This is a genomic window from Kribbella sp. NPDC104740 (assembly GCF_055583505.1).
Map to the genome: position 1 here is coordinate 1,146,225 of NZ_JBVJNV010000002.1, position 55,679 is coordinate 1,201,903.

Sequence of the window (55,679 nt, forward strand, 5' to 3'; positions counted from 1 at the left end):
TTCGCGGGCTGGGCGAAGTACGACGAGTAGGCGGTCAGGAAGTTCGCGGGCGCCTTCAGCGGGCCGCCGTCGAGGCGTCCGGCGAACAGGAGCTCAGGAGTGAGCGCGGCGTCCGGCACCGTCGAGGCGTCCACCCGGTACGGCGCGGCGACGTACACGGTCACGGCCTGGCTGGTGCTCGCGCCCTTGCTCAGCCGCATCGGGTAGACGATCTTGTCGGCCGCGAACGACAGCTTCAGCGGCGGCGTCTCCCCGCTCAGCGCCCCGCCGGTCTCCTCCGGGGCCAGCTTCACCGCGACGATCTCCCACTTCTCCGCCAGGTACGGCGTGAGGTTCGTGCCGAGCGACTCCGGTACGGCGTACCCGTTGGTCTGCAGCCACCCCGTCACGTCGGTCGGGCTCGTCCCGCCGAGCCGCACCACCTGGAACGGCCCGAGCCGCATCTGCCCGCGCACGTCGACCCCGGCGCCAGGAGCGGCGCCCGCGGTGTCACCGCCGCGACCGCCGAACAGCTCCAGGTCGCGGAACGGCCAGTACGTCGTCCGCCGGACCACCTTCGGTGCGGTTACCCGGGCCAGCTCGTCGAACGTCGACGCCTCCCCCAGGGTCACCTCGGCGGCGGACGGGACCGGCATGATCCAGGCCGCCTTCTTCGACGAGCCCTGGATCGCCATCGACAGCACGATCTGCTCGGTGCTGCCGTCGAACGACACCAGCGCGTGCTCGCCGTTCGACCGCGCCCGCGACTCGGCGTCGGCCAGGTAGCCCCCGCAGGCGCAGGCCCACGCGGGCGTCACCCCGGCCAGCACCGCCCCGAACGCGAGCACCCCCGCCAACACCCGCCATGTCCTCATGGCGAGGAACACTACTCAGGCGAAGGTGTACGGAGCGTGGAAGAAGTTCGTCGGGTCGTACTTCTGCTTGATCGCGTGCAACCGCGCCAGACTGCCGCCGTAGTACGACGCGTTCGAGCGACCGGCCTCGAGGTAGTTGATGTAGCCGCCCGCCGAGAACTTGGTCACCGCGTGGTGCCCGTTGGTGACGAACGACTGGGCCGCGCGCAGTTGCGCGGTCGTCGGGTGCGCCGGGAGGCCGGAGTACCACTGGATGACGCCGAGCGCGGAGCGCCACGGCCAGGCCGAGCCACCCGGCGGCTGCTTCGCCGCCTGGCCGCCGAGCGGGTCGAGGATCGCGGACGCAGCGACCTTGGCCTTCGCCGCGGTCTTGACCGCGCCGATCAGCGCGTTGATCGTCGCGGCGTCCATCGGACCACGCAGTACGTCGGAACCGGCCAGCCAGCCCTGCCGCGGGCTCGTCGTCCCGCCGCCGAGGTACTTCACCGCCTCCATGTGCGTCTTCACCGAGATCGAGCGAGTCGAACCCTTCGCGCCGACGAACGACTCCAGCTGCGCGGCCGCGGCCGTCGCCGAGCCGGTCGTCGAGACGCCGACGACATGGATCGACAGCGCGCCGCTGCTGGTCCCGGTGATGTGCAGGTTGCCCCACGTCGTCGACGGTGCTTCCTTGGCGAACCGCTGCCAGCCCTTCAGCACCGCGGCCGCCTTCGACTCCGGCCAGGTCAGCCGGAAGAAGCCGAGCTTGCCGGCGCCGATCGTGGCCAGCCGGAACGACGTGACGATGCCGAGGTTGCCGCCGCCGCCACCGCGCAGCGCCGAGTACAGGTCCGCGTTCTGCGTCGGGCTCGCGGTCCGGACGACGCCGTCCGCGGTCACCACCTGCAGGGACAGGACGCGGTCGCTGGTCAGGCCGTACGTGCGGGTGTGGATGCCCATGCCGCCGCCGAGCGCGAGGCCGGCGATGCCGACGGTCGGGCAGGTGCCGGTCGGGAGCGACCGGGCGAACTTGTCGAGGTAGGCGTGCACGTCGTACAGGCGGGCGCCGGCGCCTATCTGGATCGCGTTGTTCGCGTAGGTGAGGCCGCGCAGCGGGCCGACGTCGACCATCAGCCCGTTGGTGACCGCCGAGGCGCCGACGTACGAGTGGCCGCCGCCCTTCGGGACGCAGACCAGCTTGTTCTTCTTGGCGAACAGGATCGCCTGCCGGACGTCCTCGACGCTGCCGGCCCGGACGACGCCGGCCGGCTGGATCGAGTCGAAGCGCGGGTTGAACAGCTGGTGCGCGGCGGCGTACCCGGTCTGGCCCGGGCGGAACAGCGGGCCCTTGAGGGCGCGGTCGAGCGCGGCCCAGTCAGGCGCCGCGGCGGCGTCGGCGCCGCTGGTCGCGGCGTGCACGGCTTCCGCCCCCGCGGCGGTCGCCAGCGCACCGGCGGCGAGCAGGCCACCGGCTTTCAGGACGGTACGGCGGTTCCAGAGATCCTCACTGCGGCTCACGTTCGTCGAGCTCCTCACGCGCTGCGGCCCTCATCGCCGCCAGCGGCGCGGGTGACCTACCGGTCATCATCTCGACCTGCAAGGTCGCCTGATGCACGAGCAGATCAAGACCGTTCAACAGCTCTGTACCGATCCGGTGCGCGACGATCGCCAGCTGCGTCGGCCACGGGTGGTAGGCGACGTCGAAGACCACCGGCGCGACCTGCGCGAAGTGCTCGGCCCAGGGGTCGACGGCACCGCCGGGCAGCGTCGAGACGCACAGGTCGAAGCCGCCGATCTGCTCGACCTGCTGGAAGTCCGTCACCGAGGTCTTCAGGTCGAGCGCGGCCGCGAGATCCAGCAGCCGCTCGGCCTTCGCGACGTCCCGGACGACCAGCGTCACCTCACTGACCTTCAGCCCGCCACGCAACGCCGCGAGCGTGGACGCGGCCGTCGCCCCGCCGCCGAGGATCACGGCGGTGTCGGCGCCGGTGATCCCGCGCTCCGCGAACGCCGAGACCAGCCCCGGTACGTCGGTGTTGTGCGCCGACCGCGACCCGTCCGGCTCGAACAGCATCGTGTTCGCCGCACCGATCAGCTCCGCGACCGGGTCGACCGTGTCCGCCAGCTCCAGCGCGACCCGCTTCAACGGCATCGTCAGCGACAGCCCGCGCACGTCGTCCCCGAGCGTGCTCAGAAACCCGCGCAGCTCGTCCTCGGCGACCTCGAACGCGTCGTACCGCCAGTCCAGCCCGAGCTCGGCGTACGCCGCCCGATGCATCGCCGGCGACAACGAGTGCGCGATCGGCGAGCCGAGCACGGCACACCTGACCAACTAGCACCTGCCCTTGTGGGCCTGGCACCACGCCTGCAGCTTGGCCACGTTCGCCTGGTGCTCGGTGTCGGTGGTCGCGAATGCCGTCTCACCGGTGTCCAGGTTGACCAACGTGAAGTACAGCCACGGGCCCGGTGTCGCGTTCAGCGCGGCCCGCAGGGTGTCCTTGCCGGGCGAGTTGATCGGCGTCGGCGGCAGGCCGCGGTACTTGTAGGTGTTGTACGGCGAGTCGATGTCGCGTTCCTCGTCGCTGGTGTAGACGCCGCCGCTGCGGCCCGCAACGTAGTGCACGGTCGAGTCCATCTGCAGCCGCATGTTGCGCTGCAGCCGGTTGTAGATCACCCGGGCGACCTTGCCGTAGTCGTCGGACCGGTTGGTCTCCGCGGAGATGATGCTGGCCACGATCACCGCCTGGTACGGGTCGAGCTTCTTGCGTTGCGCGACCTGCGGCAGCTTCAGCTCGGCCTGCGTCTTGGCGAACTGCGCGGTCATCAGCTTCAGGATCGTGTACGCCGTGGCGTTCTTCGGGACGTCGTACGTGCCCGGGTAGAGGAAACCCTCCGGGTTGTTCTTGGCGTACGACGGCAGCCCGAGCGACCACGGCTTGGCCAGCGCCGCGGCGACCGAGCCCGGCGGGAGCTTGACGTTCTTGTTCTCCTGGAGCTTCTGCGCGACCTGGTCCTTGGTCCAGCCCGAGTTCACCCCGACCCGGGTGACCCGGACCGACTTGGCCGGGTCGAGCATCAGCGCCAGCGCGGCCTTGGCCGACATCTTCTTGCGCAGCGTGAACGTCGCGGCCTGGATCTGGGTGCTGCGCGGGTCCTCGCGGGCGGCCCGCTCGAAGGCGCGGGCCGACTTCACCACGTCCTTCTTCTCCAGCGTGTCCGCGATCGCCTGGGCGCTCTGGCCCTTGGTCACCTCGACCTGGATCGAGCCGGTGCCCTCGCCCTCGTAGTCGGGCGCGGCGAACAGGCCCTCGACGTAGTCGCGGCCCTTGCCGAAGCCGAACATCAGGCCGCCGATCAGGCCGGCCACCACCAGCAGCGACACGATGCCCGCGAAGCAGCCGAAGCCACGCCGGGCGCGCTGCTTCTTGCGGTTCGCGCGCTGCTCGGCCCGGCTGACCGGGCGCAGCCCGAGATCGACGTCGAGGTCGTCGCCCTCGTCCACGTCGCCGTACGTCCTGCTCATCCTTCGACCACCGCTGTTCCGTTCACAGGGGCCTCCCGGGTGGGTTGCCGGTCTCCCGCTCGAAGTCGAGCGCGTGTTGCAGAATCACGACCGCCGCGGCCTGGTCGACCACCGCACGCCGTTTGGCACCCTTCTTTCCCCGTTCCCGCAGCATCCGCTCGGCGGTGACCGTGGTGAACCGCTCGTCCACCATCCGTACCGCCGTCGTCCGCACCTGTTCCACTCCGTCCGTCGCGATCTGGTTGTCCTCGCGGGCCGCCTCGCCGGCCACCAGTTTCTGGCGGATCAGCTCGGTGGTCTCCCGGATCCGGACCGCCGCCGGCCCTTCACCCCCGTTCAACGAGCGAGGCAGCCCGACGACGACCTCGAACGCCTCCAGATCGTGTACGAGCGTAACGATCCGGTCAAGGTCCCCCGGTCCACGGCGCACGGTCTCCACCGGCGTCGCCAGGATCCCGTGCGGATCCGAACTGGCGACCCCGATCCTGGCGTCCCCGATGTCCAGCGCCACCCGCACCCCCCGGCGCATCAGTGTGCCTCAGAGAGGGTGCAGGACAAGCGCGTACGCCGTACGCCGGACCGCCGGCCGACCGGACCCCGGGGCGCGCACGCCTCGGGTCCGGCGGTCGCCGACGCGGGGGCGGCGGTCGGCGACCTCCTCATCGGCTTCAGCCCGTGACCAGTTGGCCGACGGCGTGCTCGACCGCGGACAGGGCCTTGTCGACACCCGCCGGGTCCGTGCCGCCGCCCTGGGCGACGTCGTCCTTGCCGCCGCCGCGGCCGCCGAGCTGCTCGGCCGCGACCCGGACCAGGTCACCGGCCTTCAGCCGCCACTCGCGGGCGACGTCGTTCAGCGCGACGACAACCGCCGGCTTCCCGTCGTTGACCCCGACCAGCGCGACCACGGCCGGCTTGTCCGCGGGCATCCGGCCGCGCACGTCCAGCGCCAGCTTGCGCAGGTCGCCGCCGCCGACGCCGTCCGGCGTACGGGCGCCGACGAACGCGACCCCGAACACGTCCTTCGGGCTCTTCGCCAGGTCACCCGCGGCCGCCAGCACCTGACCGGCGCGGACCTTCTCCAGCTCCTTCTCCGCCGCCCGCAGCCGCTCGGCCAGGTCGGCGACCTTCGCCGGCAGCTCCTCGGGACGGGTCTTCAGGTTCTCGCTCAGCAACCGCACCAGCGACCGCTCGCGGCCCAGGTAGTGCAGCGCCTCCATACCGACGAACGCCTCGATCCGGCGCACGCCCGCGCCGACCGACGACTCGCTCGTCACCGTCAGCGCACCGACCTGCGACGAGTGCTTCACGTGCGTCCCACCACAGAGCTCGCGCGACCACGGGCCACCGATCTCGACGACGCGGACCTGCTCGTCGTACGTCTCACCGAACAGCGCCAGCGCACCCCACTCGCGCGCCTCCGGCAGCGTCATGTACTGCGCGGAGACCGCGAGGTCCTGCCGGACGGCGAGGTTCGCGACCTCCTCGATCTCCGAGCGGGTCGCCTGGTCCAGCGCCGACGACCACGCGAAGTCGAGCCGCAGGTAGCCGGGCTTGTTGTACGAACCGCTCTGCAGCGCGTTCGGGCCGAGCACCTGGCGCAGCGCGGCATGCACGACGTGCGTGCCCGAGTGCGCCTGGCAGGCCTGGATCCGCCAGTCGTGGTCGACCTGCGCGTGCACGTCCATGCCCGGCTGCAGAACACCGTCGAGCACCTCGACGCGGTGCACGATCAGGCCCTTGACCGGCCGCTGGACGTCGAGCACCTTCAGCTTCACGCCGTCGGCGACGATCAGGCCCTCGTCGGCGATCTGGCCACCGGACTCGGCGTAGAACGGGGTCTTCTCCAGCACGACCTCGACGGTCTCGCCCTGCTCGGCGACGTTCGCCACCACGCCCTCGCGCAGCAGCCCACGGACCCGCGAGTCGGTCGCCAGCTCGGTGTACCCGGTGAACTCGGTCATCCCGGACTCGCGCAGCTCCCGGTACCCCGAGGTGTCGGCGTGGCCGGCCTTCTTCGCCCGCGCGTCGGCCTTGGCCCGCTCGCGCTGCTCCTTCATCAGCGAGCGGAAGCCCTCGGTGTCGACGTTCAGGCCCTGCTCGGCGGCCATCTCGACGGTCAGGTCGATCGGGAAGCCGTACGTGTCGTGCAGCTGGAACGCCTTCGCGCCCTCGAGCTGGTGCGCGCCGCCGGCCTTGGTCTCCTTGACCGCGACGTCGAAGATCGTCGTACCGGCCGTGAGAGTACGGCGGAACGCCTCCTCCTCGGCGTACGCGACCTGGCTGATCCGGCCGAAGTCGGCCTCCAGCTCGGGGTAGGACTTCTTCATCTGCTGCAGGCTGACCGGCAGCAGCTCGACCAGGCTCGGGTCCTCGTAGCCGAGCAGGCGCATCGAGCGGATCGCGCGGCGCAGCAGCCGGCGCAGGACGTAGCCGCCCTGCTCGTTGCCCGGGGTGACGCCGTCGCCGATCAGCATCAGCGCGCTGCGGACGTGGTCCGCGACGACCCGGAAGCGGACGTCGTCGACGTGCTCGGAGCCGTACTTGCGGCCGCTCAGCTCGGCGGCCTTCTCGATCACCGGGAAGATCTCGTCGATCTCGTACATGTTGTCGACGCCCTGCAGCAGGTACGCGACCCGCTCCAGGCCGAGGCCGGTGTCGATGTTCTTCTTCGGCAGCTCACCGAGGATCGGGTAGCCGTCCTTGCCGCCGCCCTCGCCGCGGATGTTCTGCATGAAGACCAGGTTCCAGAACTCCAGGTAGCGGTCGCCCGCCTCCCAGTCCCGGTCGGCGCCGAACTGCGGGCCGCGGTCGATCAGGATCTCCGAGCACGGGCCGCACGGACCCGGGATGCCCATCGACCAGAAGTTGTCCTTCATGCCGAGCCGGACGATCCGGTCGTCGGGCAGCCCGGCGACCCGCTTCCAGATGTCGATCGCCTCGTCGTCCTCGTAGTACACCGAGGCGTACAGGACCGACTCGTCGAAGCCGTAGCCGCCTTCGCTCTGCGGCTTGGTGACCAGCTCCCAGGCGAACCGGACCGCTTCTTCCTTGAAGTAGTCGCCGAAGGAGAAGTTGCCGTTCATCTGGAAGAAGGTGCCGTGCCGGGTGGTCTTGCCGACCTCCTCGATGTCGAGGGTCCGGACGCACTTCTGGACGCTGGTCGCGCGCGCGTACGGCGGCGTCTGCTGGCCGACGAAGTACGGCACGAACTGGGCCATGCCGGCCACGTTGAACAGCAGGTTCGGGTCCGGCGACGGCAACGGCGCGCTCGGTACGACGGTGTGACCGCGGTCCTCGAAGTACTGCAGGAACCGCCGCCTGATCTCACTGGTTTCCATGGGTGTTACCGGTCGCCCTCACGCTGTGTCGATTCCGCTGTGTCGATACCGAGCGCGTCGCGCAGCTCGGTCTCCCGCTCGGCCATCCCGGCCCGGACCTCGTCGCCGAAGTGCCGGATCGCGCTGGCCACCTTCTCCGCCGACTGCTGCAGGCTCTCCGGTGCCAGCACCTGGGCCCGCTTCTTCAGCCGGGTCACCGCGTAGACGCCGACGGCGGTGCCGATCACGAACCACAGGATCCGCTTGATCACAGGTCACCTCGCTTGCGCGCCTTGCGCTCGGCCTTCATGTCGTCCTTCACCCGGCGGGCCACGTCGCGGCGCTGGTTGTCACCGAGCGCCTTGCGGACGCCGTACGTGAACGCGGCCGCCTTCACCAGCGGACCGCCCGCGGTCGCCGCGAACAGCGACGCCAGGGCCGCCGCGTTGGTGGTGACGGTGGTCGCGTTGTCGGTGATGGTGTCCACCTTGGCCAGCTGCGCGTTGGTCGTCGCGACGGTCTCGGTGACCTCGCCGAGCAACGGAACGCTGGAGTCGGAGACGCCCTTGACCATGATCCGGGTCTCGTCGAGCACCTTGCCCAGCTTCAGGATCGGATAGGCCAGCAGGCCCACCAGGATGAGCAGTGCACAGGCCGCTATCAGGCCCGCGACTTCACCGACGCTCATTGGAAACGATCCACCTTCCCGTTGCGACCACGTGGACCGCCCGACCTTATCGCGCGCCCCTACCGCACTCCGCTCCAGGACACCATCCCCCAGATCACAGTCCCCCACCAACTCGGGTTTCCCGGCCCTGTGGACGAAGCGGCACCTAGGCTCGCCGGATGGCGATCGAGTACGAGCTGGAGCTCGGGGACGGGTTCGCGGTGGCGGACGTGCGGCAGGTGGTCGGTGGCCTGTTGGTGACGGAGATGCGCGGTTGCACTGGGAGACCGAGCTGGTCTGACTGGGGTGCTGGCGGTGAGTACGCGTGACGTGTTGTGTCCGCCGGGGCGGTTGGCGTTGGTTCCGGGGGCCGTACGACGGGAGCTGCGGTATCCGGAGTGACCTTCAGTCGAAGGTGATGGTGAGGGACTGGACCTGGCCGGTGGGGGTCCAGGTGAGGTGCATGGTGCCGGTGGCGCCGGAGGTCCAGGCGAAGCGGGTGTCGTCGAGGAGGCGCATGGTCTCGGTGGGTGGGTTGGTGCGGTAGGCCTCGGCGATCGCCGCGCGGCCGTGGAAAGGGCCGACGGGGACGTTGGTGAAGGTCATCGTGGCGTCGGCGGCGAAGCGGGTCGCGAAGGTGGCCCAGTCACCGGTGGTGACCGCGTGGTTGAAGGCTGCTACGTGGGCCTCGATCATTTGCGGTCGCGGAGGATCTTGCGGATCGCGGCGACGCGGTCGGCGTACGCCGCTTCGCCGCCGCGGCGGGTGGGCTGGTAGTAGTCGACCTGGTCGACGACGTCGGGCGCGTACTGCTGCGGGAGCACGCCGCGGGGATCGTTGTGCGAGTACTGGTACGACGATCCGTGGCCGATCTTCTTCGCGCCGGCGTAGTGGGCGTCGCGCAGGTGCGGTGGGACCGGGCCGACCTTGCCGGCCTTCACGTCGGCAATCGCGGAGTCGATCGCCGTGATCACCGCGTTCGACTTCGGCGCGAGAGCCAGCGCGACGACCGCCTGGGCGAGGTTGATCCGCGCTTCGGGCATGCCGATCAGCTGGACCGCCTCCGCGGCGGCGATCGCGACGCCGAGCGCGGTCGGGTCGCCCATGCCGATGTCCTCGCTCGCGGAGATCACCAGCCGGCGGGCGATGAAGCGCGGGTCCTCACCGGCCTCGACCATCCGGGCCAGGTAGTGCATCGCGGCGTCGACGTCGGAGCCGCGGATCGACTTGATCATCGCGGAGGTGACGTCGTAGTGCTGGTCGCCCGCGCGGTCGTACCGTACGGCGGCGCGGTCGACGGCGGTCTCGAGGGTCTTCAGGTCGATCAGTACGGCGGAACGCTCGTCGCCTGTCTTGCCGCCGGCGGGCTCGCCGTCGTGTGTCTCGCCCTTGGCGGTCGGCGGCTCCGCGGCGGCGGCTTTCGCCTTCGCTCCCCCGGCGGCCGCCTCCAGGTACGTCAGCGCGCGCCGGGCATCGCCGCCGGCCATCCGGAGCAGGTGGTCTTTCGCGTCTGTCGCCAGCTCGAACTCACCGTTCAGCCCGCGCTCGTCGGTCAGTGCGCGGTCGAGCAGTACGGCGATGTCGTCGTCGGTCAGCGACTCGAGCGTCAGCAGGAGCGAGCGCGAGAGCAGCGGGGAGATCACCGAGAAGAACGGGTTCTCCGTGGTCGCGGCGACGAGCGTCACCCAGCGGTTCTCCACGCCGGGCAGGAGCGCGTCCTGCTGGGCCTTGGTGAAGCGGTGGACCTCGTCGATGAACAGCACGGTCTCGACCGCACCACCCGGCCGGGAGAGCTCGCGACGGGCGGCGTCGATCACCTGGCGAACGTCCTTCACCCCGGCGGTGACCGCGGACAGCTCGACGAACTTGCGGTTCGTCTGGTGCGAGACGACCGCCGCGATCGTGGTCTTCCCCGTTCCTGGAGGACCCCAGAGCAGGAGCGACATCGGCTGGTCACCCTCGACCAGCCGCCGCAGCGGCGATCCGGGCGCGAGCAGGTGCTGCTGGCCGACCAGCTCGTCGAGGCTCCGCGGGCGCATCCGCACCGCGAGCGGCGCCGAGGTGTGATCGGCGTCCGCCAGGCTCCCACCCCCGCGCGCGGGAGCAGGAGCACCAGGAAGATCGAACAAGCCTTCGGTCACCCGAAGAGCCTACCTAGGGCAACCGACAGGCCATAAACAGCAGTTACTTCTTTTTGTCGTCGTCCTCGTCATCGTCTTCGCGGAGCTCCTCCGGGAGCTCATCCGACAGTTCGTCCTCGTCCAGGTCGCGGAGTTCCTCGGGGAGGTCCTCGTCGTCGAGCTCGACCGGGGTGTCGTCCTCGACGGTGACCAACTCGTTGCCCTTGATGGCGTTGCGCAGGCGGCCGAGGATGCGGTCGGCCTCGGTGCCGAAGGGGTTGTCGTTGACCAGGTAGGTCCAGGTCGCCGTCGGGCGCGGTACGCCGGACTTCTCCTCGTCCAGCCCCTCCGACCCGATCTCGGCGGACTCCAGCGATTCCGCGGCGTCCTTCCAAGCATCGTCGATCAGCGTCTTGAAGGACTCGATCGCCAGCTTGTTGAACTCGTCGATCGGCTTCTGGTGCACGATGCCGCCGGCCAGGGAGCGCAGGTGGATGCCCTCGCGCAGGTCGCCGAGGTACGCGACGTGGTCGGTCCAGCGGCGGTCCAAGTGGTGCAGGGCGATCCGGCGGGCGGCGTCCTTCACGACGTCCTCGTCGTGCGCCTCCACCAGCTCGTCGTACCGCTCCTTCGCCAGCGACGCCAGCTTCTCCCCAGCCAGATCCTCGGTGAGCACCTTCTCGCGCGTGTCCAGCACGATCGCGCGCTGCTGCTCGGTGAGCCGGCTGTACGACCACGTCGTGCGCAGCAGCTCCGCGTTCGCGCCGTCGGCGACCCGCTGCGCGTGCTCCAGCGTCCCGATCGCCTTCCGGTCGGTCAGTCGCCCGTCCTTGTCCGGCGACGGCCGCAGCCCGGAGGTGATCGAGTACCGCGTGACCAGCTCGTCGGCCAGGCTCGCGAAGAACAGCGACCCGCCCGGGTCACCCTGCCGCCCGGCGCGGCCGCGCAGCTGGTCGTCCAGCCGCCGCGAAGCGTGCAGGCCGGTCCCGACGACGTACAGACCGCCCAGCTCGGCCGCCCGCTCGCGCCCGTTCGACCCGTCACGGCCACCGAGACGGATGTCCGTACCGCGACCCGCCATCTGCGTCGACACGGTGACCGTCTCCGGCACACCGGCCTCGGCGACGATCGCGGCCTCCTCGGCGTCGTTCTTGGCGTTCAGTACGACGTGCGCCACCTGGGCGGTCTCCAGCAGGTCGCTGAGCTGCTCGGACTCCTCGACGCTGTGCGTACCGATCAGGATCGGCCGCCCGGTCTCGTGAATCTCCTTGATGTGCTCGACCAGCGCCGTGTTCTTCTGCTCGACGGTCAGGTAGAGCCGGTCGCCCTCGTCGATCCGGACGTTCGGCTTGTTCGGCGGGACGACCGCGACCTCGACGTCGTAGAACTCCTGCAGCTGCTCGCCGACGACGACCGCCGTACCGGTCATGCCGCACAGCTTCGGGTACCGCTTGATCAGCGCCTGGACGGTGATGCTGTCGAGCACCTCGCCGCTCTCGCTGACCGGCACGGCCTCCTTGGCCTCGACCGCGGCCTGCAGGCCGTCGGGCCAGCGCTGCAGCTTGGCGATCCGGCCACGGCTGTTGTTGATCAGGTGCACCTTGCCGTCGCGGACCAGGTAGTCGACGTCGCGGCGCAGCAGCACCTCGGCGTGCAGCGCGACGTTGACCTGGGTCATCTTGTCCAGGTTGGCGTCGTCATACAGGTCGATGCCGCCGAGGTGCTCCTCGACGGTGTCGGTGCCCTTGTCGGTCAGCGCGACCGAGCGGCCGTCGCCGTCGATCTCGTAGTCGACACCGGCGCGCAGCGTCCGGACCAGCTGGACGACGTCGTCGTCGAGCTCCTCCGACCGGGTCGCGCCCGCGAGCACCAGCGGCACCCGCGCCTCGTCGATCAGCACCGAGTCGGCCTCGTCGACCAGGGCGACGTCAGGCTCCGCGGAGACCCGCTCCGCGACGTCACCGGCCAGCCGGTCCCGCAGGACGTCGAACCCGACCTCGCTCACCGGGGCGTAGCAGACCTCGGCCTGGTACGCCGCCCGCCGCTCCTCGGGCGTCGAGGCCTGCCCGACGTGGCTCACGGTGACGCCGAGCAGCTTGTACAGCGGCGCCATCCACTCCGCGTCCCGCTCGGCCAGGTAGTCGTTGACCGCGAGCACGTGCACCTTGCGGCCACCGATCGCGTACCCGGCGGCGGCGAACGCGCCGGCCAGGGTCTTGCCCTCACCGGTCGCCATCTCGACCACGCGGCCCTGCAGCAGCGCCAGCGCGCCGACGATCTGGCCGTCGAAGGCGCGCTCGCCGAGCGCCCGCTCGCCGGCCTCGCGGGCCAGCGCCAGGAACTCGATCAGGCCGTCCTCGTCCAGGCCGCCCTCGGTGCGCAGCTCGGCGACCACCTCGGTCAGCTCCTCGTCGGTGAGCCCGGTGGAGGACTCGCCCGCCTCGCCGACCGCCGCGGTCAGCTTCTCGTACGGGCCGAGGTCGATCGAGCCGGGGCGCTGCAGGAGCCGGCGGAAGCGCGAGGTGAGTTTCAGAGCCATGGTCTGGGAAACGTACAACGTGCCCCGGTCGTTCCGTACGCCGACCCGCGTGTTACTGCGTGCCCGCCGGACTCCAGGTGTACGGCGTGGTGGTGGTGACCGCGTGCAGCCCGAGCTTCTGCAGGATCGGGCTGGAGTCCGGCGACGCGTCCACCCGCAGGTACTCGTACCCGCGCTCGCGCGCGATCCGGGCCCGGTGCACCAGCATCGCGGAGTACAGCCCGCGCCGCCGCCACTCCGGCAGCGTCCCGCCGCCCCACAGGCTGGCGAACCCGGTCCCCGGGTGGAACCGGATCCAGCCCGAGGTCAGCACCGGCCCGCCGAGCGCGTCCTCGACCACGCTGACCACCAGCCGGTCGGGGAACATCCGCGCCTCCCCGGCCAGCTGCTCCTCGATCCGCTCGGTCCCGTTGTGCCACAGCGTGTCGGTCAGTACGCCGATCCGGTGGAAGTCGTCGGCGGAGTCGACGTCGCGGATCACCACCTTCGACGGCAGCGCCAGCGGCCGCTGCAGGATCGTGTCGACGGCGCCGAGGATCAGCGTCTCCGGGTCCTCGGCGGTGAACCCGTGCCGGACCAGGCGCTCGCCGAGGTCGGCGGGTTCGTCGTAGGCGTAGGTCTTCCACTCGAAGGCGAGCCCGCGGTCGCGGAAGAAGGCCAGCTCGCGCTCGATCACCGCGTCCGGGTCGGCGCCGAGGCCGCGCGGGGTCTCGACGAAGCCCCCACCACCCGGCCCTTCGGCGTACGAGCGGTGGACGAGGCCGTCGTGCTCGACCTTCCAGCCGGGGATGGTGTCGGCGTCGGGCAGGCGGATCCGGCGGTGGAACACGTCGAGGAGCTCAGCGGAAGTCGTCATCGCCAGCCATCTTCCTCGCCGCGGCGTCAACCGTCATCCCTATTAGAGCGTCTGCTCAGTGGGCACCAGAAGAGCATCGGAAGGGAGAACGACCATGTTCAGACACCCTGTCCGCACCACGATGACCGGCCTGGCCGCGTTCGCCGTCGCCGCGCTCCCCGCCGGCGCCGCGGTCGCCGCGGCGCCCGACACCTCGTCCGCGCGACCGTCGGCCGACTGCGCCAAGGGCTGGGGATCCTTGCCCGAGGCAACCAATACGCTGCGGCGGGCGACCGTCGAGAACGTCCGCACCGGCCGGCACGCCTGCTTCGACCGGCTGGTGGTCGACCTGGCCGGGCCGGCCACGGCGTACCGGGTGCAGTACGTGCCGGTCGTCTACCAGGAGGGCTCCGGCGACCCGATCCCCGCGCGCGGCGGCGCGACGCTGCGGATCGACGTGGAGGCTCCGGCCTACGACGACGCCGGGCGGCCGACGTACCCGTTGAAGAACCTTCGCGAGGTGTCGGCCGTCACCGGTTACGACACCTTCCGCCAGGTGGCCTGGGGCGGCAGCTTCGAGGGCCGGACGACTGTGGCGCTCGGCGTCCGGGCCCGGCTGCCGTTCCAGACCCACCTGATCAGCGGCCCGGGCAACGCTCACCGTCTCGTGGTGGACGTCGCGCACCGCCGGTAATCGTTTGCCATGATCGAATGAACCCATGCAGATGGGTTCCCGTACGGCGGCCGGCGCGGTCTTCCTGCTCTTCGGCGTGAACGGCGCGCTGATCGGCGGGGTCGGCGGCACGCTGCCCGCGATGCGCGACCGGCTCGGGGTCAGCGCGTCCGGGCTGTCGCTGCTGCTGTTCTGCCTGGCCGTGTCGGCCGCGGTCTCGATGCAGATCGGCGGGCGGCTGGCCGACCGGATCGGGGCGCGGCCGGTCGCGCTGGTCACGCTCTGCCTGCTGACCGCGGGCGTGGGCACGCTCGCGCTCACCGACTCGCTGCCGTGGGCGATCGCCGGGATGATCCTGGCCGGGCTCGGCAACGGCGCGATGGACGTCGCGATGAACTCGCTCGGCGTCGAGGTCGAGCAGTCCCGGCCGAAGCCGATCATGAGCCGCTTCCACGCGTTCTGGAGCCTCGGCAACCTGACCGCCGCGGGCACGGTCGTCCTGGTCGGCCGGCTGCTGGATCGCGAAGGCGGCGGAAATGTCGGGCCGGCGCTCGGCACATTGGCCGTGCTCGGCCTGGCCGGCATCGCGATCGCGTACCGGATCGTGCCCGCCGGCCGCCGGATCGAGCACAAGGCGAACGGCGTCCGGATCGCGATCCCCCGGCTGGCCTGGGCGCTCGGCCTGATGGCGTTCTGCTTCGGCCTGGCCGAGGGGACGGCGGTCGACTGGTCGTCGGTGCACGTCACCGACGTCGCCCGGATCGACCCGTCGACCGGTGCCCTCGGTCTGGTCGCGGTCAGCGGGTTCATGGTCGTCGTCCGGCTGCTCGGCGACCAGGTGGTGGCCCGGTTCGGCCGTCGCGCCGTCGTCCGGGTCGGCGGCGTGACGGCCGTGGCCGGCTACCTCGTCACGGTGTTCACCGACCCGCTCCCGCTGCTGCTGGCCGGCTGGGCGCTGGTCGGTCTCGGGGTCGGCCTCGTCGCCCCGCAGGTGTACGCGGTCGCCGGGCACGTCGGCGGCGGCCGGATGCTCGCGATCGTCGTCACCTTCGGGTACGCCGCCTTCCTGGTCGGCCCGGCGATCATCGGCCAGCTGGTCGAGCGGGTCGGCATCCAGCAGGCGATGTTCCTCCCGCTGGCACTGTCCGCGGTCCTGGTCGCGATCTCCGCGGTCCTCCCCCGGACCGAGCCCTAGAGGACCTTGTTCAGCGCGTCGAAGAAGACGTTGCCCAGGACCAGCTCGTACGGCGCGGTGAGCAGCTCGGCCAGTTCTGCGACGTCCGACGGCGTCCACGACCAGGCGTTCACGGCCCCGGCGATGAACAGCGGCGCGTCGCCGGTCCAGGTCTTGGTGTGCTCGTCGAGCGCCGCCTTGTACTCCGCGGCCTTGCCGGGCGGGGAGAAGTTGCCGATCACCGGCAGGCCTCCCCGGCGGACCAGGAGGTCGCCCTTCTCCCACGACTGGATGATGCCGCGGATCGGCGTGTGCTTCGCGTACGCCCGGCCGATCGCCTCGGAGAACGGGACCCAGGCGTCGCCCTCGCGGTGGTTGTAGGCGTAGACCAGATCCATGCCGGTACGGCGTACGTAGGTCCCGGATAGCTTGAGATAGGCCTCCATCTGGTCGGCAGGCCAGGCGCCCGGGTAGGTGTAGCCGGCGCCGGACGGGCCGCAGACCAGGAGGTCGTTCTTGGTCGCGGTGCGCTGGTAGTGGCTGAGGATGGCCGGCCCGACGTCGGCCAGCAGCGGGCTGACCGTCCAGTTCGCGGGAGCATCGCCGCGGCGCGGGTCGTCCCACAGGTCGCGCATGTGCCGCTGGCAGTACTGGACGTTGTCGCCCTCGCCGAAGGTCAGCGTCACGTAGATCTTCTTCTGCGGCTTGATCGGCGTGAATTTCTTGACCTTGTCCGAGATCGGCGCCGCGACGCCGGAGTGCACCGTCCCGTTCATGTAGAAGTCCGCGGGGAGAACCTCGGAGCCGCCCTGCGCGGCCAGGTCGACCCCGCTCCACTCCCCCGCGACGTCGTTCGCGAACCAGCCGGCGTACGGCGTGGTCGGGGCGACCTTGTCGAAGTGCTCGCGGAGCAGATCGCCGGTCGGGCCGTTCGGCGGCAGCCAGCTGACCAGCGCCTTCGTGGCGACCACGTAGTCGCGGAAGTACGGGAACGGCTCGATCCGGGTCGGCGCGGTGTCGGTCGCGGTGACCAGGTACTGGTTCCACATCTCGACCGTGACGGTCAGACTCGTCGTCCCGGCGGGCGGCGTGAACTGGTAGATGAAGTAGCCGCCGCCGTCGGCGAACCGGTTGCCCGCGCCGCCGATCGAGGAGTTGCCGCCGTCGAACAGGTACGGCGCTTCCTCCGGCGTACCGGGAGCGAAGGTGGCGATCGTCGCGCCGTTGGCCTTGGCGGTGACCGAGAGGACCGAGGGACCCCAGCCGTCGTCGCCGAACGAGTCCTGGAAGCGCACGTAGACCGTGCCTTGGCCGAGCGCCGGCGAGACGTCGAGGGTGAACATCCCGCGGTTCGACTCGTCGCGGATCTGCCTGGTCTCGCGAGCGATCTCGCGCCAGTTCAGGTCCTCCTCCTGCACGACCATCGTCGGCGGGAGCCCGGCGAGCAGCTGGTGCGAGCAGCGCGGGAAGAGGTGGGTGAGCTGCCAGCGGTAGGTCTTCACGCGGTCGTCGTCGAACATCCCGCGCAGGTCCTTCACGACGCGGAGTCCGTGCGCCTTGGCCTGCGCCGCGTCGGCGACGACGGCGTTCTCGAGACCGGCCAGCGTGGTCGCGATGTTGAGCGAGTCGGGGACCTCGGGGTCGTGCAGGATCGCGCCGCGGACGCGGTGCTTGTACTTCGCGACCAGCGCCAGCGGGTCGGCGTACTGGGTGGTGGGGACGCCGGTGTTGCGCAGCCAGCGCGCGTCGACGCCGTCCGGGCCACCGGGTGAGTAGAGGAAGTAGAGCTCGGGACGGCTGCGGTTCACCACGCCCTGCAGGGTGGTGAGGAGGGTCTGGTCGCCTCCGCTCAGCTTGCTGACGTCGCCGTGGTGCAGGTGCTGGGGGCGGGCGAAGGCCGGCAGCAAGCGGCGGCCTCCGGTCGTGCTCGCAGCGTTCACCGCGGCGGCCGAACCGGTCTGGAACCAGCCCAGTCCCCCGGCCGCCACCGCGCCGCTGCCCGCCAGGAATGTTCGTCTCGAGACCATCGTGACCACTCTCCTGTCGCTGACATCGCTGTCAAATGCGGGCGACAGTAACAACGTGGCTACATGGTGTACAGGGCTCGACAACGTTGTCGAGGCAGAATCTGGAATCGTTTCCGAGCTACCAGGCCTCGTCGAGGATCCGGCCGGCTTCGGAGCGGCTGATCCCGGCCCGGCGGGCGGCCCGGGCGAACGCCTCGGCCGCCGTCCGGGTCTCCTCGTCGTCGACCTGGCTGCGCGCGGCGAGCACGAACGTCCCGTTCCGGCCCTCGGTGCGGACCAGGCGGTCCGCCTCCAGCTCCTTGTACGCGCGGGCGACCGTGTTCACCGCCAGGCCGAGATCTCCCGCGAGCTGCCGGACGGTCGGGAGCCGCGTCCCCTGCGCGAGCTCCCCGCTCCGGATCAGCTGCTCGACCTGCTTCTTCACCTGCTCGTACGGCGGCTCGGAGCCGGCCGGATCCACCGAGATGTCCACCCGGCCGATCCAACCATCTCGCTCAGGCGAAGTCCTCCGCGGCGTACGGGTGCTGCTCGACCAGGACCAGCCAGTTGCCGGAGTTGTCGCGCAGCACCGCCTCCACGCCGTACGGGCGTTGCGAGGGTTCCTGGATGTGCTCGACGCCTTTCGCGACCAGCTCGTCGAAGGTCTTGCGGCAGTCGTCGGTGGCGAGGCCGACGCCGTGCATCATGCCCTTGGCCATGATCCGGCGGATCGCCGCCGCCGACTCCTCGTCCATCGGCGGACCGGGCAGCATCAGCGCCAGCTCCAGCTCCGGGTGGGCGCGCTGGTAGACCGTCACCCAGCGGAACTCCGGGCTGAGCGTGATGTCGTTGCGCAGCACGAAGCCGAGCGTGCCGGTGTAGAACGCCTTCGCCTCGTCGAGGTCGTTGACGTAGACGGTGACCAGGTGGACGTTGGTGATCACTCTTGCTCCTCGGTGTCGTTGGTCCTTCGACCGTACGGCGGCTCCGGCCGCTCCGGCTTCGCCGGAATTGCGGAGCTCAGGCCGAGCATGAAGACGTAGCAGCCGGGGATGCGGGCGCCGGTCCGCGTGCGCTGGTACTCCGACGGGCTGACCCCGACCAGCTCGGTGAACCGCCGCGTGAACGAGCCGAGCGCGGCGTACCCGACCATCGTCGACACCTCGGTGACGGTCAGGTTGGTGGCCCGGAGCAGATCGGTGGCGCGCTCGATCCGGCGGCGGGTGACGTACTGCATCGGCGTCTCGCCGTACTCGGCGGCGAAGCAGCGCAGGAAGTGGTACTTCGAGACGCCGGCCGCGGCGGCCAGCGCGGCGAGGTCGAGCGCTTCGGCGTAGTTGCGGTCGGCAACGTCGCGGGCGCGGCGCAGGTGCGGGAGCAGGTCGGCCGGCACCGAGGTCATGCTGCTGAGGCTAACCCGAGTTTCGGGAGTTGCCGAAAGTCTGGCGGGTGGGTCGGCGGTGGGTGAATGCTGGGCTTCATGGAGATCCGGAGCAGTTCGGGCCAGTGGGGTGAGGGGCCGGGGGCGATCACGCCGGACGGCAGCCCGGTCGCCCTGTACGTCGACGCCGAGCCGAACGGGGACGACGAGATCGTTCTCGCGGCGATCGGTCGGCGCCGTACAGTCCTCGAACTGGGCTGCGGCACCGGACGGATCACCAGGCCGCTGCTCGCCCACGGGCATCAGGTGGTCGCGGTCGACGAGTCCGCCGACATGCTCGCCCACGTCGACACCGAGACCGCCTGCAGCCCGATCGAGACGCTCCGCCTCGACCGCCGCTTCGACGTCGTGCTGATGATGTCGTTCCTGATCAACGCCCCCGACCCGAAGGCCCGCGAGCGCCTGCTGGCCACCTGCGTCGAGCACGTCCGCGACGAGGGCGTCGTCCTCCTCCAGCGCCACGACCAGGCGTCGTTCGCCGAGCCTCAGGTCCTCGAACGTCCGGGCCACCGGCTGGAGATCACCGACGTCGAGCACCTGCCGGGCAACGTCGACGCCGCCACGATGACCCACGTCGTCGGCGACAACATTTGGTCCCAGCGCGTCGTCGTCCAGAACTTCACCGACGAGGAGCTCGAGGCCATGCTCGCCGCAGCGGGTCTGGGGCCAGTCACGTACCTGACCCCAGACCACACCTGGTTGGTTACTCCCCTGCGATCGCCTCGAACTGCGCTCGCGTGAGCCGGCTCGTGTCCTCGGCCATCTTGCCGGTCCGGCTGCAGTTGACCGCCGGCGCGGGCTGGCCGGTGAGGTACGCGATCGCCGCCTGGAAGCTCGCGCAGCGGCGGCCGTCCTCGGCGCCCGCCGGGTAGCCGATCGCGGCGTTGACCCGGCCCATCTTCAGCTGGTCGGCGTACGGGTTGATGTTGCGCGCGACCGTCCAGTACCAGCGCGCGATCTGGGCGCTGTAGCGGATGTCCCGCGCCAGCTCCGGGTTGCCGATCAGGTCGATGCCGAGCCACTGGCCCGCGGGCCGGTAGTTGAAGTCACCGGTCAGCTGGATGTAGCCGCGGCCGCCGTACGGGCGGGTGTCGCCGATCTCGCGGATGTTGTACTCCAGCCGCGACTCGTGCACCAGCGTCGCCAGGAACGCGGCCTTGCGGTACGGCGTGTTGATCTGCGCGTCGCGCATCGCCTGGTTCAGCGACGGCAGGCCGGTCTGCACCAGCGACGGGTTCGCGATCCGGCTGCCGAACATCGCCTGGACGTCGGCCAGCGTGATGTCGCCGGTCGGCGGGTTCGGGTTGCCGCCGCACTCGGCGACTCCCGGCAGCTTGTCCTGCGGGATCGCGACGTACGCGACCGTGACGTACCCGCCGAGCGCGGGCACGTGCGCCCACCAGCGGCTGGAGCCGCCGCTGACGGTGACCAGGTCACCGAGCTTCTGGCAGTCGACGTCGATCGAGGTGGGGCTGGGCAGCGTGCGGACGACCGGCGACGACAGGAAGGCGTCGGCCCGGACGTTGACGCCGGTGCCGTAGGTCTGGAAGACCGCGGCCTGGGCGGGGGTGGCGGTGACGAGGCCGGCGACAGTCAGGCCGGTCAGCGCCACGACGGCGGTGAGGAGATGACGGATTCTGCGCATGACGTGCTCCCGGGGCGGGAAGGGCGGACGGAGCGTCGCGTCGTGAAAAGTTGTCTACCCCACAAGGCGACGTAGTCACTTTCCACCCGACGCTGGGCGACACTCAACCCTTTCCATGCCCGTCGCACGGTGCCGTGGCCGGTAGCTGCCACGGCACCGCGCTTCAGGACGCTCAGCCGACGGTGCCCGGCGCCTGCCCGAGGGCGTCGAACTGCGCCCGGGTGAGCTTGCTCGTGTCACCGGCGTACGCCTTCGAGCGGGTGCAGATCACGCCCGACGGCACCGACCCGGACAGGTGGCGCAGCGCGTTCTTGAACGAGTCGCAGCGGCGCTGGTCCTCCGCGCCGGCCGGGTAGCCGATCGCAGCGTTCACCTTGCCCATGTTGAGCGCGTCGGCCATCGGGTTGATGTTGCGGGCGACGGTCCAGTACCAGCGCGCGATCGGCGCCGACCACTGCAGCGAGCGGGCCAGCTCGGGGGTGCCGAGCAGGTCGATGCCGAAGTAGCGGCCGGCCGGGCCGTAGTTGAAGTCGCCGGTGAGCTGGATGTACCCGCGGCCGCCGTACAGCCTGGTGTCGCCGATCTCGCGGATGTTGTACTCCAGCCGCGACTCGTGCACAAGCGTCGCGAGGAACGCGGCCTTGCGCCGCGGGGTGTTGATCTGCGCGTCCCGCATCGCCTGGTTCAGCGACGGCAGCCCGGTCTGCACCAGCGACGGGTTGGCGATCCGGCTGCCGAACATCGCCTGCACGTCGGCCAGCGTCACGTCACCGGTCGGCGGATTCGGATTGACCGCGCACTCCGGTACGCCGGGCAGCTTGTCGCCCGGAGTGTCGACGTACGCGACGGTCGCGTAGCCGTTGTGCGCGGGCAGGTGCGCCCACCACCGGGTCGCGGGCCGGCCGGCGACCGTGACGGTGTCGCCGGCCTTCTGGCAGTCGACGTCGACGTTCACCGGACCGGCGAGCACCTTCACCACCGACGCGGACAGGAAGGCGTCGGAGCGGATGTTGAGGGCGGTCGCGGTGGTCCGGAAACCGACGGCCTGCGCGGGCATCGCGGTCAGCGCGAGCCCGAAACCGGCGAGGGCGAGGACAGCGGACAGAGTTCGCTTGAGCATGGCGTCTCCTGGGGCGGGAGGGACGGGAAACGCCGCACGAGCCTGTGACCAGGTCCGTACGGCGTTGTCACCGTCCCACGCACGGCAGGGCGTTGCTCAAGTAGGCAACTAGCTCTTGGCGTCGGCCTTCGCGTCCTTGTCCTCCGGCTTGGCGTCCACGCCGGCCTCCTTGCGCTGCTCCGGGGTGATCGGGGCCGGCGCCGCGGTCAGCGGGTCGTAGCCGCCACCGGACTTCGGGAACGCGATCACGTCACGGATCGAGTCCGCGCCGGACAGCAGCGCGGTGATCCGGTCCCAGCCGAACGCGATCCCGCCGTGCGGCGGGGCGCCGAACTTGAACGCGTCGAGCAGGAAGCCGAACTTCTCGGTCGCCTCCTCGTCGGTCAGGCCCATCACCTTGAAGACCCGCTTCTGCACGTCCTCGCGGTGGATACGGATCGACCCGCCACCGATCTCGTTGCCGTTGCAGACGATGTCGTAGGCGTAGGCCAGCGCCGAGCCCGGGTCGGTGTCGAAGGTCGCCAGCGAGTCCGGCTTCGGCGAGGTGAACGCGTGGTGCACCGCGGTCCAGGCACCCGAACCGACGGCGACGTCACCGGCGGCGGTCGCGTCGTCGGCCGGCTCGAACAGCGGCGCGTCGACGACCCACAGGAACGACCAGGCCGACTCGTCGATCAGTCCGCCGCGGCGGCCGATCTCCAGCCGGGCCGCGCCGAGCAGCGCCCGCGAGGTCTTGACCGGGCCGGCGGCGAAGAAGATGCAGTCGCCCGGCTTCGCGCCGACGTGGTCGGCGATGCCCGCGCGCTCCTGGTCCGACAGGTTCTTGGCGACCGGTCCGCCCAGCTCGCCGTCCTGACCGACCAGCACGTACGCCAGACCGCGCGCGCCGCGCTGCTTGGCCCAGTCCTGCCACGCGTCCAGCTGCTTGCGCGGCTGGTCGGCGCCACCGGGCATCACCACAGCACCGACGTACGGCGCCTGGAAGACCCGGAACGGGGTGTCCTTGAAGTACTCGGTGCACTCGACCAGCTCCAGACCCATCCGCAGGTCGGGCTTGTCGGAGCCGAACCGGGCCATCGCCTCGGCGTACGTCATCCGCTGGATCGGGGTCTGCACCTCGTGCCCGGCGAGCTTCCACAGCTCGACCAGGATCTCCTCGGACAGGGCGATGACGTCGTCCTGGTCGACGAAGCTCATCTCGACGTCGAGCTGGGTGAACTCCGGCTGCCGGTCGGCGCGGAAGTCCTCGTCGCGGTAGCAGCGGGCGATCTGGTAGTAGCGCTCCATGCCGGCCACCATCAGCAGCTGCTTGAACAGCTGCGGCGACTGCGGCAGCGCGTACCAGGAGCCCGGCTGCAGGCGCGCCGGGACCAGGAAGTCGCGAGCGCCCTCCGGCGTCGACTTGGTCAGCGTCGGCGTCTCGATCTCGACGAAGTCGTGCTTGGCCAGCACGTCGCGGGCGGCCTTGTTCACCTTGCTGCGCAGGCGCAGCGCGGCGCCCGGGCCCTGCCGGCGCAGGTCGAGGTACCGGTACTTGAGCCGGACCTCCTCGTTCACCGGCGTCGCGTGGTGCTCCTCGACCGGGAACGGCAGCGGCGCGGCCTCGTTCAGGACCTCGATCTCCTCGGTGATGATCTCGATCTCACCGGTCGGCAGGTCGGCGTTCGCGTTGCCCTCGGGGCGTGCCGCGACGGTGCCGACGATCTTCAGGCAGTACTCCGAGCGCAGGCCGTGCGCCGCGTCCTCGTCGCGGATGACCACCTGGACGGTGCCGCTGGAGTCGCGCAGGTCGATGAACGCCACACCGCCGTGATCGCGCCGCCGCGCCACCCAGCCCGCCAGCGTGACGGTCTGGCCGGTGTGCTCGGCTCGGAGCGAGCCGGCGGAATGGGTACGGATCACGAGTTCTCCTGAGGGGTTTCGATACCGGGTCGTACGTCGTGCCGCGGCGGCGCCCAGGTGGCCGGGTCGGCCGCGACCTGCTCGCCGCTGCGGATGTCCTTCACCTCGGGACCGTTGTCGGTGCTGAACCAGACGAACGGGATCCCGCGACGGTCCGCGAACTTGATCTGCTTGCCGAACTTGGCCGCCGCCGGGGCCACCTCGACCGGGATGCCGCGCTGCCGCAGCGCCGCCGCGGTCCGCATCGCCTCGGCGCGCTCGTCCTCGGTGTTCAGCGCGATCAGGACGGCGGTCGGCGTACTGCGGGAGCCCTTGACCAGGCCCTGGCTGAACAGCCGGGCGATCAGCCGGGACACCCCGATGGAGATCCCGACCCCCGGGTACGTCGTCTTGCCGTCGCTGGCCAGCGAGTCGTACCGGCCGCCCGAGCAGATCGAGCCGTAGGACTCGTGGCCGATCAGCTGGGTCTCGTAGACCGTGCCGGTGTAGTAGTCCAGGCCGCGCGCGATCTTCAGATCGGCGACCAGGAGGCCGGGCGCGTGCTCGTTGGCCGCGGTCATGATCGCCGCGAGCCGCTCCAGCCCCTCGTCGAGGACCTCGTGCTCGACGCCGAGCGCCCGGACCTGCTCGACGAACGACGCGTCGGTGCTCGAGATCTCCGCGAGGCGCAGCACCTGCTTGGCCGTCTCGGCCGCCAGCGCCGGACCGTCGGCCGCGGTCAGCAGCTGGGTCACCTTGTCCGGGCCGATCTTGTCCAGCTTGTCGACGATCCGCAGCACCGCGGTGACGTCCTCGATGCCCAGGCCGCGGTAGAACCCCTCGGGGATCTGCCGGTTGTTGACCTGGATCCGGAACGGCGGGATCGGCAGCTTGCTGAACGCGTCGGCGATCACCAGCGGCAGCTCGACCTCGTAGTGGAACGGCAACGTGCCGTCGCCGACGATGTCGATGTCGGCCTGGGTGAACTCGCGGTACCGGCCCTCCTGCGGGCGCTCACCGCGCCAGACCTTCTGGATCTGGTAGCGCCGGAACGGGAACGCCAGCTTGCCGCCGTTCTCCAGCACGTACCGGGCGAACGGGACGGTCAGGTCGAAGTGCAGCCCGAGGTCCACCTTCTCGTCCGCGGGCGCGCCGAGCCGCCGGACGGCGTAGATCTCCTTGTCCGCGTCCTCGCCCTGGTTCGACAGCCGCTCGACCGGCTCCACCGCGCGGGTCTCGATCGAGGCGAAACCGTGCAGCTCGAACGTCTCCCGGATGGTGTCGAGGAACTGCAGCTCGACGATCCGGTCCGACGGAAGGAACTCGGGGAACCCACTGATCGGGGTCACCTTTGCCATTAGCTCTGTGTCTCCAGGTCCTGCAAGTAGGGGTTGGTCGCCTTCTCCCGGCCGATGGTGGTCTGGCCACCATGACCCGGCAGGACGACGATCTCGTCGCGCATCGGCAGGATCTTGGTGGCCAACGTATGCAGCATCGCCGGATGGTCACCGCCGGGCAGGTCGGTCCGGCCGATCGAGCCCGCGAACAGCACGTCCCCGGCGAACAGCACCGCCGGGACGTCCTCGGGGCCGTCGTACGGCGTGGTGAAGGTGACCGAGCCCCTGGTGTGCCCGGGGGTGTGGTCGACGGTGAACTGCAGGCCGGCCAGCTCGAGCCGGCGGCCGTCGGTGAGCTCGGCGACGTCGTCGGGCTCGGCGAAGGTGTGGTTGCCGCCGAGCAGCAGCGCGGCCGACTCCTTGCTGATCCCGGCCATCGGGTCCTTCAGCAGGTGCCGGTCGTCGGCGTGGATCCAGGCGGTCGCGTCGTACGTGCCGCAGACCGGGAGGACCGAGAACATGTGGTCGATGTGACCGTGCGTGAGCAGGACCGCCACCGGCTTCAGCTTGTTCTCCCGGACCACCTGGTCGACACCGCTCGCGGCGTCCTGACCGGGGTCGATCACGATGCACTCCGCGCCCTGGCCGGTCGCGACCACGTAGCAGTTCGTACCCCACGATCCGGCGGGGAACCCGGCGATGAGCACGACTGACCTTCCTGAACGGGTGCGGGACCATCCAAGGTTACCGGTCGCCGCGGCGCGATCTCGCACCGGATTGTGACGCAACACCGTTGCGTCCGGGCGGGGAGTTTGTGATTGTTCAGTGATAGCTGTCGGGACAGGCTCCCGACGCGCCCGGGGCGGCCCTGAGCACGGAGTTGAACCAGGGGCCGACCAGAATGGGCACGAGCGCAGTACATACCGCCGGAAGGGGCGAGTTGTGGCCGAGGAGAGCTGGGGCCGGGTAGCAGACGACGGAACGGTGTACGTCCGGACCAAGGACGGCGAGCGGGCGGTCGGCCAGTGGCCCGACGCCAACCCGGAGGAGGCCCTCGCCTTCTACACCCGCCGGTACGACGCGCTGGCCTTCGAGGTGGACCTGCTCGAGAAGCGCGTCCAGGCCGGGACGGTGTCGCCCGACGACGCCCGCGCCGCGGTGAAGAAGGTGACCAGCTCGATCACCGACGCCCAGGCGGTCGGCGACCTGGACGGCCTGCTGAGCCGGCTCGAGGCCCTCACCCCGCTGGTCGCCCAGCAGCGCGAGAAGAAGAAGGCCGAACGCGCGGCGAAGGTCGAGGAGGCCCGCGAGGCCAAGACCAAGATCGCCACCGAGGCCGAGACGATCGCCGCCGGCACCGACTGGCGGCACGGCGTCACCCGCCTGCGCGAGCTGCTCGACGAGTGGAAGGCGCTGCCGCGGCTGGACAAGTCCAGCGACGACGAGCTGTGGCACCGGTTCTCGTCCGCCCGTACGACGTACACGCGGCACCGCAAGCAGCACTTCGCCGAGCTGTCCTCGAAGCGCGACGAGGCCGCGACGGTCAAGGAGCGCCTGGCCGCCGAGGCCGAGACGATCGCCTCGTCCACCGATTGGGGCCCGACCTCGGGCCGCTTCCGCGACCTGATGCGCCAGTGGAAGGCCGCCGGCCCCGCCCCGCGCGAGGTCGACGACAAGCTCTGGGCCCGCTTCCGCAGCGCCCAGGACACCTTCTTCGGCGCCCGCGACGCCGTCCAGGCCGAGGAGAACGTCGAGCAGCAGGCCAACCTCCAGGCCAAGGAGGCCCTCCTGGTCGAGATCGAGGCGATCCTCCCCGTCACCGACGCCAAGACCGCCCGCGACCAGCTCCGCGGCCTCCTCGACCGCTGGGACGAGATCGGCAAGGTCCCCCGCGACTCGATGCGCCCCATCGACACCCGCCTGCGCGCCGTCGAACAAGCCGTCAAGTCCGCCGAGGACGACGTCTGGGCCCGCAGCAACCCCGAAGCCCGCGCTCGGGCCGAAGCCACGGTCAAGCAGCTCCAGTCCCTCATCACGGACCTGGAGAAGCAGGCCGCCAAGCACGACTCCCAGGGCAACGCCCGCAAGGCGAAGGAAGCCCGCGAGGCGATCGCGGCCCGGCGCGAGTGGCTGACGCAGGCCCAGAACGCGCTGTCCGACTTCAGCTGACGTCGTACCGGCGCTCGACTGCTTCGGTGGTCGGGCGCCGGTGCTGCCTGTGGACAACTGAAAGCACCGGCACCGACCTTTCGGTCATCCTGCCGAGATGCTCCCGTACGACGCCCCGCTCTACTTCTGCGGCATTCCGTTCACCGCACACCAGGTCGGCAAGAAGCTCCGGTGGCTGCTGAGCGCGGGCGAGATCCGCCCGGTCCTCAAAGGCGTGTACGTCGACGTGCGCGTCCCCGACTCCCCCGAGCTCCGGGCGTCCTCCGCGGCGCTCCTCATCCCACCCGACGCGATCGCCTGCGGCCGCACCGCCGCCTGGATCCACGGCATCGAGACCACCGCCCTCGGCCCGTCCGAGCAGGTCAACCTCCAGTGGACCCGCGACTCCGACGACACCGTCGAGGTCGCCGGGGTCCGCGTCACCAGCCCGGTCTCCACAGCCGTCGAGCTGGCCATGCAACTCCCCCGCCCGTTCGCCCTGTCCGCCGTCGACGCGATGCTCCGAGCAGGCAAAGCCGACCGCTGGGCCGTCCGCGCCGCCTCCTCGGCGTACGAGGGCCGCCCGGGCATCATCCAGGCCCGCCAGATCCTGTACTACGCCGACCGCCGAGCCGAGTCCCCGGGCGAGTCCTGGCTCCGCCTCCGCCTCCTCGACGCCGGCTTCGGCCGCCTCAACCTCCAAACCCGCGTCCGAGGCCCCCAACGCGAGTACCGCATCGACCTCACCTACCCAGAGCCGTTGGAAGACGGCCGCCGCCTCGGCCTCGAGTACGACAGCGACAAATGGCACTCCCACCCCCGCGAGGAAGCCCGCGACGAGCGCCGCCGCAACGAACTGGCCGCCCTCGGCTGGCACATCATCTCCGTCCGCCGGCCTGACCTCTGGGGCAGGTATCCCGCGTTGGAGCTAGCCGTAGGCAGCTACCTCAGCCAGCAGCCTCGGCTTCCGCGGCGCTGGTAACCATCCGCCGCTCAAGAGCTCCCGTACGACGAACCCGCCCGCGAACAGGCGCGGACGAATCACCTCGACGTCTCCGCAGGCGAAGGCGACGTCACCGGCACGAACGCGGGCTCATCCGCCGGGCTCCGATCTGCACCGGCGGATGAGGTGCTGATACCGCGCGACGGGTGTGATGTGCGGTCATGAGTCCGCGTGCGCTGAGGTGCAGGTGTGGACGCAGATCGGGTGCGCCGGTGCGGAGGCAACACCTGGGTAGGAAACGCCTTGTGGGGATAGGGCCGGGTTGGCGAGACTGCGCGGATGGACGACGTCGAGGTTGTGCTGGCGCATCACGAGTGTGCGACGTTGCGGGTCGGGGACGTGTTTTTGAAGGTCGACGGGGATCAGGCGCGGACCGATGTCGAGGTGGCGGCGATGGAGTTGGCGCCGGTGCCGACGGCGGAGGTGTTGTGGCGGCGGGCGCCTGTGTTGGCGTTGGGGCGGGTGGCGGGGGTGCCGCTTGGGCGGTTGGGGTCGCCTTCGACGGCCTCGGTGGAGGCCTGGCGGGCGGCGGGGGCGGCGGTACGGCGGTTGCATGAGGCGCCGTTGCCGGGGTGGCGGGGGCGGAGTATCGATGGGAAGGCGGTGAGTCTCGACGAGGAGTGCGGGTGGTTGCTGGCGAACGGTGTGCTGCCGGCGGAGCTGATCGAGCGGAACCGCGCGATCGCCGAGGCCGCGTTGCGGCCGTGGGAGCCGGTGTTCATGCACGGTGACCTGCATGTCGCGCACGTGTTCGTCGACGGGGATCGGGTGACCGGCGTACTCGACTGGTCCGAGGCGGGGCAGGGCGACGGGATGTACGACGTCGCCAGCGTCACGCTCGTTCACCCCGAGCGGCTCGACGACTTCCTCGCGGGGTACGGCGATGTCGACCGGGACGTGATCCGTGGCTGGTGGGCGCTGCGCAGTCTCACGGCGATCCGTTGGCTGGTGGAGCACGGCTTCGATGTCGACGCGCCAGGCGGCGAACTCGACGTCCTGCGACGCAACGGCTAGAGAATCACCCGCTCACCGTGCCAGCTCGTGAGCGTCGAGAAGACCGTACGGCCGAGGTGCTCGTTGATCGTGTTCAGGCCGGTGTAGAGGGATTCCGGAGTGGTGCTGGTGATCAGGTCCCGCCAGCTTCCGGCGTCACCAACGTCGAGTACCCGTCTGGGCAGATCCGTGGCGTCCCAGACGGTTTGCAGCCGGGCGGCCTGGTGCACGCGTTCGACGGCGTGCTCGACGTTCGTCGCGTGCAGGTTGGTCAGGTCCGGCGCCCAGTCGTAGTACGGCACCCACTCGACGGCCCCGGTGCCGGTGAAGCTCGACCGTAGCGTGCACGCCGTGCCGGTCAGGTTGTCGAGCACCTGGCGGTGGATCGCCACCAGGTTGCGGTAGCCGTTGTAGCGCTCCTCGTAGACCTCGGGGGTGAGCATGCCGAGCACCACCCGCGGGTCGCGCGGGTGCACGCGGAACTCCCACGTCGCGATCAGCGTGTCCCGGATCGAGTAGGTGACGAGGGACCCCGCCGAGCCGGAAGTGATCGGCTCCCCGCTCGGCAGGGTCTCGAACGACGGCGTGACGGTGTCAGCCGTCGTCGCCAGTCCGGTCGTCATCGCGGCCAGCACGCCCGACTGCAGCGCGGCACCGACCAGGCTGTCCATCGTCTCGGTTTCCTCAGCGGTGCCCGGCGATGCGCCCGGCGTACCGGTGCTTGAAGCCGGTTTCGCTGTCGTCGGTGATGATCACGTCGTAGAAGCCGTAGCGGTCCGTCGGCCAGTCGATCCGCAGCGACTTGTTGGCCGGTACGGCGACCGCGCGGGTCTGGCCGTCGTAGTCGTTGCGGGTCAGCGTGAACACCAGCTCCTGCTTGCCTTCGTTCCGCAGGACCAGACCGAGGACCGGGTTCCGTCCCTTGGTCTCCAGGTGCGCGTCGACCACCGGGATGCCGCGCTCGGAGGTCGCGACCACCGTGCCCGCGAAGGTCCGGACGAACCGGTCGGGCCCGTAGATCGAGAACGCGTAGCGGCCGTCGGTGGCCGTCGTGTCCCACTCGTGCGTGCGCTGCCGGCCGGGCAGCACCGTGTACGGCGTGGCCTCGAACGGGAAGTGCTCGTCGGGGTAGACCGACATCGAAACACCGGTCGACGTCCGCCCGCCGTCGTTCGAGAGCGTGGCGACCACCTTGCCGGCGCCACGGTGGACCGTGACGAAGGCGTGCTGCTGGTACGGCGCCGGCTTCGGCGTCACCCCACCCTGCGACGTCGCCGGGACCGGCATCGACTGCTCGAGCGCCGGCGGCGCCATCGGCGGCAGCGTCGCGTCCATGTGGAAGCGGTCGCGCTCCGGGGCCGGGTTCGGCAGCGCCGGGACCGAGAAGTCGGGGTTGGCGAAGTCGAGCGCGCCGGCGAGGTTGTTCAGCAGGCTCCGGCGCCACTGGGTGATGTTGGGGTTGCGGACCTTCAGCCCCTGGGTCTGCTGCAGCCAGTCCTCGATGAACTGCTGCGTCGAGGTGTGGTCCATGACGCCGGAGTACGAGTGCCCGCCGCGGGTCCACGGCGAGATCAGCAGCGCCGGGACGCGCGGGCCCGGGCCGATGTGCCCGGCCGGGTTGGCTCCGGAGGCCGGCAGGAACTCGTCCGTGGTGCCCGCCTCGGGGACCGGCGGCAGCACGTGGTCGTACAGGCCGTCGGCCTCGTCGAAGTTGACGATCAGCAGCGTCGAGTTCCAGACGTCCGGGTTCGACGCCAGCGCCTCGATGACGCGGCTCACGTACGAGCCGCCGCGCTCACCGCCGCTCGGGTGCTCCTGATAGGCATCCGGCGGGATCAAGTACGACACCAGCGGCAGCGTGTCCTGCCGGCAGTCGGTGATGAAGTCCTGCAGGTAGGCGTTCAGGTACGCCGGGCCGAAGTCGTCGGTGTTCGGCGGCGTCGGCTCCGGGAAGATCTGCTTGCCGTTGGCATCGAAGTGGTAGCCGCCCCGCTCGGCGGCGGTCTTCGCGGGCTCGGTCGTGGCGCCGAACGGCACGTCCGCGCCGGAGGCGAACCAGTCCCGCACGCCCTTGAACTTGTTCAGGATGTTCAGCCCGTAGTTCGTCCCCGGCGACCGGCTGATGTACACGTTCCAGGACGCGCCCGCGGTCTCGAGCTGCTCGACGAAGCTCGGCCACGTGTACGGCGAACCGGTGCCGTTGTTGTTGTACGCCGACTGGAACCCGCGCCCGGGGGCGTTGCCGCCGCTCGGGTCGATGGTGCCCGACATCAGGTAGTACCGGTTCGGGTACGTCGCGCTGAAGATCGAGCAGTGGTAGTGGTCGCAGACCGTCCACGCCTGCGCGGCCGCGTAGGCCCACGGGATCTCGGCCTCGGTGAAGTACCCCATCGTCCGCGGGGACTTCGCCTGCACCCACCCGTTGTTCGCGCCCTTGTTCCAGGCCCGCTGGCCGTCCGGCCAGCCGTGCGGGAGGTCCCAGCCGCCGAGCGCGTTCATCCGGGCCGAGTCCATCCGGAACGGCAGCACGTAGCCATCCGGCCGGGTCGGGTCCGGCTGCTGGAAGACGTTGGTGCCGTCCGGGTACTGCAGCATCTGCCGGTCCTCGAAGCCGCGGGCGCCGGGGATCATGCCGAAGTAGTGGTCGAACGACCGGTTCTCCAGCATCAGGATCACCACGTGCTTGAGGTCCCGGATGGTCTTCGTGATGCCGTGCGGCCGGCCGTCGGTGGCGGCCTGCGCGGCCGCGGTGTTGGCCAGGCTGCCCAGCCCGACCGCGCCGACGGCTGCCGCGCCGCCCAGCATCACCGAGCGCCGCCGGATCCCGGCCGGGTCGGTCGTCGGTTCGTCGAGGTCGCCTGCTTGCTCTCCTGAGGTCACGCCTGTGCCTTTCCTCGTCGCGTCCGCCGTCGATCGCTGCGTGCGCGACGGCCCTCGGCGACATTTCTCCGCTCAGGTGAACGCGACCCCCATGCCGACCGAAGCCGACGGGCATTCCGTACGACGGCTGCGGCCCGGACCGGGCCGCGAGCCGACGGACGGACTCGGGAAAGGAACTACTGGGTGACGCGGTAGACGTCGAAGACGCCCTCGACCGACCGCACCGCCTTCAGCACGTGCCCGAGGTGGGTCGGATCGCCCATCTCGAAGGTGAAGCGGGACTTGGCGATCCGGTCCCGCGTCGTGGTCAGCGCCGCGGACAGGATGTTCACGTGGTAGTCCGACAGGACCCGGGTGATGTCCGACAGCAACCGCGCCCGGTCCAGCGCCTCGACCTGGATGGCGACCAGGAAGACCGACTGCGCCGTCGGGGCCCACTCGACCTCGACGATGCGTTCGGGCTGGGTCTGCAGGTTCTCGACGTTGGCGCAGTCGGCGCGGTGCACCGAGACGCCGGCGCCGCGGGTGACCCAGCCGATGATCTCGTCACCGGGGACCGGCGTGCAGCAGCGGGCGAGCTTGGACAGCACGTCCGTGGCGCCCTTGACGATGACACCGGCGTCGCCGCGGGCGGTCCGCTTGCGGCGCTCGCGGGTCTGCGGGAGACGCAGGCCCTCGGCCAGGTCCTCGGCCGCGCCCTCTTCCCCGCCGTACGTCTCGATCAACCGCCGGACGACGGCCTGGGCGCTGACGTGGCTCTCCCCCACCGCGGCGTACAGGCCGGTGACGTCGGGGTACCGCAGCGAGTTGGCGACCGCGGTCAGCGTCTCGTGCGACAGCAGGCGCTGCAGCGGCAGGCCCTCCTTGCGGAGCTGCTTGGCGATCGCGTCCTTGCCGTGCTCGATCGCCTCGTCGCGGCGCTCCTTGGAGAACCAGTGCTTGATCTTGTTCCGGGCGCGCGGGCTCTTGACGAAGCCGAGCCAGTCACGCGACGGGCCGGCGCCCTGCGCCTTGGAGGTGAAGACCTCGACGACGTCGCCGTTCTCGAGCGTGCTCTCCAGCGGGACGAGGCGGCCGTTCACCCGGGCGCCGATGCAGCGGTGCCCGACCTCGGTGTGCACCGCGTACGCGAAGTCGACCGGGGACGACCCGGTCGGCAGCGACATCACGTCGCCGCGCGGCGTGAACACGTAGACCTCGGAGTTGTTGATCTCGAAGCGCAGCGAGTCGAGGAACTCCGACGGGTCGGAGGTCTCCCGCTGCCAGTCGACCAGCTGCCGCACCCAGGGCATCTCGTTCGGGGTGCTGACGTCGGTGGTCGGGGCGGCGCCCGCGCCGACCTCCGGGACCGGGGCGTTCGGGTCCTCCTTGTACTTCCAGTGCGCGGCGATGCCGTACTCCGCGCGCCGGTGCATCGAGAAGGACCGGATCTGCAGCTCCACCGGCTTGCCCTGCGGGCCGATCACGGTGGTGTGCAGCGACTGGTACATGTTGAACTTCGGCATCGCGATGTAGTCCTTGAACCGGCCGGGGACCGGGTTCCACCGCGCGTGCAGCACACCGAGGGCGGCGTAGCAGTCCCGGACCGACTCGACCAGGACCCGGATGCCGACCAGGTCGTAGATGTCGCCGAACTCGCGGCCGCGGACGATCATCTTCTGGTAGATCGAGTAGTAGTGCTTGGGCCGGCCGGTGACGGTGGCCTTCACCTTGGCGGCGCGCAGGTCCTCGTGCACCTGGTCGATCACCGAGGCCAGGTACTCGTCGCGCGACGGCGCGCGCTCGGCGACCAGCCGGACGATCTCGTCGTACACCTTCGGGTGCAGGGTCGAGAACGACAGGTCCTCGAGCTCCCACTTGATCGTGTTCATACCCAGCCGGTGCGCCAGCGGGGCGTAGATCTCCAGCGTCTCGCGGGCGATCCGCTCCTGCTTCTCCTGGCGCAGGAAGCCCAGCGTGCGCATGTTGTGCAGCCGGTCTGCGAGCTTGATCACCAGCACCCGGATGTCCTTGGCCATCGCGACGACCATCTTGCGGATCGTCTCGGCCTGCGCGGACTCGCCGTACTTGACCTTGTCCAGCTTGGTGACGCCGTCGACCAGCATCGCGATCTCTTCGCTGAAGTCCTTGGTCAGCTCGTCGATCGTGTAGTCGGTGTCCTCGACGGTGTCGTGCAGCAGCGCGGCGCACAGCGTCGGCGCGGTCATCCCCAGCTCGGCCAGGATGGTCGCGACGGCCAGCGGGTGCGTGATGTAGGCGTCACCGCTCTTGCGCAACTGGCCGGTGTGGTGCTTCTCGGCGGTCCGGTAGGCCCGCTCGATCATCCCCAGGTCGGCCTTGGGGTGCGTGGCCCGGACGACCCGGAACAGCGGCTCCAGCATCGGCGCCCGGTTCGGGTGCCGGGTCCCGCCGAGGCGGGCCAGCCGGGCGCGCACCCGGGCGGGCGCGATCCGCGGTGGTTGGGCGGCAGGCGGCGGCGCCGAGCTGACCGGGCGCACCGGTGCGGGCGCGCGCGGGGGCTCGTGCGGCACCACATCCGGTACCGCTGACGTCATCGCCGGGTCTTCGCCCACGTTGTGTCCCTCCGCCGACAGACCACCAGTCTAGGGGGTCACGGCCAACGAGGTGGACACGGCCTGTGGACAACACGCCGGACCGGCGTACGGACCGGCTTCAGACAGTGACGAGAGCGTCCACGCGCTCGCCGGAAAGCCGCTTCCGGCCGGGCAGGAACGACAGCTCGATCAGTACGCCGGTACCGACGATCTCGGCCCCGCAGCGCCGGACCAGCCGCAGGCAGGCCTCGACCGTGCCGCCGGTGGCGAGCACGTCGTCGATCACCAGCACCCGGTCACCGGGCGCGAACGCGTCCTGGTGCACCTCGATGGTCGCCTCGCCGTACTCCAGCTCGTACGACTCGGCGAACGTCGCCGACGGCAGCTTGCCCTGCTTGCGGACCGGCACGAAGCCGGCGCCGAGCGCCAGCGCGACCGGGGCGGCCAGGATGAAGCCACGGGCCTCGATCCCGACCACCTTGTCGACCACGACCTCGCCGTCGTCGTCCTTGCCGAACGCGGCCAGCGCCTCGACCACCTGGGTGAACCCGGTGTGGTCGGCCAGCAGGGGGGTGATGTCCTTGAACACCACCCCCGGCTGCGGGTAGTCCGGGATGTCGCGGATGCCCTCGGTGAGGACCTGCTCCAGCGAACGCATCAACGACCCTTCGTCACTTGCCGCGCTTGGAGCGCGGCTTACGGCTCGGCTGCGGCCGGCCGGCCGCGCCGGTCGACTTCACCGGGCGGCTGGACGCCACCGGCGTACCGGCCTTGGGAGCACGGTCCTGCGGCCGTACGGCGGTCGCCGTACCGCCACCGACGAGCGCACCCGCCGGCTCGGCGCCCGCGGCGGCGGGTGCCGCCGTACCGCTCTGCTGGGCGCGCTTGGCGAGCACCCGGCGACGCAGCGCCTGCATGCCCGGCTCGCGCTCCTTGAAGGTGGCCAGCAGCGCCGGGGCGATGAAGACCGAGGAGTACGCACCGACGGCGATACCGACGAACAGCGCCAGCGACAGGTCCTTCAGCGGACCGGTCCCGAGCACCACCGTGCCGACGACAAGGATCGAACCGACCGGCATCAGCGCGATCAGCGTGGTGTTGATCGAGCGGACGACGGTCTGGTTCACGGCCAGGTTGGCCGCGTCGCTGTAGGTGAAGCGGTTCGAGCCGGTGATGCCGCGGGTGTTCTCGCGGACCTTGTCGAAGACCACCACGGTGTCGTACAGCGAGTAACCCAGGATCGTCAGGACGCCGATCACGGTGGCCGGCGTGACGTCGAAGCCGACCAGCGCGTAGACGCCGACCGTGATCAGCACGTCGTGCACCAGCGCGATGATGGCGGCCATCGAGGCCTTGGGTTCGCGGAAGTAGATCCAGATCACCAGGAAGACCAGGACCAGGAAGACGATCAGCGCCAGGACGGCCTTGTTCGCGATCTGGTCACCCCAGGAGGCGCCGATCTGCGACGTACTGACCTGGTTCTCCGCGACGCCGGCCTGGTCGGCGATCGCGATCCGGACCTTGGTGATGTCGTCCTGGCTGAGCGGCCGGGTCTGGATCCGGACCTTGTCGCTGCCGACCGTGGTGACGACCGGGTCGCCGAGGTCCTGCGCGTTGGTCGCCTTCACCGCGTTGGTGAAGTCGTCGATCGTGGAGTCGGTGACCTGCACCGACGTCTGGTACTCGGTGCCGCCCTTGAACTCGATGCCGAGCGCCAGGCCGCGGACGGCCAGGCCGATCACGGAGACCGCGACCAGGATCAGCGAGACGGCGAACCAGACCTTGCGCTTGCCGATGAAGTCGTAGGAGACCTCACCGCGGTGCAGCTTCGCACCGATGTTTCCGAGCTTCGACATCAGACCTCCCCTCCCACGGGCTTACGCGTCGACTTGGCCGGACGGGCGGACGGTTTCATCTGGCCGGGCAACCGCTCCACCCCGAGGTGCTCGGGGTCGAGACCGGACAGCTTGTGGCCGTGGCCGAAGAAGTCGGTCCGGGCCAGCAGCGTGACCAGCGGCTTGGTGAAGATGAAGACCACCAGCAGGTCGATCAGTGTGGTCAGGCCGAGCGTGAACGCGAAGCCCTTCACGCCGCCGACCGCGAGGATGTACAGCACGACCGCGGCCAGCAGCGAGATCGAGTCGGCCGCGATGATCGTGTGCTTGGCGCGGGCCCAGCCGGTCTCCACCGAGGAGCGCAGACTGCGGCCCTCACGGACCTCGTCGCGGAGCCGCTCGAAGTAGATGACGAACGAGTCCGCGGTGATACCGATCGCGACGATCAGACCGGCGATCCCGGCCAGCGTCAGGGTGAACCCGATCGCCTGGCCGAGCAGCACGACCGACGCGTAGGTCAGCGCGGCCGCGGCGGCCAGCGAGGCGACCACGACCAGGCCGAGGCCCCGGTAGTACAGGAAGGAGAAGATGATCACCAGCGCCAGGCCGATGATGCCCGCGGTGATGCCGGCCGAGAGCTGGTCGCCGCCGAGCTGCGGCGAGATCGTCTCGACCGAGGAGACGTCGAAGGACACCGGCAGTGCGCCGTACTTGAGCACGTTGGCCAGGTCGCGGGCCTCGGTCTCGGTGAAGCTGCCGCTGATCATCGCCTGGCCACCCGGGATCGGGCCGTCGACGCTCGGGGTCGAGATGGTCTCGCCGTCCAGCACGATCGCGAACAGGTTCTGACCGCTCGCCGCCTGCGCGGCGAGCTTGGTGGTGGCCTTGAGGAACTTGTCGCCGCCCTCACCGTTGAAGTTCAGGTTGACCTGCCACTGGAAGCCGCCCTGCGGGATGCCCGCGCTGGCGTCGGTCAGGTCGGTGCCCTTGAGGATCGCCGGGCCGAGCAGGTACTTGCTGGTACCGGCCTTGTCGCAGGACATCAGCGGCTTGTCCGGGTTGTCCTCGGGCTTGGCCGTCTTGGCGTCCGGGCACTTGAAGGTGGCGAAGGCCGCGGTGGTGGCCGCGTCGGGCTGCCAGCTCAGCGGGTCGCCCGGGTTGGCCGGCGGGGTGGCCGGGGGCGGCGTCACCGGCGGCGTGCTCGGGTTCGCGGTCGGCGTCGGGGTCGGCGTCGCCGCCTTCCCGAGCACGCTGCTCCAGGCGCGGCCGTTCGGCGACGGGCTGCCGGTCGGCTTCAGCGTGGTCGACGCGCTCGGCGTGGTGCTCGGCTTCGGCGTCGTGGTCGGCTTGCCGGTCGGGGTGGCCGACGGGACCGGCGGCGGGACCGCCTGCTGGGCGTCGTACACGATCCGGAAGTACAGCAGGGCGGTCTGGCCGACCTGCTTGATCAGGCTGTCCTGGTTGGCGCCGGGGACAGCCACGTTGATGTGGCTGCCGCCGGCGGTGGTGATCTCGGCTTCGCCGACGCCCGCGCCGTTGACCCGCTGCGAAATGATGTTCTTCGCCTCGGACAGCTGCTCGGCGGTGACGGTACCGCCTCCTGCCAGGGACTTCGCGGTCAGCGTGATGGTGGTGCCACCGCGCAGGTCCAGGCCGAGCTTGGGCTCCCAGTGCTTGGTCAGCCCCATGATCCCGAACAGCAGGACCAGGATGACTCCCAGAACGATCAGGAGCCGCCCTGGGCGGGATGTCGTCGTTGATGCCACGTTGGATTCAACCTTTGCGCTTCTGGGCGCGCCGGGGTGTCAGGGTGACGCCGGGGCGCGCCGCACGCCGATAGGACGGGGAAGTTCAGTTCTCGGTGTGCGTCGGCGGCAGCTTCTTGTCCTGCGCCTTGGTGTCGCCCGTCTCCGGTACGTCGACGGTGTCACGCTCGGCCACCTCGTCGGTGACCCGGTCCTCCACCGGGTCGGCCGCCGGGGCCTCGACCGCCTCGTCGGCCGGCTCGTCGTCGGGCAGCACCCGGCCGACCGCGGCCTTCACGAACTGGACCAGGATGCCGTCGGAGACCTCGAGGGTGACGTACTCGTCGTCGACCTCCTCGACCACGCCGACCATGCCGCTGGTGGTGACCACCTTGGTACCGGGGGTCAGCGCGGCGACGGTGTCGGCCTGCTTCTGCCGCTGCTTACGCTGCGTGCGGCTCATGAACCAGATCATGCCGACGATCAGGATCAGCGGGAGCAGGAGCGTGAAACCCCCGCCACCTCCGGAAGAGGCCATCGGTACGGCGAGCAGTTGCATCGGGACTCAGAATCCTTCGTCGATTGCGGGGGCCCGGCACGCTCTGCGCGCGCAGGTCGTCACGGGATGGCCGAGGTCAGGCCACCGGGGAGTCTAACCCTGAGCGGCAACAAGTGCCGCATGACACCGGGTCACGTTTGCGTTACTCGCGCACCGTACGCCGGTCCGGTGCGCTTGCTGTACCCGGTCCACCGCACTGGGTGCACGGTGTACTGCTTCAACGCGTACGGCGTGCTCCTCAGTTCCCTACTCGTCCTCGGCGTCGAACAACGTGTCGGCGAAGGTGGCGTTCTTGGGAACGGAGAGGCCGAGGTGACGCCAGGCGGCTGGTGTGGCGACGCGGCCGCGCGGCGTCCGGGCGAGGTAGCCGGAGCGGACCAGGAACGGTTCGGCGACCTCCTCGACCGTTTCGCGTTCCTCGCCGACCGCGACCGCGAGCGTGGACAGGCCGACCGGTCCCCCGCCGAAGCGGCGGCACAGTGCGTCGAGGACGCTGCGGTCGAGGCGGTCCAGGCCCATCCGGTCGACCTCGTACAGGTCGAGGGCGGCCTTGGACAGCGCGATCGTGATGATGCCGTCGGCCCGGACCTCGGCGTAGTCGCGGACGCGGCGGAGCAGCCGGTTCGCGATCCGGGGTGTGCCGCGCGAGCGGGACGCGATCTCGCGGGCGCCCTCGGGGGTGATGTCGACGTCGAGCAGCGCGGCGGACCGGTTGACGATCTTCTCCAGCTCGGTCGCCTCGTAGAACTCCAGGTGCCCGGTGAACCCGAACCGGTCGCGCAGCGGACCCGGCAGCAGACCGGCCCGCGTGGTCGCGCCGACCAGCGTGAACGGCGGGATCTCCAGCGGGATCGCCGTTGCCCCCGGCCCCTTGCCGACGATCACGTCGACGCGGAAGTCCTCCATCGCCATGTACAGCAGCTCTTCGGCCGGGCGCGACATCCGGTGGATCTCGTCGAGGAACAGCACCTCGCCCTCGCTCAGCCCGGACAGGATCGCGGCCAGGTCGCCGGCGTGCTGGATCGCCGGCCCGCTGGTGATCCGCAGCGGCGCCGACAGCTCCGACGCGATGATCATCGCCAGGGTGGTCTTGCCCAGCCCGGGCGGGCCGGACAGCAGCACGTGGTCGGGCGCGCGGTTGCGGCCGCGGGCCGCGTGCAGGACGAGCTCGAGCTGCTCGCTGACCCGGCGCTGGCCGCCGAACTCGGCCAGCGTGCGCGGGCGCAGCGCGGACTCGATCTTGCGTTCCTCGAGGTCGACCGCGTCGGCGGAGACGAGGGGCCTGACGTTCTCTTCCATCCGTTACGCCTTCGAGAGCACGCGGAGCGCGGCGCGCAGCAGGTCGGGGACGGAAGGTTCGCCCTGATCGGCCAGCGGTGAGACGGCGATGACCGCGTCCTCGGCGTCGCGGGCCGACCAGCCGAGGCCGACGAGACCGGCCTGCACCTGGTCCTTCCAGGCTTCGGCCGTCTGCAGTGGGCGGCCGGCGACGGTCTTGGAGGGGGCGCCGATCTTGTCCTTCAACTCCAGGACGATCCGCTGGGCGCCCTTCTTGCCGATCCCGGGGACCTTCACCAGCATCGCCAGGTCCTCGGAGGCGACGGCTTGGCGCAGCTGGTCAGGGCTCAGTACGGCGAGCGCCGCCTGCGCGAGCTTCGGGCCGACACCGGAGGCGGTCTGCAGCAGCTCGAACAGCGACTTCTCGTCGTCGTCGGCGAACCCGTACAGCGTGAGCGAGTCCTCGCGGACGACCATCGAGGTGAAGACCTGGGTCTCCTGCCCGGGCCGCAGCCCGGCGAGCGTCCCCGGGTGGCAGTAGACCTGCAGGCCGACCCCGCCGACCTCGATCACGGCGCTGTCCAGCCCGATCGCCGCCACCGGCCCGCGCACGAACGCGATCATCGCTTACCTCCTCGTACTGCCCGGAGCTGTGCTTCCCGGGCCGCGGTCGCCTGCACCAGCGCCGCTTGAACCTTCGCCAGTTGTGCTTTGGATTGTGCTTGTGCCCGCAATTCCAGCTGAGACTGTGCGGCGGCTTGCAGTTTGCTCGTCACTCCCCCGCGCCACACGTGGCAGATGGCCAGCGCCAACGCGTCCGCGGCATCCGCAGGTGTCGGGCGCTCGGGCAGCTGCAGGATCCGCGTCACCATCGTGGTGACCTGGTCCTTATCCGCCCGGCCGGAGCCGGTGACCGCGGCCTTGACCTCGCTCGGTGTGTGCAGCGCGACCGGCAGACCTCGCCGGGCGGCGACGACCATCGCGATGCCCGACGCCTGCGCGGTGCCCATCACGGTACGGACGTTGTGCTGCGCGAAGACCCGCTCGACGGCGACGGCGTCCGGTTGGTGCTCCTCGATCCACTGCTCGATACCGGCCTCGATCTGGACCAGCCGCCGCGCGACGTCCAGGTCAGCAGGCGTTCGGACCACGCCGACGGCGACCAGCTTCGGGGGCCGTCCGGGCGCGCCCTCGACCACGCCGAGACCGCACCGGGTCAGCCCCGGGTCGACGCCGAGCACCCGCATGAACACCTCCGAACGTTTGTTCGACAAACACTATGCGGCAGGCCGAGCGAGCAGGAAATCGACGCGCCGAGCGCTTGTGGACAACGCGATCAGAAGAAGTCGAGCATGTACGCCGCCGGGCCTCCGAACGCCGTGTCCAGCACGCCGTCGTCGCGCACCGACCCACCCGAAGCCAACCCCGAAGCCCGCAGCGAAGCCAACGGCGTACCGGCGTACAAGCCGGCCAGTCCACGAGCCCCGAGCCGCAGCACGTCACCTGTCCCCGACGACGGCGTCAGCTTGCCAGCGCCGTCAGCAACCGACAGCTGCCACCGCCCCGCATGCCCCGGCACTTCGGCGTCATCCAGCTGCAGCTCAGCCTCCACCGCAACCCCAGGAGCAAACCCCCGCGCAGCAACAGCAGCAGGTGCGTCCAGCAGCCGCAGCATCCAGTGCTGCACGTGCATCTCCTTGTCGGCCTCCAGCTGCGCCAGCAGGTGCACCGGATCGTTCGGCGAGACGTACGCGTGCACAGTCCGAGCCGTCGACGACCCAGATCCAACAGTCGCCCACAGCGCCCGCGCGGTCTCCTCCGAGTGCGCGATCAGCTCGTCGACCCGCAGGTTGTTGCCGTCCCAGTTGTAGACCACGAAGCCGTCGTCGGCGAGGTACGCGAAGATGTCCTCGTCGTCGGCCAGCCACTCCGCGACCTTCGCCTCCGGCCACCCCAGTACGCCGCTCGCGCGCGCACCCTCGTGCGCCTCGGCAACGAGCTCCAGGAAGCGCCCGGCGTCGGCCGGCCCGGCCCGCCGGATCGACACCCCGCGCCCGCCCAGCGACCGCAGATCCGCCGCCTGGAAGGAGAACCGGTACCGCCCGCCGCCGAACTCGTACCCGAGCTTGCGGTAGATCACGGTCGTCGCCGGGTACAGCGCGGTCAGCGGGAACCCGCGGTCGATCGACCGCTGCAGCACGCCCCGCATCAACATGCTGCCGACCCCGCGCCCGCGGTACTCCGGCGACACCACGACGCCGGCGATCCCGGCCATCGGCACCTGGCGACCGCCCCACCACTGCTGGAAGTCCCAGATCCGCGCGGCCGCGACCACCTCGTCGCCGTCGGCGACGCCGACGTACCGGCCGTCGGTGAGGAACTCGACCGCGTCCTTGGTCCACTGCTCCCGCGACGACGCGGGCAGCGGCCCGAACGAGCGCGCCCGCACCCGCAGTACGGCGTCCAGATGGTCCTCGGTGATGTCGACAAGTCGCAGCGCATCGGTCACGCCCAGACCCTACGTCGCCGGTCTGAACCGGGCGACAGCAATACCGCCTACTTGCGGTCGGTGACCCAGAGCTTGATGGTGCCTTCGACAACGACCGTGCCGTCGTCGCGGGTCGCCTTCACCCGGACCGGTACGTCGGGACCAGCCGTCCACGCGGCCGGGTCGGTCTCGGCGGTGCAGGTCAGGTCCGAGGTCGACTTGGCCAGGTAGGCGACGTCCATGCCCTTGGGCAGCCAGCGTTTGCCGGCCGGGACGGTCGCCTCGGCGAGCGCCCCCATCGCGGCCTCGAGCCCGTTGCAGACGGCGATCGCGTGCACGGTGCCGATGTGGTTCTGCACCGCGCGGCGCTTGGGCAGCACGAGGGCGGCGAAGTTCGGGCTGACCTGGACGAACCGCGGGCGGATCGACCCGAAGTACGGCGCCCGGCGGCTGAACACGAACGAGAACAGCCGCGGACCGCCCGGGACGGTCCGCAACTTGTCCCACAGCGCGAGTACCTGAGTCGTCATGACCTCAGGTTACCCGCGAGTTAACTAACTGTCAGCCAACCTCGGCCATGACGTCGTCGGAGACGTCGAAGTTGGCGTACACGTTCTGCACGTCGTCGCTGTCTTCCAGCGCGTCGATCAGCCGGAAGATCTTGTTCGCGCCGTCGGCGTCCAGCTCGACCGTCATCGACGGGACGAACGACGCGTCGGCCGACTCGTAGTCGATCCCGGCGTCCTGCAGCGCGGTCCGGACCTTGACCAGGTCGGTCGCCTCGCTGATCACCTCGAAGGCCTCGCCGAGGTCGTTCACCTCGTCGGCGCCGGCCTCCAGGACCGCCTCCATCACGTCGTCCTCGGAGTAGGTCTTGCCGTCCTGCTCCTTGTTCACCACGATGACGCCCTTGCGGTTGAACAGGTACGCGACGCTGCCCGGGTCGGCCAGCGAGCCGCCGTTGCGGGTCATCGCGGTCCGGACGTCGGCCGCGGCGCGGTTGCGGTTGTCGGTCAGGCACTCGACCAGCATCGCGACACCGTTCGGCCCGTAGCCCTCGTAGGTGATCGACTGGTACTCCGCGCCACCGGCTTCGGCCCCGGAACCACGCTTGACCGCGCGGTCGATGTTGTCGTTCGGGACCGACGACTTCTTGGCCTTCTGCACCGCGTCGTACAGGGTCGGGTTGCCGGACAGGTCACCGCCGCCGGTCCGGGCGGCCACCTCGATGTTCTTGATCAGCTTCGCGAAGAGCTTGGCGCGCCTCGAGTCGATGACCGCTTTCTTGTGCTTGGTGGTGGCCCATTTGGAGTGGCCTGACATCGCGAACCCAACCCTTCTACCGCCTGCAACTGATCTAGAGGTCGCGCACCAGATCGGCGAAGTAGCCGTGCAGCCGGGCGTCACCCGTCATCTCAGGGTGGAACGACGTGGCCAGCAGCCGATCGTGGCGAACCGCCACGATCCTACCGGTGGCAGGTCCAGACCTCACCGTCGACAGTACCTCCACGTCGCGACCGACCCGCTCGACCCACGGTGCCCGGATGAACACGGCGTGGTACGGCGTACTGAACGCGCCGAACTCCAGATCGGCCTCGAACGAGTCCACCTGACGGCCGAACGCGTTCCGGCGGACGGTCACGTCGAGCCCGCCGAGCGTCTCCTGCCCGGCGACGCCGCCGCTGATCTCGTCGGCCAGCAGGATCATCCCGGCGCAGGTCCCGAACACCGGCATCCCGTCCCGGATCCGCTTCTGCAGCGGTTCGAACAGCTCGAACGACCGGGCCAGCTTCTCCATCGTCGTCGACTCGCCACCCGGCAGCACCAGCCCGTCGACCGCGGCCAGCTCGGACGGACGGCGGACCGGGACGGCCTCGACGCCGACCTGGCCGAGCATGGCCAGGTGCTCGCGCACGTTGCCCTGCAGCGCGAAGACGCCGATCACAGGTCCACCCGGCGCTGCCACTCGACCGTCACCTCGATCCGTCCCTCGTCGAAGGTCGCCGGCAGGTCCCGCTCGTGCAGCAACGCCAGTACGTCGTCCAGCAACGGCTCCCCCGGCGCGACGTTCGCGGTGTCCGGGTGCCAGACCTTCAGCTCCAGCATGCCGAAGTCGACCGCGTGCCAGACGTCGGTGTCGGTGAAGAACACCAGTCCCTTCGGCGACGTCGCCGCTTCCAGCGCATGTCGGGCGGCGTGGTGGTCGGAGGTGTAGCGCACCACCACGATGCCCAGCGCCTCCAACTCGTCCAGTACGGCGTCCAGCCGGTCGGGTGCTGTCTCTTCGGGCCAGCTCGCTGCGTCGGCCTCCAGCTCGCTCAACGCCTCGGCGATGAGCTCCGGCACCAGTACGGCGGCGTCCGCGGCCGGCGCGTCCTCCTGCACGGCCTCGGTCAACGCAGCCGTCACGGCGGCCCGGTCGGCATAGCCGGACCGCACCAGAACCCGTGCCAGGCCGCGCAGCTCACGGTCGGTCCGCTGATCCACAATCACTCAGCCAGCGTAGTCGAGCGGCGGCGGTGGAAGCCGCCGGAGAGCGCGAGGTCACATGCCGAGACCAGGCCGCGGGCCCCGCCTCGGCCGGGCCGCTCACTGGCGGGGCTTGACCCGCTTGGTGGGCGCTGCAGTGAGCGGGTCCTCCGGCCAGGGGTGCCGCGGATAGCGAGCCCTCAGGTCAGCCCGCACCTGCGGGTACCCCTGCTTCCAGAACGAGCTGAGATCACTGGTGATCGCCACCGGCCGCTGCGCCGGCGACAGCAAGTGCAGCACCACCGGCACGCGCCCGTCCGCCACAGTCGGCGTAGCGGTCCACCCGAACACCTCCTGCAACTTCACCGCAAGCACCGGCGGCTCAGCCCCGTCGTACGCGAGCCGAACGCTGGAACCCGACGGAACCTGCAGCCGCTCCGGCGCCAGCTCACCAAACCGTGTCGCCGCCGGCCACGGCAGCAGCCGCCGCAGCGCCGACGCGACGTCGATCCGCGCGAGATCCCGCGCAGCCCGCACCGAGGCGAGCTCAGACCCCAGCCACTCATCGAGCCCAGCCAGCAGCGCGTCGTCATCCACCGCAGGCCAAGGCGATCCGAGGTGCGCATGACAGAACGCCAGCCGCTCCCGCAGCGCGACCGCGGCCTCGGACCAACGCAGTACGGACAACCCGCTCCGCCGAATCCCGTCCCGCACGGCCGCCTGCACAAGCACCGGATCAGGCTTGGCCAACGGAACGTCGTTGAGCACGATCGCCCCCAGCGCCTCGACCCGCCGCGTCACCACCCGCCCGTCGTCCCACCGGATCTGGTCAGTGGTCGACAGCAAATCCCCCGCGACCTCACGAGCGGTCTGCTCGTCGATCGGCGCCGCCGACCGGATCCGAGCATCCGCCCGCCCAGGCGCTCGATCGGCCACCGCAACAGCCAGCCACGGCGTGGTCCGCAACGAGGAGTGCTCGTCCAGCGCGGCACCCGTCCCACCGGACATCTGGTACGTCGCCGAGTCCACCCCGCGCGCCCGAGCGATCCGATCCGGATACGCCAGCCCGACGACGACTCCGACCGCAAGATCGTCCGGCAACCGGCGCCCACCCGCCGACCCGTCCGGCAACCCACGCCCGCCTGCCGACCCGTCCCGCGCCCCGCGCGCCCCGGACGAGTCCCCTCGGCCCAGCCGCTTCGTCTCTTCTCTCCACCGCGCGCTGGCTCCCCGGTCATCTCCCCGCCGCAGCGCCCTCCACCGCGCCGGCAGATCGTCACCGAAGTCCCGCCCGGACTCATCCGAGAGCATCGCGACCACCTCGCGCGCCCGATCAGCCCCAACCCGCGCCGCCCCATCCAGTAACGCCCGCGCCAACCGCGGATGCGCCCCCACCGCCGCCATCCGCCGCCCGCGCTCGGTGATCCGCCCGCCCTCATCCACAGCATCAAGCCGTCCCAGCAACTCCAAAGCCGCAGCCATCGCCACCCCCGGCGGTGCGTCCAGCAACGCCAACCCAGCCCCACCCGGCGCACCCCACGCCGCCAGATCCAGCGCGAACCCCGCCAGATCAGCAATCGCGATCTCCGGCGCCGGATGCGCATCAAGGTGCGAGTGCTCCACAGCAGACCAGCACCGATAGACCCTGCCAGGCCCCTCCCGCCCAGCCCGACCGGCCCGCTGATCGGCCGACGACTTCGACACCCGACAGGTCACCAACGACCCCAACCCGCGCGACTGATCCGTCCGCGGTTCCCGAGCCAGCCCGGAGTCCACCACCACCCGCACCCCAGGCACCGTCAGCGAGCTCTCCGCCACCGACGTCGTCACCACGATCCGTCGCTCAGCCGACGCCGTCAGCGCCCGCTCCTGCTCGGCCCGCGACTGCCGCCCGTACAACGGCAGCACGTTCTCCCCCGCCAGCCGCCGCGCCACCCCGTTGATCTCCGCCTCCCCCGGCACGAACACCAGCACATCCCCGTCGTTCTCCCCCAGAGCCCGCCGTACGACGGCCGCCACGTGATCCAGCAACCGCGGATCCACCCGCCCACCCGGCAGCAACGGCACAGGCACCGGCGGCGGCGCCCACTCCACCCCCACCTCGAACAACGCAGCGGACGCAGTCACCACAGGCGCATCCCCCAACGCCCGGCTCAACCGCACGGTGTCCGCCGTCGCCGACGTCGCGACGATCGCCAGATCCGGCCGCAGATTCGCCCGTACGTCGACGCAGAACGCCAGCAACAGATCCGCATCCAGGTGCCGCTCATGACACTCGTCGATCACGATCGCCGACACCCCTGGCAACTCCGGATCCCGCTGCAACCGCCGTACCAGCAACCCGGTCGTCACCACCTCGACCCGCAGCCCGTCGCCCCCGCTGCGCTCCCCACGCATCGCATACCCGACCCGCTGCCCGAGCGGCTCCCCCACCAGCGACGCCAGCCGAGCAGCGGCAGCCCGCGTAGCCATCCGTCGCGGCTCAGCAACGATCACCGTGCCCCCGAGCGCGTCAGCCAACGCCAGCGGCAGCAGCGACGTCTTCCCCGACCCAGGCGGCGCGACCAGCACGGCCGTCCCCTGCGACCGCACCGCATCAACAGCAGAAGGCAGCACGGCCCGAACAGGCAGATCCGCCCCCGGCACCGAGGACTCAGGCAGCAGCACGCCCCGACGCTAGCCGACCGCGGCAGCCGTACGCCGTACAGCACTCCGGTAGCGACCGGGCGCCTGCGAGCGCGCCCGGGTGAAGGCCCGGCTGAACGCGTACACCGACGTGTAGCCGACCGAGCGGGCGATGGTCTCCAACGTGTCGTCCGACTCGCGCAGCCGGCTAGCGGCGACGTCCATCCGCCAGTTCGTCAGGTAGGCCCCCGGGCTCTGCCCAGTACGAGCCTGGAAGCGGCGCGACAGCGTCGCCCGCGACACCGACAGCTCGTCCGCAAGCTGCGCTGTCGTCCAGGGCTTGGCCGGGTCGCCGTGGATCTTGGTGAGCGCCGCACTCAGCAGCGGGTCGTCGAGAACGCCCAGCCAGGACTGCTTGGCCTCCTCGGGATGCGTGGCCAGCCAGACCCGCAGCAGCTGGATGAGCAGGATGTCGATCAGCCGGTCCAGCACGATCGCGGTCCCCATCTGCGGGTGCGCAAGCTCACGCGCCAGCAACCGGATGGTGTCGTCCAAGCAGCTCCCGCTGTGGTCGCCCGGCAGGTGCACCACAGCAGGCAGCGCACCGAGCACCGGCGTCGACACCGCGGGGTCGTACTCGTACGACGCCCCCAACAGATGCGTCCGCACCTCTCCCGCGCCCAGCCGCAGCACCGCGCCGCTCTCACTCGCGTCGGCGGGCACCACGTAACTGCAGGCCGGCGCCGCCATGCCCGGCGTACTGCTGACCACGTGACTCGCGCCGGTCGGCAGCAGCACGACGTCACCCGGCATCAGCTGCAGCGGGTCACGCCCAGCAACATCCAGCCAGGCCGTGCCCGCGGTGACGACGTAGATGACCGCCCGGTCGACCGGGTCCCAGAACACACCCCACGGGTCGGCCCCCTCGACGCGGGCGCCCAGTGCTCCACGAACGCCGCCCACGGCCAACGCGTCAGCCAACAGATCCATGTCGACAAATCTAGCCGACTGCGACAAACGGCTATTGATATGCGCCAAACAAGCATCGGGTGTAGCGGCGGCTGCTTCCTACGGTGGTCTCAGTCAACCGAAACCACTGGAGCAAACCCCTATGAAGCTGTCCGGAACCACCGCCTTCGTCACCGGAGCCAACCGCGGCCTCGGCCGCCATTTCGCCCAGGAACTGCTGGCCCGCGGCGCCAAGAAGGTCTACGCGGCCGCCCGCAACCCCGACTCGATCGACCTGCCGGGCGTCGAGAAGGTCCGCCTCGACATCACCGACCCGGCCGCGGTCGCAGCAGCCGTTGCACAGGCACCCGACGTCGATCTGCTGATCAACAACGCCGGCATCGGCGGCCCCGAGAACCTGATCGACGGCGACCTCGACGTGATCCGCCGTCAGCTCGAGACGCACTTCTTCGGCACCCTCGGGATGGTCCGCGGCTTCGCCCCGATCCTCGGAGCCAACGGCGGCGGCGCGGTCCTCAACGTCCTGTCGGTCCTCTCGATCGTCAGCATGCCCGAGGCCGGCGCGTACGCCGCCGCGAAAGCCGCCCAGTTCAGCCTGACCAACAGCATCCGCCACGAGCTCGCCGCCCAGGGCACGCTGGTCAGCGGCCTCCTGCTGGCCGCGACCGACACCGACATGATGGCCGGGTACGACGTACCGAAGAACGACCCCGCCGACGTGATCCGCACCGCCCTCGACGGCCTGGAGGCGGACCTGACCGAGATCCTCGCCGACGAGCCCACCCGCCAGGCCAAGGCCTCGCTGGCGGGATAGACAAAACGCCCCGTGGAGCACCAACCTCCACGGGGCTACAAGCCTTTACCAGCCGCGCTCGGCCAGGCGGTGCGGCTCGGGGATCTCGTCGACGTTGATGCCGACCATCGCCTCGCCGAGGCCGCGGGAGACCTTGGCGATCACGTCGGGGTCGTCGTGGAAGGTGGTGGCCTTGACGATCGCCTCGGCGCGCTGGGCCGGGTTGCCGGACTTGAAGATGCCGGAGCCGACGAAGACGCCCTCGGCGCCGAGCTGCATCATCATCGCGGCGTCGGCGGGGGTGGCGATACCGCCGGCGGTGAACAGCACGACCGGGAGCTTGCCGAGGGTGGCGACCTCCTTGACCAGCTCGTACGGCGCCTGCAGCTCCTTGGCGGCGACGTACAGCTCGTCCTCGGGGAGGTTCTGCAGGCGGCGCAGCTCCTGGCGGATCTGGCGCATGTGGGTGGTGGCGTTGGAGACGTCGCCGGTGCCGGCCTCGCCCTTAGAGCGGATCATCGCCGCGCCCTCGGTGATCCGGCGCAGCGCCTCGCCGAGGTTGGTCGCGCCGCAGACGAACGGCACCGTGAACTGCCACTTGTCGATGTGGTTGGCGTAGTCGGCGGGGGTGAGCACCTCGGACTCGTCGATGTAGTCGACGCCGAGGCTCTGCAGCACCTGGGCCTCGACGAAGTGACCGATCCGGGCCTTGGCCATCACCGGGATCGAGACCGCGCCGATGATCGAGTCGATCATGTCCGGGTCGCTCATCCGGGAGACGCCGCCCTGGGCCCGGATGTCGGCCGGGACCCGCTCCAGCGCCATCACCGCGACCGCACCGGCGTCCTCGGCGATCTTGGCCTGCTCGGCCGTGACGACGTCCATGATCACGCCGCCCTTGAGCATCTCCGCCATGTCCCGCTTGACCTTGACGGTGCCGGTCTGCGGTTCGGTGTTCTCGGTCACTTCCGGGTCCTCCTGATGAGCTGGGGTACGCCGATCAGCCTAGGCCGCCGGTCACCCCAACGATCAGTCCACCTCGGATCAACTGGACTGAGCCAACGCGGCCGTCAGCCGGGCCACCACCAGCCGCAGCGTCGCGGGCGGCGCGGTGAACGGGATCCGCAGGTGCCGCCGGTCGGTCCCGTCCGGGGTGAACAGGTCTCCTGCCCCCAGCAACAACCCCTGCTCGCGCGCCGCCTCCAGCACCTTGCGCGAGCGGACCTCCGTCAGCTCCAACCACAACGTCATGCCACCGGTCGGCGTCGCCCAGGCCACTCCAGGCACGCCCTTCAGCCCAGTCTCCAGCGCCGCCAGGTTGGCCCGGAGGCGGGTCTTGCGCCGTGAGATGACCCGGTCGAGCCGGCCGAGGATCGCCAGCGCCAGCAGGTCGTCCAGCGCACTGGGCGACGTCACACTCAGCTGCGCCGAGGTGTTGATCTTCCGGCGCAGCTGCCGCCCGGTCCGCACCCAGCCGACCCGCAGCCCTCCCCACACCGTCTTGCTGAGCGACCCGACGCTCACCGTGCGCGGGTACCGGCTCAGCGGATCCGCCTGCTTCCCACTGGCCAGCCAGAGCGGCCGCATGGTCTCGTCACTGATCAGCGCGGCCCCGTACCGCCGGGCGATCTCCACCACCGCCGTACGCCGGTCCGCCGGCAGGCTGAGCCCGGTCGGGTTGTGGTTGTCGGCCTGCAGGTAGATGACCTTCGGCTTGTGCCGCCGGCAGAGGTGCGCGAGCTGATCGGTGTCCCAGACCCCAGCAGGCCAGCCGACGACATCCAGCCGGTGGTTGCGCAGCAGGTCGAACGCAGCCGGGTACGTCGGGGTCTCGGTGATCGCCACTCCCGGCCCGACGTCCAGCCCGGCCAGCGCCGCGTTCAGCCCGGCCGCAGCACCCACTGTCAGCGTCAGCTGCCCCGGCTCGGTCGGAACACCCTCCAGCGTCAGCCGCTCAGCCAGCGCAGTCCGCAACTCCAGCGACCCACCCGGCGGCGGCCCGTCCCCACCCATCGCCTGCGGCAGCCCCTCCGCCACGATCTGCGCCGCCACCTCAGCCACATCATGCGGCGCCGCGGTCGTCGCGAACCGCAGATCCAGCACCGGCTGGTCCCCTGGCGTCACCGTCGACACCGGAGCGATCGGATCGAGCAGCCGGTCCAGCGGCCGCACATGCGTCCCCGACCCCCGCCGAGTCTCCAGTACGCCGTCCGCCCGCAACTGGTCGAGCGCCCGCACCACCGTCACCCGGCTCACCCCGAGCCGCTCGGCCAGCACCCGCTCCGACGGCAGCCGCGACCCGATCGACAGGTCCCCCCGCTCGATCCGCCGCAGCACCAGCGCCTCGACCTGCTCGGTCCGGTTCCCGTCCCCCGGGTCCAGATCCATCCCCCGCCACATGAGTCCAGTCTGACAGCACTGGCCTGATCGCAGTGGAACCATCGGACTGTCGGTGGCGGGTGCGAGGATCTCTCCGTGGACGAGCGGTGGGCGATTGCCCCGGCAGAAGGCGGCGGCGCGACGCTCGTTGCCCTGCATCCGGACGGCCAACCGGCCGGCGAGATCGTTCACGAGCCCGACCTCCCCACTGCCGTCGCTTCGCGCCCGCAGGTCACCCGCTGGGTCTGGCGATCGACCGCCGAGATCTACCCGAGGCTGCTGGCGGCCGGCGTACGGGTGGAGCGCTGCTACGACATCGAGACGACCGAGGGACTGCTGCTCGGGCATGCCGGACGGCTGGGTGAGCCCCGCTCGGCGGCAGCGGCCTGGGCCCGCCTGACCAACCAACCCGTCCCCGCCGACCCACCCATGCGCGCCACCGAGCCAGGTGGCGAGCAGTCCTCGCTCTTCGACCTGGAGACCGCGTCCCTCCCCTTCGAAGCCCTCCTGCGCGTGTACGCCGACCAGCTCGGCCGCCACCACGACACCGAGCACCCGGACCGCATGCGCCTGCTCACCGCGTCGGAGTCCTCCGGCTGGCTGATCGCCACCGAGATGGACCGGGCCGGGCTCCCCTGGAGCGCCGACGACCACCGCGCCCTCCTCAGCGAGCTCCTCGGTGAGCGGTACGCCGGCGGCGGCGAGCCGCGGCGTCTGACCGAGCTGGCCGAGCAGGTCTCGGCCGCGTTCGGTCGTCGCGTCCGGCCGGACCTGCCGGCCGACGTACTGAAGGCGTTCAAACAGGCCGGGTACCAGCTGAGCACCACGCGGCGCTGGGAGCTGCAGACCATCGACCACCCGGCCGTCGAGCCGCTGATCGAGTACAAGAAGCTCTACCGGATCTACACCGCGAACGGCTGGACCTGGTTGCACGACTGGGTCCACGACGGCCGCTTCCGCCCCGGCTTCGTCCCGGGCGGTACGGTCTCGGGCCGCTGGGTCACCAACGGCGGTGGCGGGCTGCAGATCCCGAAGGTGATCCGCCGCGCGGTCGTCGCCGACCCGGGCTGGCGCCTGGTCGTCGCCGACGCCTCGCAGCTCGAACCACGCATCCTCGCCGCGATCTCCCGCGACGAGGCGTTCATGCAGGTCGCGGGCGACGCCGCCGACCTCTACAAAGCGGTCTCGGACAAGGCCTTCGCCGGTAACCGCGACAAGGCCAAGATCGCCGTGCTCGGCGCCATCTACGGCCAGACGTCGGGCGACGGGCTGAAGAACCTCGCGGATCTCCGCAAGCGGTTCCCGAAGGCCGTCCAGTACGTCGACGACGCGGCCCGCGCGGGCGAGGAGGGCCGCCTGGTCCGCACCTGGCTCGGCCGGACCTGCCCGCCGTCCGGCTCCCAGCTCGACGCCGCGCAGCTGGAGGGCCCGCCCGCCGAGGACCTCCAGGTCGACGGCCGCCAGGCGCGCGCCCGCGGCCGCTTCACCCGCAACTTCGTCGTCCAGGGCAGCGCGGCCGACTGGGCGGTGCTGATGATGGCCGCGCTGCGGCAGTCGATCGCGAGCCTCAAGGCCGAGCTGGTCTTCTTCCAGCACGACGAGGTGATCGTGCACTGCCCCGCCGAGGAGGCCGAGCAGGTCGCCGCCGCGATCCAGGCCGCCGGAGATCTCGCGGGCACGCTCTGCTTCGGGGCGACGCCGACCCGCTTCCCGTTCGGGACGGCGATCGTCGAGTGCTACGCGGACGCCAAGTAGTCCGGCAGACCCAATGTTGTGAAGTCGACGCCTTCAAACGCAGTCATCTCGGCCACCAGCCCGTACTCGACCCGGAACACGATCACTGCGAATGGTTGGAACGCATCCGCACCCGCCGCCTGCAGGTACGCGGCCACGGCCGGCTGCCGATTGACGCCCACAGCAACGAACCGCCAGGCACCACGGTTGGCCGGCCCACCTGGTTCGAAGTTCGCCGCGAACACCTCCTCGGCGCTCGCCCGCCCGCTGTACCAGAACGGGTAAGGCGGCATCGTCACCCGAACGTCCTCGTGCATCAGCGCGGCCAGCCCTGCAGCGTCTCCTGCTTCGTACGCCGCCATGTACTTCCCCACCAACGCCTGCTCGTCAGCCGAAGCCTCGGCCGACCACTCCGATCGCCTGGCCGGCAGATGCTCCCGCAAAGCCGGTCGCGCCCGCTGCAGCGCCGAGTTCGCCGCAGCAACCGACAGATCGAGCACCTCCGCGGTCTCCTTGGCTGACCAGCCCAGCACGTCCCGAAAGATCAGCACCGCCCGCTGCCTCGGCGAAAGCTGCTGAACAGCGGTGAGGAACGCCAGCTCGATCGTCTCGCGCCGGATCACCTGCGCGTCCGGCTCCTCGGCCCGGTCGAGCAGCAGGTCCGGGAACGGCTGCAGCCAGGGCAGGTCGTCGCGGGCGGCCTGCTGATCACCACCCGACGGCTGCAGCTGGTACGGCAGTACGCGCGGCCGTCGTACGGTGTCGAGGCAGGCGTTGGTCGCGATCTTGTAGAGCCAGGCCCGCACAGTGGAGCGGCCCTCGAAGCTCGCCCGGGCCCGCCAGGCCCGCAGGTAGGTCTCCTGAACCAGGTCCTCGGCGTCGTCGTACGAGCCGAGCATCCGGTAGCAGTGCACCCGCAGCTCGTGCCGGTAGCGCTCGGCCTCCTCCGCGAAGTCGGTCAACTACCGTCCTCCAGCTCGATCGTCGCCGGCATCGGCGCATGCCCGGCGAGCCGGAACCAGGTCACCAGCCGCCGGGTCCGCAGGTCCCGCGTCGACACCACGATGTCGTTGTGGAACCGCCGCGCCAGCTGCACCCGCCGTACGGCGGCCGAAAGCTCCCCCGCCCACGGCTGCACGTCAGTACCGGTCGCCGCGATCGCACGGGTCAGCGCAGACTCTCGATGCTCCCGCTCGGCCTCCGGCGCGGTCCGCGCCCGATGAGCGGCGTCCAGCAACAGCAGCGACGAAGCAGGATCCAGCACGCCACTACCGGCCAGCTCGGCGACCAGCGCGGACCTGCGCGCCAGCTCTGTCTCCAGCCGCGCCCGTGCGGTCGCGACCCGGTGGTGCAGCCGATCGAGCCGGCCGGCTGTCCAGCTGCCGTAGAGGATGACCATCAGCAGCACGGCAGCACCGACCGGCAGCAGCACACCGGAGAGCTCCACGGCCCCATTCTTACGGGGTGCTGACGATCCCCCGGTATTCGGTCCGCGGCGCCGGGCCGGCGCTTAGGTTCGAACGCATGGCAGAGATCGGTGTGATCGGTGGTTCCGGCTTCTACTCGTTCCTGGCCGACGCGCGTCCGGTGCCGGTCGAGACGCCCTTCGGCCCGCCCAGCGAGCCGCCCGTCGTCGGCGAGGTCAACGGCCGGGAAGTCGCCTTCATCCCCCGCCACGGCGCCGACCACCGCTTCCCGCCGCACAAGGTCAACTACCGCGCCAACCTGTGGGCGCTGCGCGAGCTCGGCGTCCGCACCGTCCTCGGCCCCTGCGCCGTCGGCTCGCTGCGCCCCGAACTGACCCCCGGCACGATCGTCGTCCCCGACCAGTACGTCGACCGCACGTGGGGCCGGGAGCACACCGTGTACGACACTCCGATCCACACCTCATCAGCAGACCCGTACTGCCCCACCACCCGCGGGACAGTAATTGCCACCAGCAACTTCCCCTCACCCTCCAGCCCCTCCGGGGGAGGGAGAGAAGGCGAGGGGAGGACAAGCGGGAGCGGGACAGGCGGGAGCGGGGTGGTTGATGGTGGAACCATGGTGGTCATCAACGGCCCCCGGTTCTCCACCCGGGCAGAATCTCAGTGGCATGCAGCCCAGGGCTGGTCG

Annotated in this window: 53 protein-coding genes (2 of these 53 cut by a window edge); 11 read left to right on the plus strand and 42 right to left on the minus strand. The window is 70.5% G+C overall.

All coding sequences use genetic code 11. The features are described 5' to 3' along the window. The 5 genes in view from ACZ6Z4_RS14820 to ruvX are tightly spaced (at most 22 nt apart) and all read right to left on the minus strand, a layout consistent with a single transcriptional unit that may run on beyond the window. Positions 1-854 carry the 5' portion of a DUF2330 domain-containing protein gene (locus tag ACZ6Z4_RS14820; RefSeq protein WP_465562961.1) on the minus strand. Its footprint begins 166 nt before the window's first position, so 854 of the gene's 1,020 nt are visible here — the first part of the coding sequence; the start codon lies at positions 852-854; its stop codon lies off the left edge, out of view. A gap of 15 nt (positions 855-869) precedes the next feature. Beyond that, entirely contained in the window at positions 870-2,351 is a 1,482-nt protein-coding gene (locus tag ACZ6Z4_RS14825; protein ID WP_465562964.1) for an FAD-dependent oxidoreductase, read from the minus strand. Continuing rightward, the gene (locus ACZ6Z4_RS14830; protein ID WP_363668606.1) at positions 2,338-3,150 is read right to left on the minus strand and encodes a shikimate dehydrogenase; all 813 of its coding nucleotides are present in this window, start codon (positions 3,148-3,150) and stop codon (positions 2,338-2,340) included. The genes ACZ6Z4_RS14825 and ACZ6Z4_RS14830 overlap by 14 nt, the downstream gene beginning before the upstream one ends. A gap of 15 nt (positions 3,151-3,165) precedes the next feature. After that, positions 3,166-4,356: an endolytic transglycosylase MltG gene (gene mltG, locus ACZ6Z4_RS14835; RefSeq protein ID WP_465562970.1), complete on the minus strand. Its 1,191-nt coding sequence runs from the start codon at positions 4,354-4,356 to the stop codon at positions 3,166-3,168. A gap of 22 nt (positions 4,357-4,378) precedes the next feature. After that, complete coding sequence (gene ruvX, locus ACZ6Z4_RS14840) at positions 4,379-4,885, minus strand: Holliday junction resolvase RuvX (protein ID WP_465562972.1); 507 nt, start codon at positions 4,883-4,885, stop codon at positions 4,379-4,381. 18 nt (positions 4,886-4,903) lie between these two features. On the opposite strand from ruvX, the gene ACZ6Z4_RS14845 reads away from it, so the two are divergent. After that, positions 4,904-5,035: a hypothetical protein gene (locus ACZ6Z4_RS14845; protein WP_465562977.1), complete on the plus strand. Its 132-nt coding sequence runs from the start codon at positions 4,904-4,906 to the stop codon at positions 5,033-5,035. On the opposite strand, the gene alaS is transcribed toward ACZ6Z4_RS14845, so the two are convergent. Genes alaS through ACZ6Z4_RS14860 form a run of 3 tightly spaced genes read right to left on the minus strand, consistent with a single transcriptional unit; the run spans position 5,025 to position 8,361 of the window. After that, positions 5,025-7,694 carry an alanine--tRNA ligase gene (gene alaS / locus ACZ6Z4_RS14850; protein ID WP_465562979.1) on the minus strand — a complete coding sequence of 890 codons (2,670 nt, stop codon included), beginning with the start codon at positions 7,692-7,694 and terminating at the stop codon, positions 5,025-5,027. The two genes, ACZ6Z4_RS14845 and alaS, sit on opposite strands and share 11 nt — an antisense overlap. A 5-nt stretch (positions 7,695-7,699) precedes the next feature. After that, entirely contained in the window at positions 7,700-7,945 is a 246-nt protein-coding gene (locus ACZ6Z4_RS14855; RefSeq protein ID WP_465562982.1) for a DUF6167 family protein, read from the minus strand. Next, the gene (locus ACZ6Z4_RS14860) at positions 7,942-8,361 is read right to left on the minus strand and encodes a DUF948 domain-containing protein (RefSeq protein WP_363668594.1); all 420 of its coding nucleotides are present in this window, start codon (positions 8,359-8,361) and stop codon (positions 7,942-7,944) included. Before ACZ6Z4_RS14860 ends, ACZ6Z4_RS14855 begins: the two co-directional genes overlap by 4 nt. Positions 8,362-8,519: 158 nt before the next feature. Between ACZ6Z4_RS14860 and ACZ6Z4_RS14865 the strand changes: the two genes are divergently transcribed. Further along, positions 8,520-8,669: a hypothetical protein gene (locus tag ACZ6Z4_RS14865; RefSeq protein WP_465562984.1), complete on the plus strand. Its 150-nt coding sequence runs from the start codon at positions 8,520-8,522 to the stop codon at positions 8,667-8,669. Between the two features lie 76 nt (positions 8,670-8,745). Here the strand turns inward: ACZ6Z4_RS14865 and ACZ6Z4_RS14870 are convergent, their stop codons facing one another. From ACZ6Z4_RS14870 to ACZ6Z4_RS14885, 4 genes are read right to left on the minus strand one after another with little or no spacing between them, the layout of a single operon-like run. After that, positions 8,746-9,036 (minus strand): nuclear transport factor 2 family protein, encoded by a 291-nt coding sequence (locus tag ACZ6Z4_RS14870; protein ID WP_465562987.1) that lies wholly within the window; start codon positions 9,034-9,036, stop codon positions 8,746-8,748. Further along, positions 9,033-10,481, minus strand: a complete 1,449-nt coding sequence (locus ACZ6Z4_RS14875; RefSeq protein WP_465562989.1) for a replication-associated recombination protein A — start codon at positions 10,479-10,481, stop codon at positions 9,033-9,035. The genes ACZ6Z4_RS14870 and ACZ6Z4_RS14875 overlap by 4 nt, the downstream gene beginning before the upstream one ends. Positions 10,482-10,524: 43 nt before the next feature. Further along, on the minus strand, positions 10,525-12,999 hold the full coding sequence (secA2, locus tag ACZ6Z4_RS14880) for an accessory Sec system translocase SecA2 (protein ID WP_465562992.1): 2,475 nt from the start codon (positions 12,997-12,999) through the stop codon (positions 10,525-10,527). A 52-nt stretch (positions 13,000-13,051) separates the two neighbouring features. Beyond that, positions 13,052-13,855: a GNAT family N-acetyltransferase gene (locus tag ACZ6Z4_RS14885; protein WP_465562995.1), complete on the minus strand. Its 804-nt coding sequence runs from the start codon at positions 13,853-13,855 to the stop codon at positions 13,052-13,054. Between the two features lie 94 nt (positions 13,856-13,949). Between ACZ6Z4_RS14885 and ACZ6Z4_RS14890 the strand changes: the two genes are divergently transcribed. Both ACZ6Z4_RS14890 and ACZ6Z4_RS14895 read left to right on the plus strand, forming a co-directional pair. Continuing rightward, positions 13,950-14,528 (plus strand): AMIN-like domain-containing (lipo)protein, encoded by a 579-nt coding sequence (locus ACZ6Z4_RS14890; protein WP_465562998.1) that lies wholly within the window; start codon positions 13,950-13,952, stop codon positions 14,526-14,528. 25 nt (positions 14,529-14,553) lie between these two features. Continuing rightward, entirely contained in the window at positions 14,554-15,702 is a 1,149-nt protein-coding gene (locus ACZ6Z4_RS14895; RefSeq protein ID WP_465563002.1) for an MFS transporter, read from the plus strand. Here the strand turns inward: ACZ6Z4_RS14895 and ACZ6Z4_RS14900 are convergent. The 4 genes from ACZ6Z4_RS14900 to ACZ6Z4_RS14915 all read right to left on the minus strand — a co-directional run bounded on the left by ACZ6Z4_RS14900 (position 15,699) and on the right by ACZ6Z4_RS14915 (position 19,089). After that, positions 15,699-17,708 carry a GxGYxYP domain-containing protein gene (locus ACZ6Z4_RS14900; RefSeq protein ID WP_465563005.1) on the minus strand — a complete coding sequence of 670 codons (2,010 nt, stop codon included), beginning with the start codon at positions 17,706-17,708 and terminating at the stop codon, positions 15,699-15,701. The genes ACZ6Z4_RS14895 and ACZ6Z4_RS14900 overlap by 4 nt on opposite strands. 118 nt (positions 17,709-17,826) lie before the next feature. Continuing rightward, positions 17,827-18,180, minus strand: coding sequence for a GntR family transcriptional regulator (locus ACZ6Z4_RS14905; protein WP_363668579.1), 354 nt, complete (start codon positions 18,178-18,180; stop codon positions 17,827-17,829). A 22-nt stretch (positions 18,181-18,202) separates the two neighbouring features. Beyond that, complete coding sequence (locus tag ACZ6Z4_RS14910) at positions 18,203-18,631, minus strand: VOC family protein (protein ID WP_465563008.1); 429 nt, start codon at positions 18,629-18,631, stop codon at positions 18,203-18,205. Then, positions 18,628-19,089, minus strand: a complete 462-nt coding sequence (locus tag ACZ6Z4_RS14915) for a helix-turn-helix transcriptional regulator (RefSeq protein WP_465563011.1) — start codon at positions 19,087-19,089, stop codon at positions 18,628-18,630. The genes ACZ6Z4_RS14910 and ACZ6Z4_RS14915 overlap by 4 nt, the downstream gene beginning before the upstream one ends. A gap of 78 nt (positions 19,090-19,167) precedes the next feature. On the opposite strand from ACZ6Z4_RS14915, the gene ACZ6Z4_RS14920 reads away from it, so the two are divergent. Further along, positions 19,168-19,869, plus strand: coding sequence for a class I SAM-dependent methyltransferase (locus tag ACZ6Z4_RS14920; RefSeq protein WP_465563014.1), 702 nt, complete (start codon positions 19,168-19,170; stop codon positions 19,867-19,869). Here the strand turns inward: ACZ6Z4_RS14920 and ACZ6Z4_RS14925 are convergent. The 5 genes from ACZ6Z4_RS14925 to ACZ6Z4_RS14945 all read right to left on the minus strand — a co-directional run bounded on the left by ACZ6Z4_RS14925 (position 19,832) and on the right by ACZ6Z4_RS14945 (position 25,818). Beyond that, positions 19,832-20,773, minus strand: coding sequence for a glycoside hydrolase family 19 protein (locus ACZ6Z4_RS14925; protein WP_465563017.1), 942 nt, complete (start codon positions 20,771-20,773; stop codon positions 19,832-19,834). The genes ACZ6Z4_RS14920 and ACZ6Z4_RS14925 overlap by 38 nt on opposite strands. Positions 20,774-20,945: 172 nt before the next feature. After that, positions 20,946-21,893: a glycoside hydrolase family 19 protein gene (locus tag ACZ6Z4_RS14930; RefSeq protein WP_465563019.1), complete on the minus strand. Its 948-nt coding sequence runs from the start codon at positions 21,891-21,893 to the stop codon at positions 20,946-20,948. 108 nt (positions 21,894-22,001) lie between these two features. Beyond that, positions 22,002-23,795, minus strand: coding sequence for an aspartate--tRNA ligase (gene aspS, locus ACZ6Z4_RS14935; protein ID WP_465563022.1), 1,794 nt, complete (start codon positions 23,793-23,795; stop codon positions 22,002-22,004). Continuing rightward, the gene (gene hisS, locus ACZ6Z4_RS14940) at positions 23,792-25,132 is read right to left on the minus strand and encodes a histidine--tRNA ligase (protein WP_465563026.1); all 1,341 of its coding nucleotides are present in this window, start codon (positions 25,130-25,132) and stop codon (positions 23,792-23,794) included. The genes aspS and hisS overlap by 4 nt, the downstream gene beginning before the upstream one ends. Continuing rightward, entirely contained in the window at positions 25,132-25,818 is a 687-nt protein-coding gene (locus ACZ6Z4_RS14945; RefSeq protein ID WP_465563029.1) for an MBL fold metallo-hydrolase, read from the minus strand. Before ACZ6Z4_RS14945 ends, hisS begins: the two co-directional genes overlap by 1 nt. A 235-nt stretch (positions 25,819-26,053) precedes the next feature. On the opposite strand from ACZ6Z4_RS14945, the gene ACZ6Z4_RS14950 reads away from it, so the two are divergent. The 3 genes from ACZ6Z4_RS14950 (at position 26,054) to ACZ6Z4_RS14960 (ending at position 29,276) form a co-directional block, all read left to right on the plus strand. Then, entirely contained in the window at positions 26,054-27,280 is a 1,227-nt protein-coding gene (locus ACZ6Z4_RS14950) for a DUF349 domain-containing protein (protein WP_465563032.1), read from the plus strand. 97 nt (positions 27,281-27,377) lie between these two features. Further along, on the plus strand, positions 27,378-28,241 hold the full coding sequence (locus tag ACZ6Z4_RS14955; protein ID WP_465563034.1) for a hypothetical protein: 864 nt from the start codon (positions 27,378-27,380) through the stop codon (positions 28,239-28,241). A 300-nt stretch (positions 28,242-28,541) separates the two neighbouring features. Then, positions 28,542-29,276, plus strand: coding sequence for a phosphotransferase family protein (locus ACZ6Z4_RS14960; RefSeq protein ID WP_465563038.1), 735 nt, complete (start codon positions 28,542-28,544; stop codon positions 29,274-29,276). On the opposite strand, the gene ACZ6Z4_RS14965 is transcribed toward ACZ6Z4_RS14960, so the two are convergent. The 17 genes from ACZ6Z4_RS14965 to ACZ6Z4_RS15045 form a co-directional block, all read right to left on the minus strand. After that, positions 29,273-29,926 (minus strand): hypothetical protein, encoded by a 654-nt coding sequence (locus ACZ6Z4_RS14965; protein WP_465563041.1) that lies wholly within the window; start codon positions 29,924-29,926, stop codon positions 29,273-29,275. The genes ACZ6Z4_RS14960 and ACZ6Z4_RS14965 overlap by 4 nt on opposite strands. 13 nt (positions 29,927-29,939) lie before the next feature. Further along, positions 29,940-32,135 (minus strand): alkaline phosphatase family protein, encoded by a 2,196-nt coding sequence (locus tag ACZ6Z4_RS14970; RefSeq protein ID WP_465563044.1) that lies wholly within the window; start codon positions 32,133-32,135, stop codon positions 29,940-29,942. A gap of 176 nt (positions 32,136-32,311) precedes the next feature. Next, positions 32,312-34,690, minus strand: a complete 2,379-nt coding sequence (locus ACZ6Z4_RS14975; RefSeq protein ID WP_465563047.1) for a RelA/SpoT family protein — start codon at positions 34,688-34,690, stop codon at positions 32,312-32,314. Positions 34,691-34,808: 118 nt separating this feature from the next. Further along, positions 34,809-35,348 carry an adenine phosphoribosyltransferase gene (locus ACZ6Z4_RS14980; protein WP_363668549.1) on the minus strand — a complete coding sequence of 180 codons (540 nt, stop codon included), beginning with the start codon at positions 35,346-35,348 and terminating at the stop codon, positions 34,809-34,811. A gap of 13 nt (positions 35,349-35,361) precedes the next feature. Next, positions 35,362-36,546, minus strand: coding sequence for a protein translocase subunit SecF (gene secF / locus ACZ6Z4_RS14985; RefSeq protein ID WP_465563051.1), 1,185 nt, complete (start codon positions 36,544-36,546; stop codon positions 35,362-35,364). After that, positions 36,546-38,252, minus strand: coding sequence for a protein translocase subunit SecD (secD, locus tag ACZ6Z4_RS14990; RefSeq protein WP_465563778.1), 1,707 nt, complete (start codon positions 38,250-38,252; stop codon positions 36,546-36,548). The genes secF and secD overlap by 1 nt, the downstream gene beginning before the upstream one ends. A 124-nt stretch (positions 38,253-38,376) precedes the next feature. Further along, the gene (gene yajC / locus ACZ6Z4_RS14995; RefSeq protein WP_465563054.1) at positions 38,377-38,829 is read right to left on the minus strand and encodes a preprotein translocase subunit YajC; all 453 of its coding nucleotides are present in this window, start codon (positions 38,827-38,829) and stop codon (positions 38,377-38,379) included. A gap of 246 nt (positions 38,830-39,075) precedes the next feature. Then, positions 39,076-40,128, minus strand: coding sequence for a Holliday junction branch migration DNA helicase RuvB (gene ruvB, locus ACZ6Z4_RS15000; protein WP_465563058.1), 1,053 nt, complete (start codon positions 40,126-40,128; stop codon positions 39,076-39,078). Between the two features lie 3 nt (positions 40,129-40,131). Further along, a complete protein-coding gene (ruvA, locus tag ACZ6Z4_RS15005) occupies positions 40,132-40,731 on the minus strand; it encodes a Holliday junction branch migration protein RuvA (RefSeq protein ID WP_465563061.1) in 600 nt (199 codons plus the stop codon). Further along, positions 40,728-41,354, minus strand: a complete 627-nt coding sequence (gene ruvC / locus ACZ6Z4_RS15010) for a crossover junction endodeoxyribonuclease RuvC (RefSeq protein WP_465563781.1) — start codon at positions 41,352-41,354, stop codon at positions 40,728-40,730. The genes ruvA and ruvC overlap by 4 nt, the downstream gene beginning before the upstream one ends. Before the next feature lie 89 nt (positions 41,355-41,443). Continuing rightward, entirely contained in the window at positions 41,444-42,616 is a 1,173-nt protein-coding gene (locus ACZ6Z4_RS15015) for a GNAT family N-acetyltransferase (protein ID WP_465563067.1), read from the minus strand. 47 nt (positions 42,617-42,663) lie between these two features. After that, positions 42,664-43,125 (minus strand): hotdog fold domain-containing protein, encoded by a 462-nt coding sequence (locus tag ACZ6Z4_RS15020; protein ID WP_465563070.1) that lies wholly within the window; start codon positions 43,123-43,125, stop codon positions 42,664-42,666. Between the two features lie 31 nt (positions 43,126-43,156). Then, on the minus strand, positions 43,157-43,918 hold the full coding sequence (locus ACZ6Z4_RS15025; RefSeq protein ID WP_363668533.1) for a YebC/PmpR family DNA-binding transcriptional regulator: 762 nt from the start codon (positions 43,916-43,918) through the stop codon (positions 43,157-43,159). A 34-nt stretch (positions 43,919-43,952) separates the two neighbouring features. Further along, positions 43,953-44,540 (minus strand): pyridoxal 5'-phosphate synthase glutaminase subunit PdxT, encoded by a 588-nt coding sequence (gene pdxT, locus ACZ6Z4_RS15030; RefSeq protein WP_465563075.1) that lies wholly within the window; start codon positions 44,538-44,540, stop codon positions 43,953-43,955. Then, complete coding sequence (locus tag ACZ6Z4_RS15035; RefSeq protein ID WP_465563078.1) at positions 44,537-45,088, minus strand: DUF6891 domain-containing protein; 552 nt, start codon at positions 45,086-45,088, stop codon at positions 44,537-44,539. The genes pdxT and ACZ6Z4_RS15035 overlap by 4 nt, the downstream gene beginning before the upstream one ends. A 96-nt stretch (positions 45,089-45,184) precedes the next feature. Next, a complete protein-coding gene (gene hrpB / locus ACZ6Z4_RS15040) occupies positions 45,185-47,731 on the minus strand; it encodes an ATP-dependent helicase HrpB (protein WP_465563081.1) in 2,547 nt (848 codons plus the stop codon). A 9-nt stretch (positions 47,732-47,740) separates the two neighbouring features. Further along, complete coding sequence (locus ACZ6Z4_RS15045; RefSeq protein ID WP_465563084.1) at positions 47,741-48,679, minus strand: AraC family transcriptional regulator; 939 nt, start codon at positions 48,677-48,679, stop codon at positions 47,741-47,743. 121 nt (positions 48,680-48,800) lie between these two features. Between ACZ6Z4_RS15045 and ACZ6Z4_RS15050 the strand changes: the two genes are divergently transcribed. After that, positions 48,801-49,472 (plus strand): SDR family oxidoreductase, encoded by a 672-nt coding sequence (locus ACZ6Z4_RS15050; protein ID WP_465563087.1) that lies wholly within the window; start codon positions 48,801-48,803, stop codon positions 49,470-49,472. Positions 49,473-49,517: 45 nt separating this feature from the next. On the opposite strand, the gene pdxS is transcribed toward ACZ6Z4_RS15050, so the two are convergent. Next, entirely contained in the window at positions 49,518-50,417 is a 900-nt protein-coding gene (gene pdxS, locus ACZ6Z4_RS15055) for a pyridoxal 5'-phosphate synthase lyase subunit PdxS (protein WP_465563090.1), read from the minus strand. Between the two features lie 78 nt (positions 50,418-50,495). Further along, positions 50,496-51,851, minus strand: a complete 1,356-nt coding sequence (locus ACZ6Z4_RS15060; protein ID WP_465563094.1) for an aminotransferase-like domain-containing protein — start codon at positions 51,849-51,851, stop codon at positions 50,496-50,498. A 75-nt stretch (positions 51,852-51,926) separates the two neighbouring features. Here ACZ6Z4_RS15060 and ACZ6Z4_RS15065 point away from each other — a divergent pair, with 75 nt between their 5' ends. Beyond that, a complete protein-coding gene (locus tag ACZ6Z4_RS15065; RefSeq protein ID WP_465563098.1) occupies positions 51,927-53,585 on the plus strand; it encodes a bifunctional 3'-5' exonuclease/DNA polymerase in 1,659 nt (552 codons plus the stop codon). Here the strand turns inward: ACZ6Z4_RS15065 and ACZ6Z4_RS15070 are convergent. After that, positions 53,567-54,526 (minus strand): RNA polymerase subunit sigma-70, encoded by a 960-nt coding sequence (locus ACZ6Z4_RS15070; RefSeq protein WP_465563101.1) that lies wholly within the window; start codon positions 54,524-54,526, stop codon positions 53,567-53,569. The genes ACZ6Z4_RS15065 and ACZ6Z4_RS15070 overlap by 19 nt on opposite strands. Further along, positions 54,523-55,011 (minus strand): hypothetical protein, encoded by a 489-nt coding sequence (locus tag ACZ6Z4_RS15075; protein ID WP_465563104.1) that lies wholly within the window; start codon positions 55,009-55,011, stop codon positions 54,523-54,525. The genes ACZ6Z4_RS15070 and ACZ6Z4_RS15075 overlap by 4 nt, the downstream gene beginning before the upstream one ends. 77 nt (positions 55,012-55,088) lie before the next feature. Between ACZ6Z4_RS15075 and ACZ6Z4_RS15080 the strand changes: the two genes are divergently transcribed. Then, positions 55,089-55,679: the 5' portion of a phosphorylase family protein gene (locus ACZ6Z4_RS15080; RefSeq protein ID WP_465563107.1), read on the plus strand. The gene runs 261 nt beyond the window's last position; 591 of the gene's 852 nt are visible here — the first part of the coding sequence; its start codon is at positions 55,089-55,091; its stop codon lies off the right edge, out of view.

What these genes read in the sequence shown, in the direction of transcription:
- ACZ6Z4_RS14885 (WP_465562995.1), bottom strand. Translation starts at nt 13,855, where the DNA reads ATGACGACTTCCGCTGAGCTCCTCGACGTGTTCCACCGCCGGATCCGC.
- ACZ6Z4_RS14870 (WP_465562987.1), bottom strand. Translation starts at nt 9,036, where the DNA reads ATGATCGAGGCCCACGTAGCAGCCTTCAACCACGCGGTCACCACCGGT.
- ACZ6Z4_RS15050 (WP_465563087.1), top strand. Translation starts at nt 48,801, where the DNA reads ATGAAGCTGTCCGGAACCACCGCCTTCGTCACCGGAGCCAACCGCGGC.
- ACZ6Z4_RS14965 (WP_465563041.1), bottom strand. Translation starts at nt 29,926, where the DNA reads ATGGACAGCCTGGTCGGTGCCGCGCTGCAGTCGGGCGTGCTGGCCGCG.
- ACZ6Z4_RS14955 (WP_465563034.1), top strand. Translation starts at nt 27,378, where the DNA reads ATGCTCCCGTACGACGCCCCGCTCTACTTCTGCGGCATTCCGTTCACC.
- ACZ6Z4_RS14960 (WP_465563038.1), top strand. Translation starts at nt 28,542, where the DNA reads ATGGACGACGTCGAGGTTGTGCTGGCGCATCACGAGTGTGCGACGTTG.
- ACZ6Z4_RS14920 (WP_465563014.1), top strand. Translation starts at nt 19,168, where the DNA reads ATGGAGATCCGGAGCAGTTCGGGCCAGTGGGGTGAGGGGCCGGGGGCG.
- hisS (WP_465563026.1), bottom strand. Translation starts at nt 25,132, where the DNA reads ATGGCAAAGGTGACCCCGATCAGTGGGTTCCCCGAGTTCCTTCCGTCG.
- ACZ6Z4_RS14895 (WP_465563002.1), top strand. Translation starts at nt 14,554, where the DNA reads ATGCAGATGGGTTCCCGTACGGCGGCCGGCGCGGTCTTCCTGCTCTTC.
- ACZ6Z4_RS14900 (WP_465563005.1), bottom strand. Translation starts at nt 17,708, where the DNA reads ATGGTCTCGAGACGAACATTCCTGGCGGGCAGCGGCGCGGTGGCGGCC.
- ACZ6Z4_RS15020 (WP_465563070.1), bottom strand. Translation starts at nt 43,125, where the DNA reads ATGACGACTCAGGTACTCGCGCTGTGGGACAAGTTGCGGACCGTCCCG.
- ACZ6Z4_RS14860 (WP_363668594.1), bottom strand. Translation starts at nt 8,361, where the DNA reads ATGAGCGTCGGTGAAGTCGCGGGCCTGATAGCGGCCTGTGCACTGCTC.
- ACZ6Z4_RS14975 (WP_465563047.1), bottom strand. Translation starts at nt 34,690, where the DNA reads ATGACGTCAGCGGTACCGGATGTGGTGCCGCACGAGCCCCCGCGCGCG.
- ruvX (WP_465562972.1), bottom strand. Translation starts at nt 4,885, where the DNA reads ATGCGCCGGGGGGTGCGGGTGGCGCTGGACATCGGGGACGCCAGGATC.
- ruvC (WP_465563781.1), bottom strand. Translation starts at nt 41,354, where the DNA reads ATGCGGGTGCTCGGCGTCGACCCGGGGCTGACCCGGTGCGGTCTCGGC.
- ACZ6Z4_RS14915 (WP_465563011.1), bottom strand. Translation starts at nt 19,089, where the DNA reads ATGACCTCGGTGCCGGCCGACCTGCTCCCGCACCTGCGCCGCGCCCGC.
- mltG (WP_465562970.1), bottom strand. Translation starts at nt 4,356, where the DNA reads ATGAGCAGGACGTACGGCGACGTGGACGAGGGCGACGACCTCGACGTC.
- ruvB (WP_465563058.1), bottom strand. Translation starts at nt 40,128, where the DNA reads ATGGAAGAGAACGTCAGGCCCCTCGTCTCCGCCGACGCGGTCGACCTC.
- yajC (WP_465563054.1), bottom strand. Translation starts at nt 38,829, where the DNA reads ATGCAACTGCTCGCCGTACCGATGGCCTCTTCCGGAGGTGGCGGGGGT.
- ACZ6Z4_RS15025 (WP_363668533.1), bottom strand. Translation starts at nt 43,918, where the DNA reads ATGTCAGGCCACTCCAAATGGGCCACCACCAAGCACAAGAAAGCGGTC.
- ACZ6Z4_RS14980 (WP_363668549.1), bottom strand. Translation starts at nt 35,348, where the DNA reads ATGCGTTCGCTGGAGCAGGTCCTCACCGAGGGCATCCGCGACATCCCG.
- alaS (WP_465562979.1), bottom strand. Translation starts at nt 7,694, where the DNA reads ATGGAAACCAGTGAGATCAGGCGGCGGTTCCTGCAGTACTTCGAGGAC.
- secA2 (WP_465562992.1), bottom strand. Translation starts at nt 12,999, where the DNA reads ATGGCTCTGAAACTCACCTCGCGCTTCCGCCGGCTCCTGCAGCGCCCC.
- ACZ6Z4_RS15045 (WP_465563084.1), bottom strand. Translation starts at nt 48,679, where the DNA reads ATGGATCTGTTGGCTGACGCGTTGGCCGTGGGCGGCGTTCGTGGAGCA.
- secF (WP_465563051.1), bottom strand. Translation starts at nt 36,546, where the DNA reads ATGTCGAAGCTCGGAAACATCGGTGCGAAGCTGCACCGCGGTGAGGTC.
- ACZ6Z4_RS14930 (WP_465563019.1), bottom strand. Translation starts at nt 21,893, where the DNA reads ATGCTCAAGCGAACTCTGTCCGCTGTCCTCGCCCTCGCCGGTTTCGGG.
- ACZ6Z4_RS14890 (WP_465562998.1), top strand. Translation starts at nt 13,950, where the DNA reads ATGTTCAGACACCCTGTCCGCACCACGATGACCGGCCTGGCCGCGTTC.
- ruvA (WP_465563061.1), bottom strand. Translation starts at nt 40,731, where the DNA reads ATGATCGCGTTCGTGCGCGGGCCGGTGGCGGCGATCGGGCTGGACAGC.
- ACZ6Z4_RS14925 (WP_465563017.1), bottom strand. Translation starts at nt 20,773, where the DNA reads ATGCGCAGAATCCGTCATCTCCTCACCGCCGTCGTGGCGCTGACCGGC.
- ACZ6Z4_RS14865 (WP_465562984.1), top strand. Translation starts at nt 8,520, where the DNA reads ATGGCGATCGAGTACGAGCTGGAGCTCGGGGACGGGTTCGCGGTGGCG.
- ACZ6Z4_RS15060 (WP_465563094.1), bottom strand. Translation starts at nt 51,851, where the DNA reads ATGTGGCGGGGGATGGATCTGGACCCGGGGGACGGGAACCGGACCGAG.